Origin of the sequence: Aggregatibacter kilianii, assembly GCF_003130255.1 — a bacterium.
GTDB lineage: Bacteria > Pseudomonadota > Gammaproteobacteria > Enterobacterales > Pasteurellaceae > Aggregatibacter > Aggregatibacter kilianii.
Genome location: NZ_NRCN01000001.1, coordinates 288,357 through 346,027, shown reverse-complemented (window position 1 = coordinate 346,027; position 57,671 = coordinate 288,357). Strand labels below are relative to the sequence as shown.

At 42.4% G+C, this 57,671-nt stretch carries 45 protein-coding genes (2 of these 45 cut by a window edge); 25 read left to right on the top strand and 20 right to left on the bottom strand.

Annotated elements, in window-relative coordinates; genetic code table 11:
* Positions 1–2,312: the 5' portion of a maltodextrin phosphorylase gene (gene malP, locus DK428_RS01440; protein WP_109063729.1), read on the bottom strand. Its footprint begins 79 nt before the window's first position; 2,312 of the gene's 2,391 nt are visible here — the first part of the coding sequence; it begins with the start codon at positions 2,310–2,312; its stop codon lies off the left edge, out of view.
* A 179-nt stretch (positions 2,313–2,491) separates the two neighbouring features.
* Between malP and malT the strand changes: the two genes are divergently transcribed.
* Entirely contained in the window at positions 2,492–5,209 is a 2,718-nt protein-coding gene (gene malT, locus DK428_RS01435; RefSeq protein ID WP_109063728.1) for an HTH-type transcriptional regulator MalT, read from the top strand.
* Positions 5,210–5,418: 209 nt separating this feature from the next.
* Here malT and DK428_RS01430 read toward each other — a convergent pair whose 3' ends face one another.
* Positions 5,419–6,021 (bottom strand): aminotransferase class IV family protein, encoded by a 603-nt coding sequence (locus tag DK428_RS01430; protein WP_109063727.1) that lies wholly within the window; start codon positions 6,019–6,021, stop codon positions 5,419–5,421.
* A 2-nt stretch (positions 6,022–6,023) separates the two neighbouring features.
* Entirely contained in the window at positions 6,024–7,001 is a 978-nt protein-coding gene (locus DK428_RS01425) for an aminodeoxychorismate synthase component I (protein ID WP_109063726.1), read from the bottom strand.
* Between the two features lie 100 nt (positions 7,002–7,101).
* Between DK428_RS01425 and DK428_RS01420 the strand changes: the two genes are divergently transcribed.
* The 7 genes from DK428_RS01420 (at position 7,102) to DK428_RS01390 (ending at position 13,982) form a co-directional block, all read left to right on the top strand.
* The gene (locus DK428_RS01420; RefSeq protein WP_109063725.1) at positions 7,102–7,668 is read left to right on the top strand and encodes an anthranilate synthase component II; all 567 of its coding nucleotides are present in this window, start codon (positions 7,102–7,104) and stop codon (positions 7,666–7,668) included.
* Between the two features lie 154 nt (positions 7,669–7,822).
* Positions 7,823–8,767: a 2-hydroxyacid dehydrogenase gene (locus DK428_RS01415; protein WP_012771417.1), complete on the top strand. Its 945-nt coding sequence runs from the start codon at positions 7,823–7,825 to the stop codon at positions 8,765–8,767.
* A gap of 86 nt (positions 8,768–8,853) precedes the next feature.
* Positions 8,854–10,782, top strand: a complete 1,929-nt coding sequence (locus tag DK428_RS01410; protein WP_109063724.1) for a TonB-dependent receptor plug domain-containing protein — start codon at positions 8,854–8,856, stop codon at positions 10,780–10,782.
* Positions 10,783–10,847: 65 nt separating this feature from the next.
* Positions 10,848–11,657 (top strand): substrate-binding domain-containing protein, encoded by an 810-nt coding sequence (locus DK428_RS01405; protein WP_109063723.1) that lies wholly within the window; start codon positions 10,848–10,850, stop codon positions 11,655–11,657.
* Positions 11,654–12,229 carry a L,D-transpeptidase family protein gene (locus DK428_RS01400; RefSeq protein ID WP_109063722.1) on the top strand — a complete coding sequence of 192 codons (576 nt, stop codon included), beginning with the start codon at positions 11,654–11,656 and terminating at the stop codon, positions 12,227–12,229. The genes DK428_RS01405 and DK428_RS01400 overlap by 4 nt, the downstream gene beginning before the upstream one ends.
* A gap of 27 nt (positions 12,230–12,256) precedes the next feature.
* On the top strand, positions 12,257–13,228 hold the full coding sequence (locus DK428_RS01395) for a FecCD family ABC transporter permease (protein ID WP_109063721.1): 972 nt from the start codon (positions 12,257–12,259) through the stop codon (positions 13,226–13,228).
* Between the two features lie 4 nt (positions 13,229–13,232).
* Positions 13,233–13,982, top strand: coding sequence for an ABC transporter ATP-binding protein (locus DK428_RS01390; RefSeq protein ID WP_109063720.1), 750 nt, complete (start codon positions 13,233–13,235; stop codon positions 13,980–13,982).
* A 226-nt stretch (positions 13,983–14,208) separates the two neighbouring features.
* On the opposite strand, the gene DK428_RS01385 is transcribed toward DK428_RS01390, so the two are convergent.
* The 5 genes from DK428_RS01385 to metH form a co-directional block, all read right to left on the bottom strand.
* Entirely contained in the window at positions 14,209–14,673 is a 465-nt protein-coding gene (locus DK428_RS01385; protein WP_109063719.1) for a hypothetical protein, read from the bottom strand.
* 914 nt (positions 14,674–15,587) lie between these two features.
* Positions 15,588–16,370: a hypothetical protein gene (locus tag DK428_RS01380; RefSeq protein WP_109063718.1), complete on the bottom strand. Its 783-nt coding sequence runs from the start codon at positions 16,368–16,370 to the stop codon at positions 15,588–15,590.
* Positions 16,371–16,532: 162 nt separating this feature from the next.
* The gene (locus DK428_RS01375) at positions 16,533–17,312 is read right to left on the bottom strand and encodes a hypothetical protein (RefSeq protein WP_109063717.1); all 780 of its coding nucleotides are present in this window, start codon (positions 17,310–17,312) and stop codon (positions 16,533–16,535) included.
* Between the two features lie 463 nt (positions 17,313–17,775).
* Entirely contained in the window at positions 17,776–18,912 is a 1,137-nt protein-coding gene (locus DK428_RS01370) for a TIR domain-containing protein (RefSeq protein ID WP_109063716.1), read from the bottom strand.
* A 26-nt stretch (positions 18,913–18,938) separates the two neighbouring features.
* Entirely contained in the window at positions 18,939–22,628 is a 3,690-nt protein-coding gene (gene metH / locus DK428_RS01365) for a methionine synthase (RefSeq protein WP_109063715.1), read from the bottom strand.
* A gap of 224 nt (positions 22,629–22,852) precedes the next feature.
* Here metH and DK428_RS01360 point away from each other — a divergent pair, with 224 nt between their 5' ends.
* The 13 genes from DK428_RS01360 to dapB all read left to right on the top strand — a co-directional run bounded on the left by DK428_RS01360 (position 22,853) and on the right by dapB (position 35,569).
* Entirely contained in the window at positions 22,853–24,037 is a 1,185-nt protein-coding gene (locus DK428_RS01360; protein ID WP_109063714.1) for a lipoprotein-releasing ABC transporter permease subunit, read from the top strand.
* A gap of 13 nt (positions 24,038–24,050) precedes the next feature.
* Positions 24,051–24,737 carry a lipoprotein-releasing ABC transporter ATP-binding protein LolD gene (lolD, locus tag DK428_RS01355; protein ID WP_005700368.1) on the top strand — a complete coding sequence of 229 codons (687 nt, stop codon included), beginning with the start codon at positions 24,051–24,053 and terminating at the stop codon, positions 24,735–24,737.
* Entirely contained in the window at positions 24,737–25,987 is a 1,251-nt protein-coding gene (gene lolE / locus DK428_RS01350; RefSeq protein ID WP_109063713.1) for a lipoprotein-releasing ABC transporter permease subunit LolE, read from the top strand. Before lolD ends, lolE begins: the two co-directional genes overlap by 1 nt.
* A 102-nt stretch (positions 25,988–26,089) precedes the next feature.
* The gene (aroG, locus tag DK428_RS01345) at positions 26,090–27,184 is read left to right on the top strand and encodes a 3-deoxy-7-phosphoheptulonate synthase AroG (protein WP_275425106.1); all 1,095 of its coding nucleotides are present in this window, start codon (positions 26,090–26,092) and stop codon (positions 27,182–27,184) included.
* Between the two features lie 155 nt (positions 27,185–27,339).
* Positions 27,340–28,740, top strand: a complete 1,401-nt coding sequence (locus DK428_RS01340; protein ID WP_109092117.1) for a replicative DNA helicase — start codon at positions 27,340–27,342, stop codon at positions 28,738–28,740.
* Positions 28,741–28,766: 26 nt separating this feature from the next.
* The gene (gene alr / locus DK428_RS01335; RefSeq protein ID WP_109063710.1) at positions 28,767–29,849 is read left to right on the top strand and encodes an alanine racemase; all 1,083 of its coding nucleotides are present in this window, start codon (positions 28,767–28,769) and stop codon (positions 29,847–29,849) included.
* A 29-nt stretch (positions 29,850–29,878) separates the two neighbouring features.
* On the top strand, positions 29,879–31,528 hold the full coding sequence (gene pgi, locus DK428_RS01330; protein WP_065295792.1) for a glucose-6-phosphate isomerase: 1,650 nt from the start codon (positions 29,879–29,881) through the stop codon (positions 31,526–31,528).
* Between the two features lie 158 nt (positions 31,529–31,686).
* Positions 31,687–32,160, top strand: a complete 474-nt coding sequence (ribH, locus tag DK428_RS01325; protein ID WP_109063709.1) for a 6,7-dimethyl-8-ribityllumazine synthase — start codon at positions 31,687–31,689, stop codon at positions 32,158–32,160.
* Positions 32,161–32,166: 6 nt separating this feature from the next.
* Positions 32,167–32,592, top strand: coding sequence for a transcription antitermination factor NusB (gene nusB, locus DK428_RS01320; protein WP_005700376.1), 426 nt, complete (start codon positions 32,167–32,169; stop codon positions 32,590–32,592).
* Between the two features lie 18 nt (positions 32,593–32,610).
* Positions 32,611–33,606 (top strand): thiamine-phosphate kinase, encoded by a 996-nt coding sequence (thiL, locus tag DK428_RS01315; RefSeq protein ID WP_005700377.1) that lies wholly within the window; start codon positions 32,611–32,613, stop codon positions 33,604–33,606.
* Between the two features lie 8 nt (positions 33,607–33,614).
* Entirely contained in the window at positions 33,615–34,106 is a 492-nt protein-coding gene (locus tag DK428_RS01310) for a phosphatidylglycerophosphatase A family protein (protein WP_109063708.1), read from the top strand.
* A gap of 8 nt (positions 34,107–34,114) precedes the next feature.
* The gene (locus DK428_RS01305; protein WP_109063707.1) at positions 34,115–34,738 is read left to right on the top strand and encodes a LysE family transporter; all 624 of its coding nucleotides are present in this window, start codon (positions 34,115–34,117) and stop codon (positions 34,736–34,738) included.
* Positions 34,739–34,756: 18 nt separating this feature from the next.
* Positions 34,757–35,569, top strand: coding sequence for a 4-hydroxy-tetrahydrodipicolinate reductase (dapB, locus tag DK428_RS01300; RefSeq protein ID WP_109063706.1), 813 nt, complete (start codon positions 34,757–34,759; stop codon positions 35,567–35,569).
* Between the two features lie 97 nt (positions 35,570–35,666).
* Here dapB and yfaE read toward each other — a convergent pair whose 3' ends face one another.
* The 11 genes from yfaE to DK428_RS01245 all read right to left on the bottom strand — a co-directional run bounded on the left by yfaE (position 35,667) and on the right by DK428_RS01245 (position 51,897).
* Positions 35,667–35,915 (bottom strand): class I ribonucleotide reductase maintenance protein YfaE, encoded by a 249-nt coding sequence (gene yfaE, locus DK428_RS01295; protein ID WP_109058973.1) that lies wholly within the window; start codon positions 35,913–35,915, stop codon positions 35,667–35,669.
* A gap of 69 nt (positions 35,916–35,984) precedes the next feature.
* Positions 35,985–37,370 carry an SLC13 family permease gene (locus tag DK428_RS01290; protein ID WP_109063705.1) on the bottom strand — a complete coding sequence of 462 codons (1,386 nt, stop codon included), beginning with the start codon at positions 37,368–37,370 and terminating at the stop codon, positions 35,985–35,987.
* Positions 37,371–37,561: 191 nt separating this feature from the next.
* Positions 37,562–38,692 (bottom strand): class Ia ribonucleoside-diphosphate reductase subunit beta, encoded by a 1,131-nt coding sequence (gene nrdB, locus DK428_RS01285; RefSeq protein WP_005700384.1) that lies wholly within the window; start codon positions 38,690–38,692, stop codon positions 37,562–37,564.
* Positions 38,693–38,847: 155 nt separating this feature from the next.
* Positions 38,848–39,288 (bottom strand): pyruvate kinase, encoded by a 441-nt coding sequence (locus DK428_RS01280; protein WP_102704314.1) that lies wholly within the window; start codon positions 39,286–39,288, stop codon positions 38,848–38,850.
* A gap of 105 nt (positions 39,289–39,393) precedes the next feature.
* Entirely contained in the window at positions 39,394–41,664 is a 2,271-nt protein-coding gene (nrdA, locus tag DK428_RS01275; RefSeq protein WP_109063704.1) for a class 1a ribonucleoside-diphosphate reductase subunit alpha, read from the bottom strand.
* A gap of 308 nt (positions 41,665–41,972) precedes the next feature.
* On the bottom strand, positions 41,973–45,101 hold the full coding sequence (locus tag DK428_RS01270; protein WP_109063703.1) for a type I restriction endonuclease subunit R: 3,129 nt from the start codon (positions 45,099–45,101) through the stop codon (positions 41,973–41,975).
* Positions 45,102–45,110: 9 nt separating this feature from the next.
* Positions 45,111–46,115, bottom strand: a complete 1,005-nt coding sequence (locus DK428_RS01265) for a virulence RhuM family protein (protein WP_109063702.1) — start codon at positions 46,113–46,115, stop codon at positions 45,111–45,113.
* 85 nt (positions 46,116–46,200) lie between these two features.
* Positions 46,201–46,731 (bottom strand): REP-associated tyrosine transposase, encoded by a 531-nt coding sequence (locus DK428_RS01260; protein WP_005694080.1) that lies wholly within the window; start codon positions 46,729–46,731, stop codon positions 46,201–46,203.
* Positions 46,732–46,866: 135 nt separating this feature from the next.
* A complete protein-coding gene (locus DK428_RS01255; RefSeq protein ID WP_109092116.1) occupies positions 46,867–48,114 on the bottom strand; it encodes a restriction endonuclease subunit S in 1,248 nt (415 codons plus the stop codon).
* Positions 48,115–48,197: 83 nt separating this feature from the next.
* Complete coding sequence (locus tag DK428_RS01250; protein ID WP_109063700.1) at positions 48,198–49,742, bottom strand: type I restriction-modification system subunit M; 1,545 nt, start codon at positions 49,740–49,742, stop codon at positions 48,198–48,200.
* 187 nt (positions 49,743–49,929) lie between these two features.
* Complete coding sequence (locus DK428_RS01245) at positions 49,930–51,897, bottom strand: site-specific recombinase (RefSeq protein ID WP_109063699.1); 1,968 nt, start codon at positions 51,895–51,897, stop codon at positions 49,930–49,932.
* A gap of 370 nt (positions 51,898–52,267) precedes the next feature.
* Between DK428_RS01245 and DK428_RS01240 the strand changes: the two genes are divergently transcribed.
* The 3 genes from DK428_RS01240 to DK428_RS01230 all read left to right on the top strand — a co-directional run bounded on the left by DK428_RS01240 (position 52,268) and on the right by DK428_RS01230 (position 56,525).
* The gene (locus DK428_RS01240) at positions 52,268–53,296 is read left to right on the top strand and encodes an ABC transporter substrate-binding protein (protein ID WP_109063698.1); all 1,029 of its coding nucleotides are present in this window, start codon (positions 52,268–52,270) and stop codon (positions 53,294–53,296) included.
* Positions 53,297–53,459: 163 nt separating this feature from the next.
* Positions 53,460–55,484, top strand: a complete 2,025-nt coding sequence (locus DK428_RS01235; protein WP_109063697.1) for an ABC transporter permease — start codon at positions 53,460–53,462, stop codon at positions 55,482–55,484.
* The gene (locus DK428_RS01230) at positions 55,485–56,525 is read left to right on the top strand and encodes an ATP-binding cassette domain-containing protein (RefSeq protein ID WP_109063696.1); all 1,041 of its coding nucleotides are present in this window, start codon (positions 55,485–55,487) and stop codon (positions 56,523–56,525) included.
* Between the two features lie 74 nt (positions 56,526–56,599).
* Here DK428_RS01230 and ybaK read toward each other — a convergent pair whose 3' ends face one another.
* The gene (ybaK, locus tag DK428_RS01225) at positions 56,600–57,079 is read right to left on the bottom strand and encodes a Cys-tRNA(Pro) deacylase (RefSeq protein ID WP_109063695.1); all 480 of its coding nucleotides are present in this window, start codon (positions 57,077–57,079) and stop codon (positions 56,600–56,602) included.
* Positions 57,080–57,139: 60 nt separating this feature from the next.
* Between ybaK and DK428_RS01220 the strand changes: the two genes are divergently transcribed.
* A protein-coding gene (locus DK428_RS01220) for an oxidoreductase (protein ID WP_109063694.1) crosses the window boundary here: on the top strand, positions 57,140–57,671 show its 5' portion. Its footprint extends 440 nt past the window's final position; the window shows 532 of its 972 coding nt (coding positions 1–532); it begins with the start codon at positions 57,140–57,142; its stop codon lies off the right edge, out of view.

Genomic DNA, 57,671 nt, shown 5'->3' with positions numbered 1-57,671 from the left:
AAAATTGCACTGCGTAACCAAGCGTCCTGATTCAAATAGGCTTCGCCGACTTTTTGTTGTGCTTTCACATAGCTATCGAAATCTGCCAACACGAGGAACGGGTCGTGCTTCAACAAGCTGTCCAGCATCAGTTTGAACATGTGTTTGTCGCCGTGGCAAACTTTGCCTTTGGTTAAGAAATCCATGGCATTTTTCAACACAGGATCACGTTTGTAGTAATCACGCGGTTTGTAGCCTTTTGCCAATAATTTACGCACGCTTTCTACGGTATGGCCGAAAATAAACACGTTTTCTTCGCCCACCATCTCGGCAATTTCTACGTTAGCGCCGTCCAACGTACCTAGTGTCAAAGCACCGTTTAAGGCTAACTTCATGTTACCGGTACCGGAGGCTTCTTTACCCGCCATGGAAATTTGCTCAGACACATCTACCGCCGGAATGATTTTTTCTGCCAAGCTGACGCGATAATCCGGCAGGAATGCCACTTGCAGGCGATCTTTCATGGCTTTGTCGTTATTGATCACATCCGCCACGTTGTTGATAGCGTGAATGATGTTTTTCGCCAAATAATAACCCGGTGCCGCTTTGCCTGCAAAAACAAATACGCGCGGCGTGTAATCCTGATTCGGATTGGCTTTCAACGATTGGTACGTGGCGATAATGTTCAACAGGTTCAAATGTTGACGTTTATATTCGTGGAAACGTTTAATTTGAATGTCGAAAATCGCATCGGTATTGACGGTGAAGCCCAAGGTGCGTTGAATTTCATCGGCTAACACGACCTTGTTATGGTGTTTGATGGCGCGATATTCTTCACGGAACGCAGCATCATCCACAAATTTTTCCACGCCTTTGAGCAATTCCAAATCTTTCGTCCAGTCTTTTTTCAGGGTTTTATCCAACAACGCGCTTAATTTCCGGTTAGCTTGTTGGATCCAACGGCGTGGTGTAATACCGTTGGTTACGTTGCAGAATTTGGTTGGGAATAATTTATGGTATTCTGGGAATAAATCGCTGACCACTAAATCCGAGTGGATTTGCGCGACACCGTTGACTTTGAAACAAGTCACTACGCATAGATTCGCCATGCGCACGCGATAGTCGAACAAAATCGCCAGTTTTTCCCACACTTTCGGATCCGCGCCGAATTCTGACCGCACTTTTTCATGGAAGATGCTGTTAATTTTTTCCACGATTTGGAAATGGCGTGGTAATAATTGTTTAAATAGACGTTGATCCCATTGTTCTAAGGCTTCTGGCAATAAGGTGTGATTGGTATAAGCGAACGTATGGGAGCAAATTTCCCAGGCTTCCTCCCAGCTCAAATCATGTTCATCTAACAATACGCGCATTAATTCCGGAATAGCCAGCGTTGGGTGGGTGTCGTTTAACTGAATGACTTGATATTTTGCAAAGTCTTTCAAGGCGTGACCTTCGGCAAAATGACGCGCCAAAATGTCTGCAACAGAGCAGGCGCAATGGAAATATTGCTGCATTAAGCGCAATTTTTGTCCGGCTTTGTGGTTGTCGTTCGGGTATAACACTTGGGTAAGTGCGGTGGCATTGACAATCGTTTTGTCGGCGTTGAGGAATTTTCCATCGTTAAATAACGCTAAATCGAAAGATTGCTCGCTGTCTGCCTGCCATAAGCGAAGCGGTTGGATAACCTCATTTTTATAACCGACAATTGGCAAGTCAAAGGCTTTGCCTTGGATGGTCAGCTTCGGCTCCCATGCGTATTTATCGCCTTTAATTGGCTTAATTTTACCGCCAAAGCCGATATTTTGCGTTTTGGATGGGTTGTAACGATGCCATGAATAGCTGTTGCGTGACCACAGATCGGCACATTCTTTTTGCATGCCGTCTTCAAAGGATTGTTTAAATAAGCCGTATTGATAGTGTAAGCCATACCCCGTAGCGTTTTGTCCAAGGGTTGCCATGGAATCTAAGAAACAGGCAGCCAAGCGCCCTAAACCGCCGTTACCTAACGCCGGATCACGCTCTTGTTCCAACACGTCTACCAACTCCACATCATAATTTGCCAAATAAGCTTTGATAGCGTCGTAATAGCCTAAATTCATCAGATTATTGCCTGTGAGTCGGCCGATTAAGAATTCCATGGAAAGATAATTGACATGGCGACCGCTTTTTTTCGCGGCAGGTTTGCCATAAGCCAGCTCAAGCGTACCTTCGGCGATGACGCGATACCACTGTTCTAGTGTGAATTGTTTAGGGGATTGTACGTCAAAATAACGGCAATATTTTTGTGCGATGTTGTCAAATGCTTTGTCATTTATGCTTTGTTGCGGCATAACGCGGCTCCTAATTGGGGGAATGTAAATTTCTGCGGTTTATTATGTTTAATCAAAGCAAAAGGAAATCCTCCTTGTTATAATCTTTGCGGTATGACAACAAGGAAGGAATCGGACATGATGGGGAGGATAGGTCATCCCCCGGACTTCGCGTTTAGACAAGACAGTAGAAAATCGTTATGTTAATCCCATCAAAATTAATCTGTTCTTATCGTTTACAAAATAGCATTCATCGTGAACGACTCACACAACTACTTGATAAAGCTTATCTTTATCCGTTAGTTCTCGTTAATGCGCCCGCCGGTTATGGCAAAACCATGTTAGTGTCACAATGGGCTACCGAACAACAAAATGTCGGTTGGTATTCATTGGATGAAGGTGACAATAAAACCGAGCGTTTTGCCGCTTATTTCGGTGCAGCGTTGTATCAGGCTATTGGTATCAAGCCATCTTTAGCGGGTGAAGAGGCGTTTAATCAGCCGAATCTATTGTCTTCATTTAATCAGCTATTAATGAAAGCCTCTGCCTGCAAGGCGCGTTTTTATATGGTGATTGACGATTATCACTTAATTGATAACGAAGAAATTCACGAAGCACTACGTTATTGGATTCGTCATCAACCGACAAACATGACGTTGATTTTAATCTCCCGTGCTATTCCACCATTAGGCATTGCCGGCTTACGGGTGCAGGAACAATTGTTGGAAATTGATGTACAACAACTGCCTTTTAACCATCAGGAGTCATTAGCATTTTTCCGTTCTCGTTTTGGTGATGAATTGCAGGAGAATGAAATTATTGCTTTGTGTGACGAAGTGGAAGGATGGCCAACCGCACTTCAACTGATTAGTTTATCCGCCAAGCAGGCAAAACTCGGTTCAAGCGGTGTTTCGCCGTTATTAGGCATGGAAAAACGACTGGCGAAATTAAATAATTTTCATATCAACGAATATCTGAATGATGAAGTGCTAAATCATGTGGATCAAGAAACCCGCACATTCGTGTTGCAATGTTCCATTTTACGTTCCATGAATGAAAACTTAGTAAAACAGGTGACAGGGTTTGCTAATAGCCGACGTAAATTGGAAGAGTTGGAAAAGCAAGGGTTGTTCATTCAACAAATGGATTCGGAGGATAATTGGTGGCGTTTTCATCCGTTGTTTGCCTCTTTCCTTTCTCATTGCTGTGAAATTGAATTAAGCGAACAACTGGAAGAGTTGCATCGTCGTGCCGCTGAAGCATGGCTCAAACTGGGGTATCTAACAGAAGCGCTATATCACGCCATGAAATTAACGGATATGGCAACGCTATTAACGATTTTGCAAGAACACGCATGGCGATTATTCCACCAAGGCGAATTGAAATTATTGGAAGAAAGCCTAAATCGAATTGATTACCCGAATTTAATCCAAAAACCGGATTTGGTTCTATTAAAAGCCTGGTTGGTGCAAAGTCAACATCGTCATACGGAAGTCGGGGGAATTTATAGTCAGTTCAAACGGGCATTGGCAGAAAACAACATTCAACTGAGCAAAGAAAACCAAGCGGAATTCGATGTGTTGCGGGCGCAGGTGGCGATTAATGCAGGCGATGAAAACACCGCACTTTCTCTTGCGTTAAAAGCCTTAACAGATTTACCGGAAAATTATTCTTACGCCCGTATTGTGGCCACTTCTATTATCGGTGAGGCTTATCATTGTCACGGCAACCTCGAACAGGCCTTAGCTATGTTGCAACGTGCGGAACGCATGGCACGTCAACACCACACTTATCACAACATCCTTTGGTCGTTGTTACAACAATCGGAAATCTTGATGGCACAGGGCTTCTTGCAAGCGGCGTATGATATGCTGGATAAAGCGAATTTATTCGTGAAGGAAAATCACCTGCAAAAAGTGCCGATGTATGAATTTCTCCTTCGCCTAAAAGGACAGATTTTATGGGAATGGTATAACCTGGACAAAGCCGAAGCCATGGCAAATGCCGGCATGGAAGTTTTAACCCAAGCAGAGGATCGCTTACAGTGCGTTGCATTGTTAAGTAAAATTTCTTTAGTGCGGGGCGATTTGGACAATGCTAGGCGTTTACTGCGCGAGGCGGAGCAATTGGAAACCGTCCGCAGTCATCATTACGACTGGCAAGCTAACGCTGATCAAGCCAAGTTATTTTTATGGCAAATGACCAATGACGTAGAGTCGGCACGAGCTTGGCTGATTCAAAGCCAACAACCCACAACGGATCGCAATCATTTTACCCAAGTCCAATGGCGCAATATTGTTCGCGCACAAATTTTATTGGGACAATTTGAGGAGGCCAAACAAATTCTGGATAAACTCATCGCCACGGCGGAAGAATTTCATTTAACCGGTGATTTAAACCGCGCGCTCATTTTACGTAATCGTTGGTATTTCCTGCAAAATCAAAAAGACTTAGCGCAAAGAGATCTCATCGACGCCCTGAAACTGGCAAGACAAACCAATTTCATCAGTGCTTTTGTCATTGAAGGGGAAAACATGGCACAACAAATCCGCCAGTTATTACAGCTAAATGTATTAGATGAATTGGCGTTACACAAAGCTCAATTTATTTTGCGCAATATCAACCAATATTACCGCCATAAATTTGCCCATTTTGATGAACAATTCGTCGCCAAATTACTATCCAACCCACAAGTACCGGAGCTGCTAAAAATCAGCCCGCTGACGCAACGGGAATGGCAGGTGCTGGGCTTGATTTATTCCGGTTACAGTAATGAACAAATCTCTGATGAGCTCCAAGTGGCAACCACTACAATCAAAACCCACATTCGCAACTTATACCAAAAAATCGGCGTCGCAAACCGCAACGAAGCTATCACCTATACACGGGATTTGTTGAAGTTGATGGGGTATGGTTAACCCCTGCGTCTGATAGATGAGCGCTACCAACAAAAATGAAATTATGTGGCAGTTGTACAAAGCTGAAACTACGGTCACTGCTCTTGTCGGAGTGTAAGTCATTTCAGCTTTCCGGTACACAAAACTAATGCTTCGACACGCTCAGCAAGCGTTTTGTGTATTTGTTACATAACACCGAATAAAATGACATTGAGTACTATCATCACAGATTAATTTCGTTTAGTTTCTTCCAACCCATTCAACGCATTAATCAGCCTCACCTCCTCAAATAAGTGTAAATCCGTAGCCAAAATCGACCGCACTTTTATGCGTCCTTGTGCTAAGAGTTTTGCCCGTTGAGTGCCTTCGAGTAGCGGTGTGTCGGGAGTGAACCATTGAGAGTTTTGGCGAAAAATGAGGTTGCCGATGGTGCAGTCTGTGACGTAACCGTTTTTGATAATGAGGATTTCGTCGCAGTCGCCTTTTTGCGCTAACAGTTCATTTAACAAGGTGCGGTCGGCGTATTTTAACCCGTAGTCAATGTGGTCGCAGACAATCGGTTTAAATGTTCGGTAGGTTTTACGGGTGTAAGGAAAATACCGGCATTGGATTTGCTCGGCGTTGTAATCGATACGGCAGCGAATAAGCGGTTCATTGCATAATTCCGCTGGTACATGAATATGCTCAGCAAGTTGAAAAACGTTTGGAAAAACGACCGCACTTTTGTCGCCATAAAATGCTTGTAAGCTGCGTTCATAGCGTTGTTGATGACGTTCGATATTGAGGATTTTGCCTTGTTCGATGGCAAGGGTTTCAAATAAAGGAAATTCCATGGTTAAGCCCTCTGTAACGGCACATACACTTTTTGAATCAATTCTTGATATTCTTCCTGTGCGTCACTTTGAATGGTAATGCCCCCACCACTGCGGAAAACAAAGCCTTTTTCTGTGTCTTCAATAAAACGAATTGCCACCGCACTTTGTAATTTTTCCCCATCAAAAATACCGAATATACCGGTGTAATAGCCACGAGGTTGTTGTTCGGCCTGTTGAATAATGTGTACGGTTTTTTCTTTGGGGGCGCCACTGATAGATCCGGCAGGTAACAGTTTGGCAAGAAGAGAACCGATTTTTTTCTGCCAGTTTTCCGCCAATTCACCACGAATTTCGGAGCTAGTTTGCAAAATGGCGCCGCGTTCTGTTTGGATTTCTTCCACATAACGAAAGCGCGTCACGTGAATATTTTTTGCCACGGTGGCTAAGTCATTGCGCATTAAATCCACAATAGTGTAATGTTCCCGCTGTTCTTTTGGATTATTGAGCAAGATGGCTTGGGCATAGGGCAGCGTAGCGTCGATAGTGCCTTTCATGGGATAAGTAAAAATACGGTTATCATAAATATTCACAAAACATTCCGGCGAGAAACACACAAATTGATCTTTAAACAACAATTTATACTTGGCTTGGCTTGCTTGGAACAGTTGGCGCAGAGAATAATTGGTTTCAATAGGCGTTGGATAGGTGAGATTAAGCAAATAGGAATTACCGAAATGTAGCTCCCGTTGCACTAATTCAAAGCCTTGTTGATAGGCGGTAAAATCCATGGGGTGCTTGCGTAAATAAAAGGCTTCCGTTGGCAACCTTTCCTGCCAATCGAGATTACGATAAGCGGGAAATTGCACATAAATGTCTTGTGTAGCCGTTTCATTTAACGGGCAAAGCATTGGTTTTTGTTGCTCAAAATCGATTAAAAAGAAAAAAGGGCGTTTGGATTTGCCGAATTGGTTCGCTTGTTGAATAAAATCTTGCCACATAACCTTATCTCGTGAAAAAAAACGACAAAAATTTTAGCGTAAATTAGCTTAGAATTATATACTTTAGCGCCTTATCAAGCCCAAAACCGAGAGAGATTTCATGTCATTGCTTATTATCAACAACCACGATTCTTTTACCTTCAATTTAGTGGATTTAATTCGCCGTTTGGCGGTGCCCTTTCAAGTGATGAACGTGGATGCGTTGGATTTAAATGCGGTGGAACATTTCTCTCATGTGTTGATTTCCCCCGGCCCTGATGTGCCACGGGCGTATCCGCAATTATTTGATTTATTAACTCGTTATCACCGGCATAAATCCATTTTGGGTGTGTGTTTGGGGCATCAAATGCTGTGCGAATATTTTGGCGCGGCATTATACAATTTGCCCTCGCCGCGTCATGGGCAAGCCAAGCCGTTGCAGTGTGTGGCGGAATCTCTTCTCTTTAAAAATATGCCGCAGACTTTTCAAATCGGGCTGTACCACTCTTGGGCGGTAAGTGAGGACAATTTTCCTTGCCAATTACAAATCACTGCGCGTTGTGATGACAACGTGATTATGGCAATGCAACACAAAACGTTGCCTATTTATGGCGTGCAATTTCACCCGGAATCTTATATTTCCGAATTTGGCGAGCAGATTTTGCGCAACTGGCTACAACTATCGTGAGATTAGCACATAAAAGTGCGGTTGTTTTTCAGCACGTTTTTTAGATCAAGATCACACTAATTACAAAAAATCTGCGAATCCCTTGTTTTTGTTTCAAGGCTTCTTTAAGTTATTAGTCCCGTTAAGAAATTGTTAATAGCAAAAGGAGTATTTGATGAATATTGTTTTTTTAGATCGCACAGGTATCCCTGCCACCCACAATATTCCCCGCCCAAGTTTCCCTCATCATTGGATTGAATATGACCGCACCTCGCCTGAAGAAACCTTTGAACGAGCCAAAGATGCGGACATTGTGATTACCAGTAAAGTCGTGTTTGACCGCGAATTATTAAGTCGTTTGCCGAAATTGAAACTCATCGCCATTACTGCCACCGGCACCAACAACATTGATTTGGACGCAGCGAAAGACTTAGGCATTGCGGTGAAAAATGTCACAGGCTATTCCAGTGTGACCGTGCCGGAGCATGTGTTAGGTATGATTTTCGCCTTAAAGCACAGCTTGGTGGGATATCACCGCGATCAAGTTACCTCCGACCGTTGGGCGACTTGCGGACAATTTTGTTACACCGATTACCCGATTACGGATGTGCGCGGCGCAACGTTGGGGGTCTTTGGTAAAGGTTGCTTAGGTACTGAAATCGGGCGTTTGGCTCAATTATTGGGCATGAATGTCTTGTATGCGGAACATAAAGGCGCGAGCCAAATTCGTGAAGGTTATACGGATTTTGAAACCGTGCTAAAACAGGCGGATATCGTGACTTTACATTGCGCATTGACCGAGACTACTAAAAATTTAATCAATGCGGAAACCTTGGCATTAATGAAACCGACCGCTTATTTAATCAATACAGGCCGCGGGCCGTTGGTGGATGAAGCAGCTCTGTTAGATGCGCTAGAAAACGGCAAAATTGCTGGTGCGGCGTTAGACGTGTTAGTAAAAGAACCACCGGAAAAAGACAATCCGTTAATCCAAGCGGCAAAACGCCTGCCAAATTTATTAATTACACCTCACATTGCCTGGGCAAGTGATTCCGCCGTTACCACGTTAGTCAATAAAGTGGCACAAAATATTGAAGATTTTGTGGCAAGCGGTAAGTAATTTTTCCCTTTTATGCTATGATGTGGCGCCTGAAAAGAGCGCCATTTTTTTATGGTGAATTTTGTCTTTATATTGGAAAATTTAAAATGAAGAAGAATCTTATTACGACTGCAATGTTATTCAGTTTATCGGCTTTTGCTTTCGCTGATGAACAAACAAAAACCGAATTAGACCCCGTTATGGTTTATTCTGCTTATGCCACGCCGGTTAACCAAGATCAAACCGCCTCATCTGTTACCGTTCTCACTGAAAAAGAGTTTGCCGAGCGTAACGCGACTTATGTGAGTGATGTGTTGAAAACTGTGCCAAGCCTAGCGGTAAGCGCTTCCGGCGGCCGTGGTACATTAACTAATGTGTTTTTACGTGGTGCTGATGCAAACCACACGGCGGTGATTATTGATGGTGTGAAAGTGAACCCGGTTTCTGGTTACGGCTTTGATTTCGGTGGTTTAGCCTTAAGCAACATCGACCGCATCGAAGTATTGCGTGGTGAGCAATCAGCCCTTTGGGGAAGTGATGCCATGGGCGGTGTGATTTATATCACCACTAAAAAAGGCCTCGAAAAAGGCAAAACCTTCAATGTGGATTACGATTTTGGCACAGGCTCGAACCGTACACTTGATGGTTCATTAACACTTTCCGGTTCAAACAATGGTTTTTATTATGCTTTACACGGCGACAGCCACCACACCAAAGGCATTTCAGCACTCAGCAAACAGCGTTTTAATTACACCGCGCAGGATGGCACGGCAGTCAGCACTGGCGGTTCAAGCGAACGTGATAAATTCCACCGTGACAACGCTTCCCTTCGTTTCGGCTATGATGATAACCAAAAAGGTTTTGATTTCTTAACCTCTCACAGCAGCCAAACCGCTAATTTTGATAACAGTGCAACAGATGAAAAAGGTCATTACACCCGCACACGTGACACCTTATTCAAATTAAGTGGTTTCTTAGGTAATAACGATGAATTGCTCAAACACAAAGTTGGTGTAAGCCATATCAAAACCGACAGCGATACGGTTGGCTATGCATCTGCTTACGATGCGAAAAAATTCAATGCGAACTACCAATTAGATGTCAATTTCGATCGTGAAGGCACCATCACGCAAGGTTTAAGTTTCTTAACTGACTATCAAAAAACAGATTTTAACTCGTCTTATTTCAACAATGCAGGCAACAAACAGCTTGTTGAGAAAAGTTTAGCGGCAGAATATCGCTTATTGCATGATGCAGATCATAGTTTGAATATCAGTGGTCGTTACACTGACAGTTCCGAATACGAAAATTCATGGACAGGTCGCATCGCGGGTGCTTACCGTTTACATAATAATGTCAAAGCCCACGCCAGCTTAGGGTCAGCGATTCAAAACCCAACGATCACTGAATATTATGGTTACAATGCTCGCTATATTGGCAATCCAGGCTTACAACCGGAGAAAAGTTTTGGTGGCGATGTTGGCTTTTTATTTGAAACAGATGATAACCGTCACAGCCTTGACGTAACTTATTTTGCCCGCAACGTGAAAAATGCGATTAGTAGCGAAGTGATCAACTTCACAACCTATACAAGCCGTGCCGTAAACCTTGAAGGTAAGAGTAAAGTGAAAGGTGTTGAAGTCGCCTACAACAGTAAAATTACCGATGCATTAGGCGCTTACGCAAACTACACCTACACTCAAACCAGAGACAGCAAAGGGGCCGAGTTAGCACGTCGTCCAAAACACTTGGCTAATGCCGGACTTGCCTATCAAATTACTGAAAAATTGGGTGCGGATATGAATGTTTCTTATACAGGAAAACGTATGGATACCTACTATTCGCCAACCTACAGCACGCATAAAGTGAAATTGCCATCTTATACATTGGCGAACTTAGGCGTGAACTACAAAGTAGTTGATAACTTGACGATTTATGCAAACTTAAACAACGTATTCAATAAAAAATACGAAAACGTCCTTGGCTATGGTCAAGACGGACGTCATGTTTATGTTGGATTAAGAGGATCATTCTAATTGTAAGGCGGGCTTTGGTCCGCCGAATTTTTTAATCATGGCGGGCTAAAGTCCGCCTGACTTACATGAAAAAAATACCCGTAATTTTAACCGCACTTTTTCTTTCCTTTTCTGCACACGCCGAGCAATTTGTTTCGCTCACCTTGTGCAGCGACCGTCTGCTTGCGGAAATTGCCCGTCCGGAACAAATCGCGGCGATGTCGCCTTATTCTCAAAATCCACGCATGATGTTGGATAAAATTAATCGGGACAAACCCACCCTTGAACCACAACTTACCGCGTTATTACCTTATCTGGATAAAACGCTGTTGATTAATGAAACCTTTTATCCGCAATTGGCCGCTGATTTAAAACGCCTTGGCGTAAAAATCGTGCCGATTAATGACAGCCTGCAAACACCCGAAGAATTGTTTGAACTGATGTTACAACTGGGCAAACTCACCGGCAATGAAGCCCATGCGGAACAGTTGGTGGAAAAATTAAAATCACAGCACACTAAACTGAACCTGTCGCATACCGATACGCTAATGTTGTCGGAAACCGGCGTGGTGGAACCTGTTTTCCCGCAATATAACCTGCTGTTAGCGTTACTTGGTTTAACGCCGCTGAAAAATACGCTCACGCCACAAAATTTCTCACTCGAAAAAATGCTGCTTGCACAGCCCAATTGGCTAATAGAAATCAGTGATCAACAAAGTTATAACGAACAGGCGGAATTGCTCACGCATCCGTTGGTGAAAAAACACTTTGAAAATCGACCGCACTTTCGCATTCCGATGAAATATATTTATTGCTTTGATCATGGCGTGTGGCAAGGGGCGGAACGCATTTATTCTCAGTATCATGCATCTTCACACTTAGGGAATGTAAAATGAAGAAAGTTATATTTACTTTATTGTTGTTTGCCGGAATTCTAGGCGGCATTGCATTTTCAAAACTTAACCCTATGCCCGATGAGATTTTAAAAGGGGAAAAAGAGGCTGCCCCACAGGTGCTAAACACGCAACCATTGCCTCAAAATACACCTATTACCCGCTTAATTGTGATGAAAAGCGAGCGCCAAATGTGGGCGTATAATCAAGATAAATTAGTAAAGATTTATCCGATTTCTCTCGGTAAATCGCCTATTGGACATAAACAATTTGAGGGCGATAAGAAAACACCGGAAGGCATTTATCGCATTAATGAGCGCAATCCCAATAGCGCTTATCACAAAAATTTAGGCATCTCATACCCAAATGCAGAAGACAAGGCTTATGCGAAATCGCAAGGAAAATCTCCCGGTGGATTAATTAAAATCCACGGTTTGCCGAATAAATTCGTTAATATCGGACGTCAACATTTGCGTCAAGATTGGACGGATGGTTGCATTGCTGTGACCAATGAGGAAATTGACGAACTATTCAATGCGGTGGTGCATAACGCCGAAATTGATATTCGTCCGTAAACATTCATAAAAAAGACCGCACTTTAAATGAAAAAATATCTTAACGGTTTGCTTTCATTACTTTTAATACTCATTGTCGGATTGGCGCTCTACCACCAACTCGGCGATTTTGCTCATCTCAAAAATGCCGACGGTGTACTGACCGATATGCGTTCGCTTGTGTTGTGGGATGTTCGTGTGCCGCGCATTGGTTTGGCGATTTTAACCGGCGCCGGCCTTGCGCTTGCGGGCAATGCCATGCAGGGAATTTTCCAAAATCCGTTGGCAAGCCCGGGCTTGCTTGGCAGTAGCGCAGGGGCGACTGCGGCCGGCGTGTTTCTTTTGTATTATTTCGCGGTGCCGTTTACGGTGTTGCTGTTCGGCGGCGTGGCAGGGGCGTTGGCGAGCTTTTTAATTGTTTATCTCATCGCCAAAAACTATGGCACAACCATGATGATTTTAAGCGGGCTGGCAGTGAATATGTTGCTGGGCTCGGCTATTGCCTTGTTGCTGTCCAACGCCGACAGCCCGTGGGCATTGGCAGAATTATACCGTTGGCTACAAGGTTCTCTGGTGTGGGCGAAGTTAGACACCTTATTGATCTCTTTGCCCATGGCGTTACTTGGCGTTGCCTGCCTTTATTATGAACGCCGTTATGTAGATTTACTCACTTTCGGTGAAGAAACCGCGGCTACCATGGGCGTTGATCCGAAACGCAGTTTTTTCATCACCACCTTCGGTGCGGCATTATTGGTCGGCGCCACGATTCCGCAAACCGGCGCTATCGGTTTCATCGGTTTAATTGCACCGCATATTGCGCGGATTTTGCTAAAAAAACGCCCGTCACAGCTTTATGTCACCAGCGCGTTAATCGGCGCATTGCTGTTATTGGCGGCAGATTTAAGCGTGCAATATATTCCGCTTTTCTCCCATATCTACATTGGCACGCTTACCGCTATCATCGGCGCACCGTGTTTGATTTGGATTTTATTGACGGAACAACGGAAATTGGCAAGGTAACCTTATGATCAAAATCGATAATCTCTCCCAAGCTTATGGTTTAACCAACGTCAGCTGTCAAATTCCACAAGGCAAATTGGTCGGTATTATGGGAGCAAATGGCGCGGGCAAATCTACCTTGCTCAAAAGTATTGCAGGCATTCTGCCGATTTCAAGCGGTGACATTTGGCTTAGCGAATACAAATTAAGCGCCATGACCGCCACACAAAAAAGCCAACAGTTGGCTTACCTTGCGCAAAGCACCGAGATTCATTGGGATCTCTCCGTGTATGAGGTCATTACGCTCGGGCTGTCGCAGACGTTGGCGCATGCCAAAGAACAGGAAAAAGTGCGGTCGATTTCTGAAACGTTTTCTGTTACCCATTTATTAGATAAGCCTTTCCAACAACTTTCCGGCGGCGAAAAAGCCCGCGTGCAACTTGCCCGTTGTTGCATTAAAGAGGCGCCCCTATTGCTTGCCGATGAACCAATTGCCTCACTCGATCCTTACTACCAAATCGACATCATGGAACAGCTCAAATCTCTCACCCCAACGCATACTTGCGTGGTAGCAATTCATCATCTTTCTTTGGCGTACAAATTTTGTGATGAAGTGATTTTGCTCAATAAAGGCAACGTGGTTGCCTGCGGAGAAACTCAAACGGTGTTAAATGCGGAAAATCTCGCGAAAGCGTTAGGCGTGAGGGTAGAAGTTGATCCTGAGAAACAGGAAATTTTTGGAGTAGAGAAGTTGGAAAAAACTATCCAAAGGTAGGGCTCAAGAAGCCTCAAAAAAGATGAAATTTTTTTACTCATACATCACTTTACTGAGTTATTCGCGCCTTCAGATTTTGTCACCACACTTTAGACAGTTGATTCTTATCCTGGCGTGCGTTTTCCAACCTGTGCTCTAGAAATTAAATAAAGTGCGGTTCATTTTTCATGTGTTTTTGTTGAAATAAGGCACACGCTAGGAAGCGTGCACCATCAAGCAAACCAATCTATCCGCCCCGGCAATTCAACCAAGCCTTTCGCGTGCCTTGATAGTTTTTGTAATAAACGGAACTATGTTCACGCGCCACCAAATCAACAGTGCTTCCTTGAATAGGGTTGTACGATTGATAAAGTACTTCAAAACGGCTACCACGCGCATTTAATGCTCTATTCGCAAGATGATCAAACGGCATCGCATTGCCGCCGTCCAGTTGGAAATAAAAACCGAAATTATCTTTCATTCGACTCTCTACCGAGAGAGGAAAGTAGGTTGCCAAATATGAGGTTGACCCTGTTTCCGAGTTCTTACAACGATAATGATATCGCTTGTAATTAAGGGCATTATTTAATTCTGCTTGGCTAATATTATCCTTTAAAAATCTGGTCTTCAGCGGTTTTTTGGGCGGCGTTGTTGTACATGCAAATAAACTCACCAACGCCGTAGTGAATAGCATCATTTTAAGTTTGTTCATGGTATCAATTTCAAGAGAAGTATGATTGAAAACACTGTCGGCTACACGATAGTTTAGTTGCTGAGACTGTCGGTTTACAGAATGATTCTTGGAAAGTGTCAGCAATGAAGTTCCAACGATTTTGTTGTAATTGGAAATCAACTACCAAAATTAGGCGGGGATTATACCACTCTTTTGCCAACGCGTGCCCAAGAACATAAATAAAGTGCGGTGAGTTTTTGAAGTGTTTTTTAGTGAAATTAGGCACACGCTAGGAAGTGTGAGCCATCGTGGGGGCGGGAAAGCGTGCGCCAACAGATTGTGCTAATAAGGAAAGATAGCGCCAGCGTCTACGCTGGTGCTGTTTAATAAAATCATTGCGAATTTTACTCATAGTCTGTTGGCAGAACCAATATTCAAAATCCGTTGGATTTTTTGACCGCACTTTCAGTTGATAGGCACAAGCGAGGACGCTGGCGCCATCAAGAGGAGAATTATTAACTAAACTTATATGTGCTGGTGCGCGTTTCCTAACCACAGCTGTTCGAAACATTGAAAATATTAATGTTTTCAATTAATTAAGTTATAAAAATGACTCTTTTTTATAAAAAATAAGTCTTTTATAGAAAACTTAAAATATACAAGTAGCTAAAGATTGCTACTTTTTAAGAATTTTGTAATGAAAAATCTCAAATTAAATTGGGTATTTTATGATTTTGAAGAATTTCATAGATTGAATTTTCCTAAAACAACTTTATAGAAGTCCAATTTAATTAAGTTAAATCAATACATTACAATGTTTCGAACACCTGTGGTTTCCTAACGCGTGCCATAAAAACTAAATAAAGTGCGGTGAGTTTTTAAGGCATTTTGATTGAAATTAGGCGCACAGATCTTGGTGTGCGCCATTAAAAGAAACTAAAATATGGTATTAACTACTTGCCCATAACAGGACCCGCCCATATCATTATAGGTAACCAGATTGGTGCAGTAATGATGCTTACGGCTTTTTCTACTCCATCTTGGGTTGATTTTTTCATTTCATCCCGTTTCTCTGTTCGAATTTCTTCGTCTGTTTTTAGACGAAAATTATCAAGATACGCAGGTATTGGTATAGAGAGTGAGGATTTTTTCAAAATTTCATCACGGTTATTCAATTTCACTATACGCCCATTGATTATTGGCGTATCTCCCTTTTCCATATAGAGGGTAATTGTGGTTCTAGGTTTATTCCCTTTGCATTCTGAAGGTTCTTTATGGAAAAAATCGTTTGCCACACAATCACCAGCCTCATAGAATACCTGCCAGTGTTGCTCTAATCCCTTTAGGCTCTGACGAAGCGTATTAAGGTATTTAATCGGTACGGTCATTCTATAATATGCTTTAACATTGTTATTACTACGGTCAGCAGCAAAGGCAAGCGTTAAAGAAAATTTATCATCACTTCTATTGGATTTTAACAGCTTTGTCATGTATTCAGGTTGGAACAATGGTTGTAGGTAATGCGCATCAACGCCTGAAAACTCATAATCTTCTTTATCACTAAGCAAATAAGTTTTATTATCCGGTGTTTTAACAGCACCTCGAATCAATATTTCTTCACTTTCCAAGCGAGTCATATATTTGTAAAAGGGCGTTGTACTGTCGTAAGCGGGTGGCGTATTGTTACTAGAGCAAGCTGCTAATAATAAGCAAAGCAAAGAGATAATTTTTTTCATAAGGTTCCTTATAAGTATTTGGATTTAAAATGATTTTACTGAATAGCAAATTATTTTGCTATTTATTTTTATAGGAATTGTTAAATGTCGAGAAGGTATGAGATGAAAGAAAAAATAGCACCAACAGATGGATTGGTGCTATTGAAAATAAAGTTATTTTAATTAACCGATTCTGCGACTGAAACCATAGCTATAGAGAGGAAGCCAGATTGGTGCAGTAATAATCATTAGCGTATCTTTAACCCCGTCTTTGACAGCCTCTTTTGTATTCTCCCATTTTTCCGAACGTTTTTCTTTATCTGTTTTTAAACGGTAATTATATACATACGATCTTATTGCAATAGGAAGAGATGGATTTTTCAGAATATCATCTCGGTTACTTAGTTTTACGATTTTCCCATTAAGTCTATCTTCTTTGGCATCTATTTCAAATACGAGTTGAGTTGGGCGTTCTTTTCCTTTGCAATCAGCAGGTGCTGGATAGAAGAAAGCATCTGTATTGCATCGACCATCGTTGTAATAGTTAGTCCAGCGTGGTTTTAGTCCCTGAATACCTTGGCGCAACGTTTTTATATGCTTAACCGGCATATAAAGACGATATTTTAACTGGACATTATTATGGCTGCGATCAGCATAAATACTTATACTAAGGTCGTAATTTTTGTCTTCCTTTTTTAACATCGGGGTGATGTATTCAGATTGTAACAAAGGTCGAAGATATTCTATTTCAGCCCCTGAAAACTCGTAATCTTCGGTATCACCAAGTAAATAAATTTTGTTATCCGGCGTTTTGATAATATCTCGAATATACACGATATCATCACTGATATGGTGCATTCCTGAAGATTCTGAAATGTATGTTATTTCTTCAGGAGAAGATGAGGTCTTATTGCTAGAACAAGCAGCTAATACTAAGCAAAGCAAAGAGATAATTTTTTTCATAGGTTCCTTACAAGTGGTTAAATTTCAAAGAATTTTACTTAATTAAAAATTATTTTGCTATTTATTTTTAGAATATGCTTTTCACAATGTGAGCGTTAGAGAGTAAAAAAACTAGGGAGAAAATTATTCACTAAACTTATATGCCGGCGCACATTTCCCAACGCGTGCCCTAGGAATTAAAGTGCGGTGAGTTTTTGAGGTGTTTTTATTGAAGTTAGGCACACGCTGAGAAGAGTGCGCCAACAGAGGGGGCTGGAAAGCGTGCTCAACAGATTGTGCTAATAAGGAAAGATAGCGCCAGCGTCCACGCTGGTGCTACTTAAGGAAAACATTGCGAATTTTATTCATAAGCCGTTGGCAAAACCAATATTCAAAATTCGTTGGATTTTTTCGCACTGTTAGATTAGAGGCACAAGCGAGGACGCTTGCGCTATCATAGGAGGGGCGTCATCGTGGAGAATTTTTAATCAAAATACATTTTTGGTACACCATCTTTTAATAAATCTCTTAATTCAAAATAAGGAATTTCAATAGACCATTTCCCCATTGCATAAGAGCTTACTTGATATGGAGGAAACAAAAATATGATTCCATTTTCTGTTATTAAGAAATTTTCAAAATTATTAGCATTTGGAGATGCTCCGTCTTTAAACCATTTTATATCTTCGTCACTTGCATTTTCTCCACTTCTTTCCCAATATTCTTGACAGAGTTTTTTAATCGTTAAATCACTAATTCTTTCAAGATAATTTGTATCATATTTGAATAGATGTTCTAATCTCAATTTAATTAATGAGTCTCTTGTATCAAAATTAAATGTTTGTAATCCAAAGTTACCATGTGCAGAACCAGAAGAATATAAATATATATCGAATGATAAAGATAAAAGATTCTTAGAGGCAAAGGCAATTCCAAACCCTTCAGAATACTCATTTTTTAAATCTGCATGCCATTCAGTAATATTATCATATTGTTCAAGCTTTTCTTGTCTTAACTCAATAAGCTGTTTGATTGCTCTACCTGAAAAAAATGAATTTAATTCAGATAATGATTTTTTATTTACACCATCATTAAATGATGGATAGCTTATATCAATATCATATCCTAAATTATCATCCCAAGATTCTCTAATTTCTTTATTTTGGATTAGATACGGTCCAAACATTGTTCCAATATCTACAGATATTGTTTGTTGCTCTGCTGCTGACAACAATGAATTTTTAATATGCTCAAAGTTTTCATTATTAATATTATCAATAAATTGAATTTTGTTCGATATGTAATCGGGAACATCACATTGTTCTATCTTTATCGGAATAATATAAATATCTTCTGGTCTCTTATATCTTAGATTATCTAAAGCATCTTTTACTTCTCTTTGTACAAAACCTCGTTTACTAACACTTGTCGAAGACATCAACAGCATTACGACATTAGCTTTTTGTAATGCTCTATCTATTTCTAATTCCCAATTTTGTCCTCCTTTTAGTTTCTTTATATCTAACCAAGGAGAAAATCCTTCTTTTTCTAACCAACTATAATAGTTTTCTGCTATGGTTTGATTTTCTTTTGCATAGCTAATAAATACATTTAAAGTCATACGCCTTCCTTAATAAGCAATTAATCCTACTTCATCGTCACACCCAACCATTTCATCATCTCTCTCTCATCCCAACCTTTACGTTTGGCATAATCTTGAGCTTGGTCTTCATCAATGCGACCTAAAGTGAAATAGTTACTTGCCGGGTGGGTGAAGTACCAACCGCAGACGGAGGCTGCAGGCCACATGGCGTAGCTTTCGGTGAGTTTCATGCCGATGCGTTGTTCTACTTCTAATAAATCCCAAATCAAGGCTTTTTCGGTATGTTCCGGGCAGCTTGGATAGCCCGGTGCAGGGCGGATGCCGACATAGTTTTCATTGATTAAGCCTTGGTTGTCGAATTCCTCTTGTGTGTAGCCCCAAATGCGGGTGCGTAGCTCAAAGTGCAAGTATTCCGCCATGGCTTCGGCGAGGCGGTCGCCTACGGCTTGTAGCAAGATGGCGTTGTAGTCGTCGCCGGCGGCTTTGTAGCCTTCCACTAGCTCCATTTCTTCAACGCCGGCGCACACGGCGAACATACCCATCCAGTCTTTTTTGCCACTTTCGCGATCAGCGATAAAGTCGCTCAAGGCAAAGTTAAATTGGCTTTTGCTGTTTTTGCCACGTTCCGTTTGTTGGCGTAAGCCGTAAGCCGTGCCAATGGTTTGCGTGCGGTCTTCATCGGAGAATAACACCACATCATCGCCCACACGTTCCGCCGGGAAAATACCCAACACGCCGCTTGGGTTAAGTTTGTGGTTTTGTTCGAAAGCATCTAACATCGCTTGCGCATCATTCCACACGCGGCGGGCTTCTTGTCCGCTTTCCGGATGATCAAACGCATCAGGATAACCGCCCATCAAGCCCCATACGCGGAAGAATGGTGACCAGTCGATAAATTTACGTAGTTCGGCAATTGGTACGTTTTTAAATTCCACAATGCCCGTTTGTTTTGGCGTTGGCGGCACATAATCCGCCCATTCGCCGCTAAAGCCGTCAAAACGGTTGGCGCGCGCTTCTTCAATGCTGAGCTGTTTACGCAACGGTTTGCGGTTAGCAAAAGATTGTTGGATTTTTTCGTAATCTTTCTTGAATTGCTCCCACAATGCCGCACGGCTTTCCGGGTTCATTAAGGTGGCACAAACCGTTACCGCGCGTGAAGCATTGGATGTATAGAACACGCCATGTTGTTTGTATTTTGGATAAAGTTTAATGGCGGTATGTTCTTTGGAGGTGGTTGCACCGCCAATCATCACAGGCAGGCTTAAGCCTAAGCGGGTCATCTCACCGAGGAAGTATTCCATTTCGTCAAGAGATGGCGTAATCAAACCGCTCAAGCCGATAATATCCGCTTTTTCATCAATAGCCGTTTGAATGATTTTATCCGCCGGCACCATCACGCCCAAGTCAATCACTTCAAAGTTATTACATTGCAACACCACACTCACGATGTTTTTGCCAATATCATGCACGTCACCTTTCACGGTAGCGATCACCACCTTACCGTTGCTGGATCCTTTCTGTTTGGTGGCGTTGATAAACGGCTCTAAATACGCCACGGATTGTTTCATTACGCGTGCGGATTTCACCACTTGCGGGAGGAACATTTTACCGTCACCGAACAAATCGCCCACCACATCCATGCCTGCCATGAGCGGGCCTTCAATCACTTCCAACGGCGTTGGTAGTGTCTGGCGTGCTTCTTCGGTGTCTTCGATGATGTGTGTAGTAATGCCTTTCACGAGGGCGTGTTTTAAGCGTTCTTCCACCGGCCACGTGCGCCATTCGGCGACAGAATCCACCGCACTTTCATCGTTGCCTTGGTTGCGATATTTTTCCGCAATATCCAGTAAACGTTCCGTGCCATCCGGCGTGCGGTTTAAGACGGCGTCTTCAATCACATTGCGTAATTCAGGATCAAGATCATCGTAAATCGCGAGCTGTCCTGCGTTCACGATCCCCATGTCCATGCCTTGTTTGATGGCGTGATAGAGGAATACCGCGTGAATGGCTTCACGCATCACGTTGTTGCCTCGGAAGGAGAAGGATACGTTTGACACACCGCCGGAAATCTTGGCGTGTGGCAAGCTGCGTTTAATACGACCTGTGGCATTGATGAAATCCACACCGTAGTTGTTGTGTTCTTCAATCCCGGTGCCGATGGCAAAAATATTCGGGTCGAAAATAATGTCTTCCGGCGGGAAGCCGACTTGGTTGACTAAGATGTTATACGCACGGGTACAGATTTCCACTTTGCGATCTTCGGTGTCCGCTTGTCCCACTTCGTCGAACGCCATCACGACTACCGCTGCGCCGTATTTACGCACCAATTTGGCGTGTTCGATAAAGATTTCCTCGCCTTCTTTCAACGAGATGGAGTTCACAATCGGTTTACCTTGCACCGATTGCAAGCCCGCCTCAATCACTTCCCATTTGGAGGAGTCGATCATCACCGGCACTTTGGCCGCATCGGGTTCGGTCGCCATAATGTTGAGGAAACGGGTCATGCATTTTTTGCCGTCGAGTAAGGCTTCGTCCATGTTCACGTCAATAACTTGCGCGCCGTTTTCCACTTGGTCGATGGCAATTTCAATGGCTTCGGCAAATTTGTCTTCTTTAATTAAGCGTTTGAATTTTGCCGAGCCTGTCACGTTATTACGTTCGCCCACGTTCACGAACAGGCTTTCATCATCAATGTTGAGCGGCTCTAAACCCGATAAACGCATGGCGGTTTTAATTTGTGGCAATTTGCGCGGCGGGATGTTTTCTACCGCCTCGGCAAAGGCTTTAATGTGTTCCGGCGAGGTACCGCAACAGCCACCGATAATGTTCACAAAGCCGCTTTCAGCCCATTCTTTTAGGTGTGCCGCCATGTCTTCTGCGCCGAGGTCGTAGCCGCCAAAGGCATTCGGCAAGCCCGCGTTCGGGTGGACGGAAACGTAGGTTTCGCTGATTTTAGACAGTTGTTCAACGTACTGGCGAAGTTCTTTCGGACCTAAAGCACAGTTCAAACCGAATGTCAGTGGTTTAGCGTGACGAAGCGAGTTGTAGAACGCTTCGGTGGTTTGTCCGGAAAGGGTACGGCCTGAAGCATCAGTAATGGTGCCGGAAATCATAATCGGCAATTCCACACCTAATTCTTCAAACACGGTTTCAATGGCGAAAATAGCCGCTTTGGCGTTTAGCGTGTCGAAGATGGTTTCGATCATAATTAGATCGGCACCGCCTTTGATTAAGCCGCGCGTGGCTTCTGAATAGGCATCCACTAATTCCATAAAGGTGACGTTACGGAAGCCCGGATCGTTTACGTTCGGGGAAATGGACGCAGTGCGGTTAGTCGGGCCGAGAATTCCCGCGACGAATCTTGGTTTTTCCGGCGAGCTGTATTTATCCGCCGCAAAACGTGCCAGTTTTGCGCCGGCAAAGTTGAGTTCGTAAGCAATAGATTGCAAGTCGTAATCCGCTTGCGCAATAGTGGTGGAGCTGAATGTATTGGTTTCGATAATGTCTGCGCCGGCTTCTAAATATTTTTCGTGAATGGCGGAAATGAGTAACGGTTGAGTGAGGGTCAGCAAATCATTATTACCGCGTAAATCGACCGCACTTTCTTTAAAGCGTTCACCACGGAAATCCGCTTCGGTGAGTTTATATTTTTGGATCATCGTGCCCATGGCGCCGTCTAAAATGAGAATACGTTCGGCGAGGGATTTTTTAAGTAATTCGGTTGTGTTTTTCACTGTGGGGTTCCATTAATTATGTGTGATAAATAAATGCGGTGAATAGTAGGAATATGCGCCTGCGCTGTCAAATGTTATCTATATAAAGTGCGGTCATTTTTTACCGAGTTTTTCTGTTTTTGTGAGATAGGGGAGAATTCTTTGTCGATTTTCTGCTTTTTATCTCGGGCTATGTTAAACTAGCCCGCAATTTTTTCCCTAATTTTAATTAGTTTTAATCAGTTATGATGTTATCTACCCCTCTTTTTATTGCGTTGCGCTATTGGCGGGCAAAAAGTGCTGATCGTTTTGGGCGATTGGTCACCAATTTGGCCAGCTTCGGTATTGTACTTGGCGTCATGGCGTTAATTATTGTGCTTTCCGTGATGAATGGTTTGGAAGGCCATCAAAAACAGCAGGTGCTTTCTTCATTGCCACATGCCATTGTTAGCCCGGCAAACAGAGTGAATATTGATGAAACTATGCCACCCATGCTGAATTTTGTGCATAAAGCCGTACCGATTAACATGACCAATGTGATCTTTCAAACAGCCTCCGGCGTGAGCGCGGGGCAGGTGATTGGGGTGCGTGAATTTGATGATGACCCGATGTTAGGCGGTTTGCCTACGCAAGACTTTAATAATGTCTTACCTGCGGGCGGGTTTAATATCATTATTGGGGATCAATTAGCACAAAAATTAAACATTTACGTAGGTGATAAAGTGCGTTTGATGATTACCGAAAACAGCCAATATACGCCTTTTGGTCGTGTGCCGTTACAACGTTTGTTCACCGTGAGCGAAATCTATTTTGACACCGGCGAAGCTTCGGGCTATGAGGCGTTTGCCAATTTAACGGATATTGGCCGTTTAATGCGAATTCAGCCGGGCGAAGCGCAAGGTTATCGTTTATTTTTAACGGATCCGTTTTTGATTACCGAATTACCGACAGCCTTTCCTAAACCCTACCAAATCACCGACTGGCGCGCTCAAAAAGGTGAGTTTTTCCAAGCGGTGCGGATGGAGAAAAACATGATGGGCTTGCTGGTGAGCTTAATTATTGTGGTGGCGATTTCCAATATCATTACATCCTTAAGTTTAATGGTGGTGGATAAACAGGGTGAAATTGCTATTTTGCAAACTCAAGGATTAACCAAAGGGCAGGTGCGCTCCATCTTTATCTATCAAGGCTTATTGGTGGGCATAATGGGCACATTAATCGGTTCGATCTTGGGCGTGGTGGTGACCTTAAATTTAGATCGCATTGTGAACTTATTAGGCTCACAAGCGATGTATTTACCGACCGCACTTGATCCGCTACAGCTTATCGTGATTGTTGCCTTTTCAATTCTATTGTCTTTGTTGTCGACGATTTATCCGGCCTATCGAGCAGCGAAAGTAGAACCTGCGGAAGCCTTACGCTATGAATAAAAGAGATGAAAAAATGAGTACAGCATTATTATCCAGTCAAAATATCAGTAAATTTTATCAGGAAGGCAACCAGCAAACGGAAGTGTTAAAACAGGTGTCTTTTTCCATGCAACCGGGAGAGTTGGTTGCCATCGTGGGAAGCTCGGGATCCGGTAAAAGCACGTTGTTGCACACCTTGGGCGGTTTGGATCAACCGAGTAGCGGTGAAGTGTTTATCAACGGACAATCTTTGCAGAAAATGACGCCGAATGCGTTGGCGAAGTTGCGTAATCAGTATTTAGGTTTTGTGTATCAATTTCATCATTTAATGGCAGATTTCACCGCACTTGAGAACGTGATGATGCCGATGTTAATTGGTCGACAAAATAAAGGCGAGGCGCAATCCCGCGCAGAACAAATGCTAAGTGCGGTCGGTTTACAACATAGAATTTCACATCGACCGTCCGCGTTGTCGGGCGGTGAGCGTCAACGGGTGGCAATTGCCCGTGCGTTGGTGAATAACCCCGCGTTGGTGTTGGCTGATGAACCTACAGGGAATTTGGATCACAAAACCACAGAAAGCATTTTTGAACTGATACAACAGCTCAACCAAGAAAAACAGATCGCCTTTTTATTGGTAACCCATGACTTGAGCTTGGCGGAAAAACTTAACCGTCGCTTAATCATGCAAGACGGCGTATTGCGCGAGGAAAATGCCTGATGAATACGCCATTTTTTATTAGCTGGCGTTACCAACGGAGTAAGCATAAGAACCGTTTGGTGTCGCTGATTTCTTTCTTTTCCAGTCTTGGCATTGCCCTTGGTGTGGCGGTGTTGATTGTGGGCCTAAGTGCCATGAACGGTTTTGAACGTGAACTCAATCAGCGGATTTTAGCCGTGGTGCCACACGCGGAAATTACTAGAGCACCGGGACAACATGAAACATCTATTCGTCATTGGCAAAATTTGCAGACGAAATTAAAACAGAATCCGCAAATTAACGGCATTTCACCTTTTGTAAGTTTTACCGCGTTGGTGGAAAACGGCGCGAAATTAAAAGTGGTGCAAATTAAAGGGGTGGAAAGTCGGTTGCAAGACTCGGTCAGTACGTTAGGGCGTTTTGTGTTAAACGAAGGCTGGCAGCATTTTGCCAAGCAAGGCGGCTTGATCTTGGGCTATGGCATTGCGCGGGATTTGGGCGTGCAAGAAGGGGATTGGGTTTCTTTGCTGATTTCTCAGCAAAAAGGCTCGGAAAATTTATCCCAGCCTTTACGCGAACGGGTGCAAGTGACCGGTATTTTACGTTTGGATGGCCAACTGGATCACAGTTATGCCTTAATGCCGTTGGCACAGGCTCAACAATTAATGGAATATCAACCGGATGAAGTGAGCGGGGTAGAGTTAAAAACCACGGATCCATTTAGCGTACAAACCATGAATTACTCCATGTTGCAGGATTATCCGCAAACCTTGTATTTACAAACATGGATTAGCAAATTTGGCTATATGTATCGGGATATTCAGCTGATCCGCACGGTGATGTATATCGCCATGGTGTTGGTGATTGGCGTGGCTTGCTTTAATATTGTCTCCACGCTCATTATGGCGGTGAAAGATAAAGCCGGCGATATTGCCATTATGCGTACTCTTGGTGCGAATAATCGGTTCATTAAACGGATTTTTATTTGGTACGGTCTGCAGGCAGGCATGAAAGGCAGTCTGATTGGCATTGTATTGGGGATTATGTTGGCGTTAAATCTCACCCAATTAATTCAGTGGCTTGAAATGGCGCTAGGGCGGAAGTTACTATCCGACGGTATTTACTTCGTAGATTTCCTTCCGACAGAATTGCACTGGCAAGATGTCTTGTTGGTATTGCTTGCCGCTTTGGTGTTGAGTTTATTCGCCAGCCTTTATCCGGCAAATCGTGCGGTAAAATTACAACCGGCGCAAGTATTGAGTAGTCATTAATAAAATTGCAAATAAACTAGTTTACTAGTACAAATTATAGTGGTAGAGTGAAACCACTTTTTTCGGTAATTTTTAAATTTGTTGTATTTAAGAGAGTGAATCATGAAAACAAAGAACGATATTTCCATTGAGAATGACGATACACGAATTGGCAAAATCGAGCAGGTGTTACCGCCAATTGCGTTGCTGGAAAAATATCCTGCAAGCAATGTTGCGGCGAAAACCGTAGAACAAGCACGCAAAGAAACTCACCAAATTATTCATGGTGGCAATGATCGCCTGCTTGTCGTGATTGGTCCTTGTTCCATCCATGATCCGAAAGCCGCATTGGAATATGCGCAACGTATTAAATTAATGCGTGAAAAATATAAAGACACCTTACAAATTATCATGCGCGTTTATTTTGAAAAGCCGCGTACTACTGTGGGTTGGAAAGGCCTCATTAATGACCCGCATTTAAATAATTCTTATGCCTTAAACGACGGTTTGCGTATGGCGCGTAAATTGCTATCGGACATTAACGATTTAACCGTACCGACGGCAGGGGAGTTTTTGGATATGATTACGCCGCAATATTTAGCGGATTTCATGAGTTGGGGGGCCATTGGGGCAAGAACCACCGAGTCTCAAGTTCACCGTGAATTGGCTTCCGGCTTGTCTTGTGCGGTCGGTTTTAAAAATGCCACTAACGGTTGCGTAAAAATAGCGTTAGATGCCATCGGTGCGGCAGAAGCGCCACACCATTTCTTATCGGTTACCAAGTTCGGCCACTCTGCAATTGTGTCCACGAAAGGTAATAATGACTGCCATATTATTTTACGTGGTGGTGACAACGGCCCGAATTACAGCGAAAAAGATGTTAATGACGTATGCGAAGAATTGGCTAAAGCAGGCTACAAATCTCATGTTATGGTTGATTTCAGCCATGCCAACAGTAGCAAACAATTCAAAAAACAATTGGAGGTTTGTAAAGACGTGTGCGGGCAAATCGCTTCCGGTTCCGAGAAAATTTTTGGTGTAATGATCGAAAGTCACTTGGTTGAAGGGCGTCAAAACTTGGTTGAAGGTCAGCCGTTGACATACGGACAAAGCATCACCGACAGCTGCATTGGTTGGGAGGACAGTGAAACCGTGTTACAACAGTTATCTGATGCTGTTGCGGCAAGACGAAAATTAAAAGGTGAATTGATCCTCTAACCGATTCATTTCTCATATAAAGTGCGGTGGAAATTCTCAACGAAAATCCACCGCACTTTTTTCCGCCTTTAAGTGAAAACTTTCCACTTTTAAGTTAAATCACCCTCGGATTTGGTATATCATATAGCGACTTTTTTCTGTTAACCGAGGCAATAATGGCGTCTAAAAATTCTCCTCCAGCAAAAGAACAAACCACTCTGAATATCCCTCCTCATTCTATTGAAGCCGAACAAGCGGTGCTGGGCAGTATTTTATTGAATGATAAATGCTGGGATGATGTGGCGGAAAATGTCGTAAAAGAGGATTTTTACCGTTTCGAACATCGCCTGATTTTTGAGGAAATGGAAAAATTAATGGCGCAACAGGCGCCGGTTGATTTGATTACCTTAGAACAAGCCTTAAAAAATAGAGAAGTTATAGAGCAAGTCGGTGGTTTTGCTTATTTAGCGGAGCTATCCAATAACACGCCAAGTGCGGCTAATGCTGGCGCCTATGCCAATGTGGTGCGCGAAAAAGCGATTATGCGAGAGTTGATTTCTGTAGGAAATAAAATTGCGCAAAATAGCTATTCACCAAAAGGGCAGGATGTTAAACAATTATTAGACGAGGCGGAACGGGAAGTCTTTGCCATTGCGGAAAAGCGCAGTTCCAGTAATGAAGGCCCACAAAATATCATCAATGTGTTAGAAAACACCATCAGCAAAATCGAACAACTTAGTCAAACCAAAGATCATTCTGGCGTCACCGGGGTTTCTACCGGCTTTAAAGATTTAGATAAGAAAACCGCCGGTTTGCAGAAATCCGATTTAATCATTGTTGCCGCGCGCCCTTCCATGGGGAAAACCACCTTTGCGATGAACCTCTGTGAGAATGCCGCGTTAGGCAGTGAAAAACCGGTATTGGTATTCAGTTTAGAGATGCCTGCCGAACAAATCATGATGCGTAGCCTTGCGTCACTTTCTCGTGTGGATCAAACAAAAATTCGTACAGGTCAAGGCTTGGATGACAATGATTGGGCGAAAATTTCCAGTACCATGGGTATGCTTGCCAAAAAACCGAATTTGTTTATTGACGATTCTTCCGGCTTAACGCCGACAGAGCTTCGTTCCCGTGCCAGACGGGTTTATCGTGAGAATGGCGGGTTGAGTTTAATCATGGTGGACTACCTTCAATTAATGCGCGCGCCGGCCTTTTCCGATAATCGTACTTTAGAAATTGCCGAAATTTCCCGTTCTTTAAAAGCCTTAGCGAAAGAGTTGGAAGTGCCGGTGATCGCCCTGTCACAATTAAACCGTACATTGGAAAACCGTCAGGATAAACGCCCGGTGAACTCGGATTTGCGGGAGTCGGGATCCATTGAACAAGACGCGGATTTAATTATGTTTATTTATCGTGATGAAGTGTATAACCGTGAGTCGGAAGAAAAAGGCATTGCGGAAATCATCATCGGTAAACAACGTAATGGACCAATTGGACGTGTGAAGTTGGCATTCCAAGGCAATTTTTCCCGTTTTGATAATTTAGCGGAACATCATTATTACGATGACGAATATTAGATAACACAACGTAAAAGAGATAAAAAATGCACATGAAACCCGCAACAGCCAAAATCAGTTCTGTTGCCTTAAAACATAATATTCAAACCATCAAACAAAAAGCACCGAATAGCAAAATTATTGCGGTAGTCAAAGCCAATGCTTACGGACATGGTGTCGTATTTCTTTCTTCCGCCGTAGAAAGCTTAGTCGATTGTTTTGGCGTGGCACGTTTGGAAGAGGCATTAAAATTGCGTTCCAACGGTATTACCAAGCCGATTTTGTTATTAGAAGGCTTTTTTTCGTCTAAAGATTTACCGATTTTGGCGGTAAATAACATTCAAACCGTGGTGCACAGCAAAGAACAGTTAGAGGCTTTGGAAAAAGCGAAAACACCAAATCCGGTAAAAGTGTGGTTAAAAATTGATACGGGAATGCATCGTTTAGGCGTGCATTTGGATGAGGTTGAGACCTTCTACCAAAAATTAAAATCCCTCTCTTGTGTCGATCCGAATATTGGTTTTGTGAGCCACTTTAGCCGTGCAGATGAACTGGAGTGCGGTTATACTGAGAAACAATTAGCCCGATTTTTACAGGCAACGGAAGGGAAATCCGGTGAGCGTAGCATTTCTGCTTCCGGTGGTATTCTGTTTTGGCCGGAGGCGCATTTAGATTGGATTCGTCCCGGCATTATTATGTACGGTATTTCGCCGAATAATTCGGCAGGAAAAGAATATGGTTTAACGCCGGTGATGAATTTAACCTCTTCTTTAATTGCCGTGCGTGAACACAAGAAAGGCGAACCTGTGGGGTACGGCGGTGTGTGGGTAAGTGATAAAGATACCAAAATCGGCGTGGTGGCCATTGGTTATGGCGATGGCTATCCGCGTGATGTGCCGGAAGGCACTCCGGTTTATCTTAACGGCCGCCGCGTATCGATTGTGGGCAAGGTGTCCATGGATATGTTGACCGTGGATCTCGGCGCAGACAGCCAAGATAAGGTGGGTGATGAGGTGATTCTGTGGGGCAAAGAATTACCGATTGAAGAAATTGCGTCAATTGCCGGCATTATCAGCTATGAATTAATTACCAAATTAACCCCGCGTGTTTTAACCGAATACATTGATTAAATCTTAACGATTAAGTTTAAGGAGAGCTTATGCAAAACATTAATCCAACTCAAACTAACGCATGGAAAGCATTAACCCAACATCATGCACAACGCAAAAATGCGACGATTCAAGAATTATTTGCGCAAGAGAAAGATCGTTTCAACAAATATTCTTTAACGTTTAACGATGAGATTTTGGTAGATTTTTCCAAAAATAATCTAACCCAAGAAACCCTTGGCTTATTGCGTCAACTCAGTGAAGAATGTGGCTTGGCACAAGCGAAGAAAGCCATGTTTGACGGTGAAAAAATCAACCGTACAGAAAATCGTGCCGTATTACATACCGCACTTCGTAATCGCGCTAATACCCCGGTGTTGGTTGACGGCAAAGATGTAATGCCGGAAGTCAATGCGGTGTTGGCGAAAATGAAAACTTTTTGCGCACGTGTAATTTCCGGCGAATGGAAAGGTTATACCGGCAAGGCGATCACTGACGTCATTAATATCGGTATCGGCGGTTCGGATCTTGGCCCGTACATGGTGACCGAAGCGTTGCGCCCTTACAAAAACCACCTCACGATGCACTTTGTGTCTAACGTGGATGGCACTCATATTGCGGAAACTTTGAAAAAAGTGAATCCGGAAACCACCTTAATTTTAGTGGCTTCCAAAACGTTCACCACCCAAGAAACCATGACTAACGCATTGTCTGCCCGCGATTGGTTCCTTGCCGCAGCGAAAGATCCTGCCCATGTGGCAAAACACTTTGCAGCACTGTCTACCAATGCAAAAGCGGTAGCGGAATTCGGTATTGATACCGACAATATGTTTGAATTCTGGGATTGGGTTGGTGGCCGTTATTCTTTATGGTCTGCCATCGGTTTATCCATTGCGTTGTCTATCGGTTTTGACAACTTTGAAGCCTTGTTAAGTGGTGCGCACGCGATGGATCAGCATTTCTTAAATGCGCCGTTAGAGCAAAATATTCCGACCACATTAGCATTAGTGGGCTTGTGGAACACCAATTTCCTTGGCGCACAAACTGAAGCCATTTTACCGTACGACCAATATTTACATCGCTTTGCGGCTTATTTCCAACAAGGCAACATGGAATCCAACGGTAAATATGTTGATCGCAATGGCAATGTTATTCGTGATTATCAAACCGGGCCAATCATTTGGGGCGAACCTGGCACTAACGGTCAACACGCGTTCTATCAATTAATCCACCAAGGCACAAGCCTGATTCCTTGTGATTTCATCGCACCGGCGCAAAGTCATAATCCGTTATCCGATCATCACGCGAAATTGTTATCTAACTTCTTCGCACAAACAGAAGCCTTGGCATTTGGTAAAACCAAAGAACAAGTGGAAGCAGAATTCTTAAAAGCAGGTAAAACGTTGGCGGAAGTGGAAGATATCGTGCCGTTTAAAGTCTTCACCGGTAACAAGCCGACCAATTCCATTTTGTTACAAAAAATTACACCGTTTAGTTTAGGCGCGTTGATTGCCATGTATGAACACAAAATTTTCGTACAAGGCGTATTGTTCAATATTTACAGCTTTGACCAATGGGGCGTGGAACTAGGTAAACAGCTAGCCAACCGAATTCTACCTGAATTGGTGACCAACGATAAAATTGAAAGCCATGACAGCTCAACTAACGGCTTGATTAATCAATTCAAAGCTTGGCGTTAATTCAGTCTAACCAGTAATACCGGTAATACCGGTAATAAAGTGCGGTTATAAAAAACAGCGTTTTTTAACCGCACTTTGGCTTTTTCTTACTGCCAGAAAATGAATTTTATGCTAGAATTCGCGCGCAATTTTTTATTAACACAACAATAGGACAGAACATGAAAGTTTTAGAAGGTAATATCGCCGCACCAAAGGCTAAAATTGCCGTCGTTATCAGCCGTTTCAACAGTTTTATTAATGAGAGCCTACTTGAAGGCGCCCTAGATGCGTTAAAACGTGTTGGTCAGGTGAAAGATGACAACATCACCTTAGTGCGTGTGCCGGGAGCATATGAATTACCGTTAGTTGCCCGTCGTTTGGCTGAAAGTAAAAAATTCGATGCTATTGTTGCTTTAGGTACAGTGATCCGTGGTGGTACAGCGCACTTTGAATATGTTGCAGGTGAAGCCAGCAGCGGTTTAGGCAAAGTGGCGATGGAAGCTGAAATTCCGGTGGCTTTTGGTGTGTTAACAACGGAAAACATTGAGCAAGCTATTGAGCGTGCAGGCACCAAAGCCGGCAACAAAGGGGCGGAAGCCGCATTAGTTGCGTTAGAAATGTATAATTTGTTAAATCAAATTCAGGCTGCGTAACTGACAATGGCTGAACAAACAAAAAAAATCTCTCCACGCCGTCGCGCCCGTGAATGTGCGGTGCAGGCGTTATATTCTTGGGCTATTTCGCAAAATAGCCCTGAGCTGGTCGAATTAAACTTCATGACCGAGCAAGACATGAATGGTGTTGATAAGCCGTATTTCCGCAAATTATTCCGTCAAACGGTGGAAAATGTGGATGCGGTGGAACACACCATGCAAGGTTATTTAGATCGTACCTTAGATGAACTGGATCCTATTGAAAAAGCCATTTTGCGTCTTGCTGTGTATGAATTACAGTTTGAAGCGGATGTGCCGTATAAAGTGGTGATCAATGAAGCTATCGAAGTGGCCAAAGTATTCGGTGCGGATGAGAGCCACAAATATATTAACGGTGTGTTAGATAAAATCGCACCGGTTGTGCGTCGCTAACATTTTGCAGGAGGCAGGATGAGTGAAGGCGAATTTGACATAATTCAACGTTATTTTACTGCGTCCAAACGTTCTCCTCGTAAGGATGTATTACTTTCAGTCGGTGACGATTGTGCCGTCACCGAACTTAATCCCAATCAACATCTCGCTATTACCACCGACACCATGGTGGAAAATATTCATTTCTTACCGAATATCAGCCCAACGGATTTAGCCTATAAAGCCGTTGCCGGCAATCTCAGTGATTTAGCCTCTATGGGCGCTGAGCCTGCGTGGATTTCCTTGGCGTTAACCTTGCCAAAAATCGATCATCCATGGTTGGAAGAATTTAGCAAAAGTTTCTTTTCGATTCTCGATCATTATAACGTGGATTTAATCGGCGGAGACACTACCAAAGGTCCGCTCAGCATCACCATTACCGCGCAAGGGATTATCGCCAAAGATAAAGCCTTGTGTCGTCATAACGCGAAAGTGGGCGATTGGGTTTATGTTTCAGGCACCCTTGGCGACAGCGCCGGCGGATTGTCTTATTTATTGCAAGGCAAAAGTGCGGTCAATTCTGCGCAAGAATTTTTAATTCGTCGTCATTTACACCCAACGCCAAGAGTACTACTTGGCATGGAACTTTCTTTAACAGGCTTGGCAAGCTCGGCTATTGATATTTCCGATGGTTGTGCCGCGGATTTAACCCATATTTTAGAACGTAGCCAATGTGGCGCCGTTATTGAATTGGATAAGTTACCGTTATCCGCCGAGTTAGTAAGCGAATTCGGCTTGGCGCAAGCCGAGCAATATGCCTTATGCGGAGGCGAAGACTACGAACTTTGCTTCACCGTGCCGGATAGCAACAGAGCCAAATTAGACAAAGCCTTATCCCACATTGGCGTGAAATATACTTGTATCGGGCAAATTCGAGCCATTAATCCGATGAAGAATAAAAAACGCATTCAATTCCAACGCAATGGTCAGCCGGTAGAGCTTGAATTGATGGGCGGCTTCGACCATTTTAAATAGGACAAATCATGACCTCATCACAACATCCGCTTGAGCGGGTGAATTTACGCAATCCTATTCATTTTTTAGCGCTCGGCTTTGGTTCCGGTTTATTGTATCCGGCGCCCGGCACATGGGGCAGTTTAGTGGGCGTAGTATTGGGGGCGTTATTATTGCCTTGGCTCGGCGCAAAAACATTTTTTATTTTGACCACACTTTGTTTCTTCCTCGGTATTTGGTTATGCGAACGCACCAGCCACGACATGGGCGTACATGATCACGGCAGCATTGTGTGGGATGAAATCGTTGCCGTTTTTTTCGTGCTGTTAGCAGTGCCGCAAATTTCGTTATTTTGGTGTACTATCGCTTTTGCCGCCTTCCGCTTGTTTGATATTTTAAAACCTTACCCGATCCGCTATTTTGATGAGAAACTCACCAACGGTTTCGGCATTATGGCAGATGACATTTTGGCAGCCGGTTATAGCATCTTGGTCATTTTTGCATTGGCGCATTTTATTTAGGCAATGCTATGTTACATTTAATGTTCGTACACTTGATGGGATTGCTTTCGCCCGGACCGGATTTCTTCTATGTGAGCCGTGTGGCGGCAATCAGTTCACGGCGCACTGCGATTTATGGTGTTATCGGCATTACGATTGGCGTGTTCATTTGGGCGACTGCGGCTGTATTGGGACTGGCGATTGTATTCAAAACGATGCCGTCATTGCAGGGTGTCGTAATGGTATTGGGTGGCAGCTATTTATTTTATCTCGGGGTAAAAATGGCGCGTGTCAAAACCAACGCGGTGTTTGATGATTCCGCGAAAGAGCGAAAACATGGCGCGTCCAAGCATGAAATTATCAAAGGTTTATTGGTGAATTTATCCAATGCCAAAGTGGTGATTTATTTCAGCAGTGTGGTGTCTTTTGTATTAGTGAACATCACCGAAACGCGGCAAATTTTGACCGCACTTTTGATTATCACGGTGGAAACATTTCTTTATTTTTATGTGATTTCCATCTTGTTTTCACGCTCCTTTGCCAAGCGTTTTTATAGCCGATACAGTCGCTATATCGACAATGCCTCGGGCGTGATTTTTATTCTGTTCGGCGCTTACTTAATTTATGGTGGCGCGTTAAATATTTTAGGTTAGTTTAAATCGGAGAATATTATGGCTTTAAGAATTGCAATCGTAGGCGCAGGCGGACGCATGGGACGTCAATTGATTCAAGCAGTGCACAACGCGGAAGGTGTTGAATTGGGCGCGGCATTTGAACGTGTAGGCTCATCTTTAATCGGTGCCGATGCAGGCGAGTTGGCAGGCATTGGCAACTTAGGCGTTAAGGTGGGGGATGATTTAAACGCAGCGAAAGATCAATTTGATGTATTAATTGATTTTACCCGCCCGGAAGGCACATTGGCGCATTTGGCGTTTTGTTCCGCTAATCATAAAAATATGATTATCGGTACCACCGGTTTTGATGATGCGGGCAAAGTAGCGATTAAAGCGGCAGCTGAAAAGATCGGGATTGTGTTTGCGTCTAACTTCAGCGTGGGCGTGAATCTGGTGTTTAAATTATTGGAAAAAGCTGCTAAAGTCATGGGCGATTATTGCGACATTGAAATTATTGAAGCGCACCATCGTCACAAAGTGGACGCGCCGTCCGGCACCGCACTTTCCATGGGTGAACACATCGCCAAAACTTTAGGGCGTGATTTGAAAACCCACGGCGTATTCTGCCGTGACGGCATTATCGGTGAACGTAAACGGGATGAAATCGGTTTTTCTACGATTCGCGCTTCCGATGTAGTGGGCGAGCATAGCGTTTGGTTTGCCGACATCGGTGAACGCGTAGAAATCGCCCACAAAGCCTCTAGCCGTATGACCTTTGCCAACGGTGCCGTGCGTGCCGCCAAATGGCTTGAAGGAAAAGACAACGGCTTATTTGATATGACGGACGTGTTGGACTTAAATAATTTATAAAAGTAGGGGCGTGTGATCGCCCCTTTTTGTATTTAATAGTTCGATAAACTTACTTGCGACCAAACGGATCAAAGTGCGGTCATTTTTCTCGCTGTTTTTACACCTCAATCTCCAAATCTTCCTCCACCCGACAGCAACACAATAAAATCTCATCTTGTTGTAAAAAGGCTAAAGGGGTTTCCGCGTAGGACACTTTGCCTTTTTTTATTTTTACCCGGCAGGAGCCGCAATAGCCGCTACGGCATTGGTATTCATGATGAATACCAAGCTGTTCCAAACGGCTTAACAAGGGAATTTGGTTGTCGTGTTCGATGGTTTGTTGGCGATGTAATAAATGGATTTTCATTCTTTTTAAAATAAAAAAAGAGCAGTTAGGAGGCTGCTCTAAATAGCATTAACATTATTGTAATAAAAATTAGATCCAGACGAAATATGTAAGTCCGCCGATGATGGCTATGCAGAACATATTCAAGATAAAGCCGACTTTCGCCATGTCTGCCTGTTTTACATGACCGGTTGCGAACACGATGGCATTCGGCGGTGTGGCGATTGGCAACATGAATGCACAGCTTGCCCCACAGGCGATGATGGCGGCGAGCGCGATTGGCGGTAAATTCAAGGTTTGCGCTACCGAAATCACAATCGGCATAATCAATGCCGCGCTGGCGGTGTTGGAGGTGAATTCTGTTAAGAAAATAATAAAGGCACTAATGGCAAAACATAACACCCATAACGGCTTTTCATGTGTGAATTGCACGATACTGTCCGCCATAATTTTGCTGGCGCCGGAGTCTTTCATGACGATACTTAGGGTTAAACCGCCACCGAATAACATCAACACGCCCCATTCCACCCGTTGCTGAATTTCTTTCCATTTTGCCACCCCGGTGACGCCAATGATAACCACCACGCTCAGGGCGATCACACTGTCGAAGCTGTCAATTTTTTTCGCCAAGCCCAAAGCGGCGGATAGCCAAGGGTTGATAAGCGAGCTGAAAAGAAGCAATAACGCCATCACGCTGAAGATAATTAAGGTGATGATGTTCTTTTTCGTGAAAGAGACTTTTTCCAATGAAGGAGAGAAGTCAATATTAAAATCCGGACGCAAAATCACCCAAAGTGAGAACAACATGGAAGGCAACAATAACAACATCACCGGAAAGCCATAACCCAGCCATTCAGTGAAGGTGACTTGGATTTGAGACGCCAAGATAGCATTTGGTGCACTGCCGACCAAGGTGCCGATGCCGCCGATACTGGCGCAAAAGGCCATGCCTAATAAGGTAAACGCATAAAGGCGATAATTTTTCATGGCATCAATGCCTTTTAACATCCCAACGGTTAACGGCAACATCATGGCAGCCACGGCAGTGTTGTTAATCCACATGGATAAAAAAGTCGTGACACCGAATAAATAAGCCACGGAGAGTTTTAAATTCCCTTTGGCAAGGCGCACGATGTAATTTGCGATGATTTTATCCAACTGCTGAATTTGTAACACCGCCGCAATCACAAAGCCGCCGAAGAACATATAAATAATCGGCGTAGCAAAAGGCGAGAGCGCCTTTTGTGTATTAATCAGGCCTAAAGCAATGGCAAAAATCGGTACCATTAATGACGTGACGGTGATGTTAAAGGCTTCCGTCAGCCATAAAATACCGATAAAGATGAGTAAGGCAAGGCCGCGATTTTCTTGTGGTGAGAAAGGTAGGGTATTTATCAGCACCAACATCAAGATAAAATCTAAAACAAGAATGGTAAGACTTTTATATTTGGAAAAAAACGTTGTTTTTGTTTGCATAATAGACATCCTCCGCAGAGGTTATTTATTAGCATTATTCAAACGTTCTAGAAACAACTTTTTAACAAAATTGTGACGGTTATCAAATTATATTTTGTGTAGGTATTGTGTAGAAATGAAAGTGCGGTGGGTTTTCCGCGTGTTTTAAAAAACGCTGACAAAATCTACCGCACTTTTAGCGACATCAAAGATTACAGATCGAAATCGTCGAAATCTTTAGTGTCCACTTTGGAGTCAATTTGACCCACAAGATAAGAACTCACTTCCACTTCTTGCGGCGCCACTTGTACGTTGTCGGAAACTAGCCACGCGTTGATCCAAGGAATCGGGTTGGAGCGCGCTTGGAATGGCAATGGCAAACCGACCGCCTGCATACGGATATTGGTGATGTATTCCACGTATTGCACCAAAATGTCTCTGTTCAAGCCGATCATAGAACCGTCTTTAAACAAATAATCCGCCCAGTCTTTTTCTTGTTCTGCTGCCGCTAAGAATAAATCGTAAGCTTCTTGTTTACATTCTTCCGCGATTTCAGCCATTTCCGGATCGTCTTGACCTGCTGCCATAATATTTAAAATATGCTGCGTACCGGTTAAGTGCAATGCTTCATCACGGGCGATGAATTTAATAATTTTCGCGTTGCCTTCCATTAATTGGCGTTCAGCAAAGGCAAAGGAGCATGCGAAAGACACATAGAAACGAATGGCTTCAAGCGCATTCACGCTCATTAAGCAAAGGTAAAGTTGTTTTTTCAAATTACGCAATGTGACGACACATTCTTTGCCATCCACGGTGTAAGTGCCTTCGCCGTACAGGCTGTAAAGTTGGCTGTCGCGGATTAAATCGTCGTAGTAAGAAGAAATATCGCGTGCACGTTTGATGATTTCTTCGTTGGTCACGATGTCATCAAACACGATAGACGGATCGTTCACAATGTTACGAATAATGTGCGTATAAGAACGTGAGTGAATGGTTTCGGAGAACGTCCAGGTCTCGATCCAGGTTTCCAATTCCGGAATAGACACCAACGGCAACAACGCCACGTTCGGGCTACGACCTTGAATGGAATCCAGCAAGGTTTGATATTTTAAGTTGCTGATGAAAATGTGCTTTTCATGCTCAGGCAACGCCGCGTAGTCGATACGGTCTTGTGACACATCCACTTCTTCCGGACGCCAGAAGAAGGAAAGTTGTTTTTCAATGAGCTTTTCAAACGTCTCATATTTTTGTTGATCGTAACGCGCCACGTTGACGTTTTGACCAAAGAACATCGGTTCTTTTAACTGGTCGTTTTTGTTTTGTGAGAAAGTGGTGTATGCCATTTTTTGTCCTTTAATCTTATGAGTAAAGTGCGGTCAGTTTTTAAAATGTTTTTTTATGCTGGCGCAAGCGTCTTCGCTTGTGCCTTTAGTTTATTTACTTAGCACAAGCGTGGACGCTTGCGCTATCGGATGGGCTTACTATGCTTACGCTATTTTTAAACGGTTAGATCTAATTTTCTTTTCGTGAATGATTCTTCGACTTGTTTATGCCACTCTTTAATAATTTTAGTTGTTTCAACGTTTGGATCTGTGCAACGACTTAATGTGCCACGAGGTTGTGGAATAGTACGTTCTGTTAAAGCCCAGTCTAAAACTCTAATTGGTCTTCTATGAATAATCCATTTGGTATCTAAGTCTGAATCATCATTTACATCATAATTTCCACCAATAACCTGGACTAATGCAATAAGGCGAGCACCTTGTTTAATCGCGACAATATCATTAACTTTCATATCATCAATAAATTGAGAAATCTGGTTTGATTTTTCTTCCCAATGCCCTAAGCCAATAATTTTTTTATGTTCAAGAATATATTCAACACCTGAAAAGTCCATTTCATCTGGGTGCATTTGCATATGCCAATATTGAATTGCCATAATAATCTCCTGTAATAAATGTTCTTAAAATAAAAAGTACAAAATGCGGCTAATTTTTAAAGTATTTTTAAATACTCAAAAAAATCTGACCGCACTTTTATTAAACTAAATCTTACACGCTCCACCTGCACAGCCGTCATCCAAATCTTCTTGGCTGTCTTCTGCACCGTCACGGGTGTTTTGATAGTAGAGGGTTTTTAAGCCGTATTTGTAAGCGGTTAAGAGATCTTTTAACAACACTTTCATCGGTACTTTGCCGTCTTCAAAACGTTTCGGATCGTAGTTGGTGTTGGCGGAGATGGCTTGGTCAACGAATTTTTGCATGATACCAACCAAGTGCAAGTAGCCGTCGTTACCCGGGATGTCCCAAAGCAATTCGTAGTTTTCACCCAAGTTTTCATAATCCGGCACCACTTGTTTCAAAATACCGTCTTTCGATGCTTTGACGCTCACATGGCCACGTGGCGGTTCGATACCGTTGGTGGCGTTGGAAATCTGTGAAGAGGTTTCCGACGGCATGAGGGCGGTGAGGGTAGAGTTGCGCAAGCCGAATTCTTGGATGTCGCGGCGTAGGCTTTCCCAGTCGTAATGTAACGGCTCGGAGGTTAAGCTGTCGATGTCTTTTTTGTATGTATCGATCGGTAAAATGCCTTGCGCGTAAGTGGTTTGATTGAAGTATTCACACGCACCTTGTTCTTTCGCCAGGTTCATGGAGGCTTTCAATAAGTAATATTGAATGGCTTCGAAAGTGCGGTGAGTTAAATCGTTGGCGCTGCCATCGGAATAACGCACGCCGTGTTTCGCCAAGTAGTACGCGTAGTTAATGACGCCGATACCTAAAGAACGACGGGCTAGGGAACTGCGTTTGGCTGCAATCACCGGATAATCTTGGTAATCCAATAAGGCATCTAATGCGCGAACGGCAAGATCCGCCAGATTGTCTAGCTCGTCTAAGTTGTCCAATTTGCCTAAGTTGAAGGCGGAAAGGGTACAAAGGGCGATTTCACCTTCTTCATCGTTAATATGGCTTAACGGTTTGGTTGGTAAAGCGATTTCTAAGCATAGGTTGGATTGACGCACCGGTGCGACTTTTGGATCAAACGGTGAGTGAGTGTTACAGTGATCCACGTTGTGAATGTAAATACGACCGGTGGACGCACGTTCTTGCATTAATAAAGAGAACAATTCCACAGCTTTCACGGTACGTTTACGAATGGACGGATCCTGCTCGTATTGCACGTAAAGTTGTTCGAACTTGTCTTGATCCGCAAAGAACGCTTCGTAAAGTCCCGGCACATCGGACGGACTGAATAGGGTAATGTCGCCGCCTTTGATTAAGCGTTGGTACATTAATTTGTTAAGTTGTACGCCGTAGTCCATGTGACGCACGCGGTTGTCTTCCACGCCACGGTTGTTTTTCAATACTAACAGGCTTTCGACTTCCAAGTGCCAAATCGGGTAGTACACGGTTGCCGCACCGCCACGCACGCCGCCTTGGGAGCAAGATTTCACGGCAGTTTGGAAATATTTATAGAACGGAATACAACCGGTATGGAACGCTTCGCCGCCACGAATTTGGCTGCCAAGAGCACGAATCGCACCGGCATTCACACCGATACCTGCACGTTGAGAAACGTATTTCACGATGGCAGAGGCGGTGGCGTTAATGGAATCTAAGCTATCGCCACATTCAATCAACACGCAAGAGCTGAATTGACGGGTTGGCGTACGTACGCCTGCCATGATTGGGGTTGGCAAGGAGATTTTGAAGGTGGAGGTCGCATCATAGAAGCGACGGATATAATCCAAACGGGTTTCTTGCGGGTATTTGGAGAACAGGCTTGCCGCTACTAATAAATAGAGGAATTGGGCGGATTCGTAGATCTCACCGGTCACGCGGTTTTGGACTAAATATTTGCCTTCTAATTGTTTCACTGCCGCATAAGAGAAGGTCATGTCGCGCCAATGGTCGATAAAACCGTCCATTTCGTCCCATTCTTCACGGGTGTAATCATCCAATAAGGCATGATCGTATTTACCCATGCGCACGAGTTTCTTCACATGATCGTATAAACGCGGCGGATCGAAATGGCCGTAGGCTTTTTTACGCAAATGGAACACCGCAAGGCGCGCAGCAAGATATTGATAATCCGGCGTATCTTTGCTGATTAAGTCCGCAGCCGCTTTGATAATGGTCTCGTGAATATCAGAGGTACGAATACCTTCGTAAAACTGAATGTGTGAGCGTAATTCCACTTGCGACACGGACACATTGTCTAGCCCTTCTGCCGCCCAGGTGATCACACGGTGAATTTTATCAAGATTGATTGGTTCCAGTTTTCCGTCACGTTTGGTGACCATTAGTGCCTTATTCATGGAAGATACTCACTCCTTAGAAAGATACGAAAAAAACACAACATATAGTTGTGTCATAAAATTTTTGCACAAGATAATGTGTTGAAAGTGAAAATTCAAGCACTAAATTTTTTGTTTGAATTATTGACATAAAATAACTGCTTATAAATTAAGGAAGAATTTTTCGAAGGGTGAATATTGCGTAAGTAAATTTTGTGTAACCACATGAATTTTTTATGAAATGATAATTTTGAGGATTGTTGCTCGGGCAAAAGTGCGGTCGAAAAAACACTTAAAATTTTGACCGCACTTCTAGGATTTCAATATGGCTAGATACTTCCCCCAATCCCTTTAAACTTCTCAACAAATGCTGCTATTTTTTGGAATATACGTTGTTTTGTTGTGAGGTATTGCGGATTAAGTGGACTCATTTTAGGAAGTACATCATTTAAATCCGTACCTTGCTCGCTAGCATATCCTCGTTTTAAGGACACGTTAATATAACGTTTCGCGGCATCAATATTCAGTCCTTCACTGCACATCAATTCATCGGCTTCTTGTTGTTGCTCTTTTTGGGCAAATTGGAAGAATGACTCAATAATGCCAGCTTTGTCGACAATGTTATCCAAGTCAGTTTGATTAATAAAATCCACAATCAAACTTTCTTTTGCTCGGTTTCCTTGGCTTGCTCGGATGATAGACCGAATTTCATCAATGAGTTCAGATTTATTTTTCGTTTTTTTATTGTGTTCAAAAATCAATTCTAAGATGTAATCTAGATTGATTTCTTGAGATTTTAATAAATCCACTTCAAACACCACATCGTCCCAATCAATGGTCGATTTTGCTTTTTCCTCGCCGTCTTTTTGACGACGGAGCCAATCCCGAATATCGTTGTAAGTTGAACGGTAATTTTGAATGCTACGTTTGCTCGGCATATCAATAGGTTGCATTTCAGCAAAAGCTTCATCCGTTAAATAATATTTTTCTTTAAAGGCTTCAACGGCTTTTTCATCGCTGGTATCGAGTGATTGAAATGCTTGTAAAGCAGCGAACTCATCATAGTTTTGCAGAATGTTTTCAACCCGCAAATATTCACCAAATAATTTTACAAAGTCTTTCTTGTCTTTTTCTGTTTGAATTTCATTAGGATCAGGGAAGCGTTCTTGCAATTCAGCAATAACCTCTAAATACCCACGACGGGCGACACCTGCATCGGTAAAGCCTTCCATATATTCTTGGTAACTTTTTTCTAACACGATATTGCGCGTATTGGATTTACCGAAAAGCGTAATAGCATCAATGGTGTCTTGTTCCAAATCGCGGAAGGTCACGATGTTGCCAAAACTTTTAGTGCTGTTATAAATGCGATTTGTACGTGAATAAGCTTGAATCAAACCATGATAGCGTAAGTTTTTATCTACGAATAAGGTGTTTAATGTCGGCGCATCAAAACCGGTTAAAAACATCCCAACCACAATCAATAAATCCACTTCTTTGTTTTTGACACGTTTAGCTAAATCACGGTAGTAGTTTTGGAAAGATTTACCATCTACATCGTAATTTGTCGCAAAATAGTTGTTGTAATCGTCAATCGCCGATTTTAAAAATTCTTTGGCAGTAGAATTCATCGCTTCAACTTCAAAACTTTCATCGGCAATATCTCCTATTGCGTCTTGCTCTTCATTGGCTGCAAACGAAAAAATTGTTACAATTTTAAGTGGATTTTTGACCGCACTTTGTAACCGTTTGAACGTTTCGTAATAGATTTTAGCCGCATCGACACTACTTACTGCAAACATGGCATTAAAGCCATTGTTACTAGCATTAAAGCGATGGGTCTTTTGTTTGAAATTATCTAGAACATATTGGGCAATTTGCGCAATACGTTTAGGTTGTAAAAAGGCTTGTTTTTTCTCGAGTTTTGTTAGCTCTTCAAGATTCTTTTCAGTTTCAATGCTCTTGAATTGTGGTCGTACATCATTGTAATCCACTTTAAATTTCAGCACTTTTTCATCACGAATCGCATCGGTGATAATGTAAGAGTGGAGTTGGGTTCCAAATACGCTTTCTGTAGTTTCCGCACCTAGGGCGTTACCTTTACGAATTAATTTTCCATCAATAATGTCATCGCCAAAAATTGGTGTGCCGGTAAAACCAAATTGATAGTATTTTTTAAATTTTCTCGTTAGATTTTTTTGAGCTTCACCAAATTGAGAACGATGGCATTCATCAAAGATAAAAACAACCTGTTTATCGTAAATCGGTAATTTATCTTCCGATTTCATCAGGTTATTGAGTTTTTGAATGGTGGTGACAATGATCTTATTGTCATCTTTTTCGATATTGCGTTTTAGTCCTGCCGTACTTTCCGAACCATTCACGCTATCCGGTGAAAAACGTTGGTATTCTTTCATAGTTTGATAGTCCAAATCTTTTCTATCTACTACGAAGAATACTTTTTCAATAAAGTCTAATTCTGTTGCAAGGCGTGCCGCTTTAAAACTGGTTAAAGTCTTGCCTGAACCGGTGGTGTGCCAAATATAGCCGCCGCTTTCTTTATTGCTCCAATTTTTAGCCAAATAAGAACTTTTAATTTTCCATAAAATACGCTCGGTTGCAGCAATTTGATACGGACGCATAATCAATAGGGTGTCGGAAACATCAAACACGCAATAATTCGCCAGCACATCAAGCAAAGTACGTTTTTGCAAGAATGTTGCCGTAAAATCCTTTAAATCTTTAATCAGAGTATTTTTTGCCGTTGCCCAATTCATTGTGAAGTCGTAGCTGTTCTTATCGCGTTTGGTGGTATTGGCAAAATAGCGGGTATCCGTGCCATTAGAAATGACAAAAACCTGAATATATTTAAAGAGAGAATTTTCTTTATTAAAACTTTCTTTGCTGTAGCGATGAATTTGATTAAAGGCTTCACGAATGGCTACGCCGCGTTTTTTCAATTCAACATGTACAAGGGGTAAACCATTGACCAAAATTGTCACATCATAACGATTGTCATAGTTGCCGGTTTGTTCAAATTGATTGATAACTTGCACGGTGTTATTGGCAAGATTTTTCTTATCTAACAAATAAATATTCTGAATACGTCCATTATCAAACACAAAATCATAAATATAGTCATCATGGATTTTACGGGTTTTCTCAATCAGGCTATCACTGGGTTTATCCAAATATTCCTCTAAAAAACGTCGCCATTCCGCATCGGAGAAAACCACGTTATTTAAGCGTTGTAATTGTGCCCGTAAATTTTTAATCAACGCATCATGACCATTGAGTCCTTGCAAATACTCATAGCCTTGTGCCTGCAAATCACGGATAAATTCACGCTCAAGGCTCCCTTCCGTTTGATAGCCTGCATTAGGTTCTTCCACAAACTTTTTGTACTGATCTAAAACGATAAAGTGGTTGGATTCGGCGATGGTTTTGTATTGGATCATGAATTTTCCTTAATTATTGATTTTTTGCTTTTTCAGATCTTTTTGCCATTTTTCTAAAATTTCTAAATCTTCATTATCAGCCTGTATGCGTTTTTGCTGTTTTCTGACTTGATCAAATAAGGCATATTGTTCTTTGGTGAAGGTTTCCATTTGTTTTGAAGTTCGGGTTCCATTGCCGATAAGCAACGGAAAACCGTTAAATTCAATTAAATTATCGACATTATTACGCCAGAAATTTAATGTCAGATCTTGACGGTTTTTAACGCGCAATTCGGCACTTTCTAAAAAGATCATCACTAGACGATTCAAGGAATCTAATTCATCATGGGTTAAATAGTTTTTAGCGGTAATAATATCGCCTTTACGTACAACAGTACCTTTCCAATAGGTGAGGCCCATATTAGGCAATTCAGCATTTGCACGAGTACAAATAAGCTCTGCGGCGGTTTGTTGTGTAATGGCATAGATCAACTTATTTTGTGTTTCTGCAAAAAACATTTGAGTGACTTTATCTGTTTTATCGTAGTCACTGGATAATTTAAATAACTCTCGTACTTTTTGATAAAACCGCAATTCACTGGCTCTAATTTCACGAATTTGTTCCAGTAATTCATCAAAATGATCAAATCGACCTTGCGGATTTTTCAACCGCTCTTTATCTAATAGAAAACCTTTATCTAAATAAGTACGTAATTGCGTATTTGCCCAACGGCGAAACTGTACACCACGAGGGCTACGCACACGGAAGCCGATGGCGAGAATCATATCAAGGGAATAATGTTTTACTTGATATTGCTTGCCATCTTGGGCAGTTATCAAGTAATCCTTGATAACTGAATTTTCGTCTAATTCATTGTCTTCTAATATATTTTTTATATGTAAGGCGATATTTTGTACAGAGGTGTCAAAAAGTTCGGCAAGCTGATTTTGGGTTAGCCATGCTTCATTTTCTACGACAAGCAATGCAACATGGGATTTACCATCATCGGTGTTGTAGATGATTAAGTCGTTCATTATTTCTTCTCAAATTTGTAGGGTGGGCTTTAGCCCACCGTTTGTTATAGTTAATTGGCGGGCTGAAGCCCACCCTACGGTATTGTTATATATCACCTTTAATTTTCAAATCTGGATTGCCTCCCCAATCTTCAGGATAAATCTCTGCTTTCACATCACGATGGAAGGAAGAATACGGCCAATCTTTTACTACCTCAACATAGCCGTGTTTCACGGGATTGTAATAAATATAATCTAAATGATTCGCTAAATCTTTATCATCACGAATTAAATGCTCCCAAAATCGGCGTTGCCAAATACCTGATTCTCGATATTTTTGTCTATTTTTATTAAATTGTCGGCATTCTTTTGGAAGTTGTCGTGTAAATTGTGTTTTTAAATATGCGATGCGTATTGCGTAATTATCATCATTTTCAGGTAATTGCATCAGTAAATGAATATGATCGGGCAAAATACAAATTGCTACTGTTTCGAATGGATAATGTTCACAAGTTTGTTTATATGCAGATCTAAATTCATTGATATAGTCAGTTAGATAAGATTTTGTTCTATCTTGTAAAACAATTGTGAAAAAATATAATCCACCTTTAGTAAAATCGCGACGATAATTAGACATATATTATTCCAAATTGTAGTTCGTAGGGTGGGGTTTAGCCCACCATAAAAATATTCTCATTACATTGTAGGGTGGGCTTTAGCACACCGTTTTATTTATGGTTGTTAATTGGTGGGCTGAAGCCCACCCTACAGGTTACGAGAAATTCAGTAACAATTCTCTATAATATTCATACCGCTTTTGGCTTTGCTTAATCGCTAAAGGTAAGCCTTCGGTGATGGAGTTTGTGAGGGTTTCAAATTTATCGAGGATTGAAACGATGCGTTGTTGTTCTTCAAATGGAGGAAGAGGGATTTCATAATTTAAAAAATTATCAACTCTAATTCTAATTACTTTTGTGCCTTGGGCATATTTTTCCTTAAATTTATAAAATCTTTCTGTTTGTAAAACATACGTTAAGTATTTCGTATTCACTTTTTTATTGGGTCTAAATGCAAACATATCACCTGAAAAAGCTATTTCACTACCAAGCCAACCAAGAGGTTTCATTACATCTTTTACATTTTCACTAGTTCCAGCAATTAATACATCACCATATTTTGCTTTTTTTAATTTTTTAGCTAATTCAGCTGAAACAAAAGATTTGGTTTCAGTAGCAAATGTGCCGTAGTAAGTATAAATTTGGCCATAATGAATGGCCGGAACACCTGTTTCTGTAAAATCTTTTTTCTGCAACCCATTACCACGAATTAACTCACCCAAATCAATCAGTTTTATCCATTGGATTGCCCCCCCCGATAGCTCTAGACTATCGAAAGATAACAATTTCTCCCGATAGTATTCATACTGCTTCCGGCGTAGTATAAGCTCGCTGGTAAGCTCGCTGGTAAGCTCGCTGGTAAGCGCTGTCAATGCATCCAAAATTTTTACGATTTCGGTTTGGACGGGGAGTGGGGGGATGGGGATTGGAAATCTCCTAAATCCATTCATATCAACGGATGCAAAACTAGACATAGTGGTATTTTTTTGACACCAATCATCAAGCGTAAAACAGTAATGGTATAGAAAATAAATATTAAATTTATCGATATATTCTGGTTTTAAAGATAAAACAGTAAATCTTTGATTTGCTAAAAATGGTATGGTTATTAAAGCGTGTTCACCAATAGTTGCAGAGGTTGCAATAATAATTGAATTTGCGGGGAAAAGTTTTCCGCCTTTAACCGCACTTTCTGAAACCTTTTGTAATGCTGTATTTAAAATGCGTCCATTTTCTCGAATATCTTCCATTCTAAACCAAGGAATTGAGCCATTTTCCCAATATTCTTTTATTCCTTTTGATGGGGTGTAGCCATTTTTTAAATGGAATACTTCATCGAGCGTCTCCCACTCAACCTCAGCCCCATCCAATAATTTTTCTAAAAAAGTGCAGTTATTTTTCATTGTGTTTTTGTTGTTCCTAGTAGGGTGGGCTTTAGCCCACCGTGTGTTATCGTAAATTGGTGGGCTGAAGCCCACCCTACATTTTATGCTTCAATCTCTGCTACAATTTTATCAATTTCTGCACGCAAGCGGTCGATGTTGGCAACGGTTTGTTTAATTTCAGCGTTGAGTTTATCGATATCAATCACCTCTCGGGTGTCTTTTTGTTCCACATAAGAACTCACCGCAAGGTTGTAGTCATTTTGGGCGATTTCTTCAAGGGAAACCGATTTTGCCAAATGTGGCACATCTTCTTTATAGGCAAACAATTTGAGAATTTGCTCAATATGTTCCTCTTCCAAAAGGTTGTTATTGGTGGCGGATTTAAATAAACCGCTGGCATCAATAAATTGGGTTTGGGTATTGGGTTTATGTTTGGAAAGCACCAAAATATTCACTGCAATACTGGTGCCGAAAAATAGATTTGGCGCTAAGGCAATTACCGTTTCCACATAGTTATTATCGACCAAATATTGACGAATTTTTTGTTCCGCACCGCCGCGGTAAAAAATGCCGGGGAAAGAGACAATCGCCGCGCGACCTTTTGCTGAAAGATAACTTAATGCATGCAAAATAAAGGCAAAGTCCGCTTTGGATTTTGGTGCAAGCACGCCAGCAGGGGCAAAGCGTTCATCGTTAATTAGCGTTGGATCATCCGAACCAATCCATTTCACGGAGTAAGGCGGGTTAGAAACGATAGCATCGAAGGGTTTATCCTCACCAAATTGCGGATTCATTAAGGTGTTGCCAAGGGCGATATCAAACTTGTCGTAGTTGATGTTATGCAAAAACATATTCATACGGGCAAGGTTGTAAGTGGTGTGATTGATTTCCTGCCCGAAGAATCCTTCTTCAATGATGTGTTCATCAAATTGTTTTTTCGCTTGCAATAATAAAGAACCAGAACCAGCAGCCGGGTCGTAAATTTTATTAACTTTGTCTTGTCCATATAAAGCCAGTCGAGCAATCAGCTTGGAAACGCATTGTGGTGTAAAAAACTCGCCACCTGATTTACCGGCATTAGCGGCATAGTTAGAAATTAAAAATTCGTAAGCATCACCGAATAAATCGATATGATTATCTTCAAAGTCACCAAAATCTAACTCGGCAACGCCTTTTAATACGGCGGCTAGACGGCTATTTTTGTCGGCAACGGTATTACCCAAGCGGTTGCTGGTGGTATCAAAATCGGCAAATAAGCCTTTGATATCCTGCTCTGAAGGGTAGCCTATGGCGGAGTTTTCAATATCATTAAAGATTTGTTTTAATTCGGTATTAAGATTTGGATTGGTGTTGGCATTTGCCACCACATTTTTAAATAATTGGCTTGGGTAAATAAAATAACCCTTGGTTTTTACCGCATCTGCTTTAATTTCTGGCGTGATGATGTCATCAGATAAACCGGCATAGTTCACGCTTTTATCACCACCTTCAATATAATTAGCAAAGTTTTCGCTAATAAAGCGATAGAAAAGTGAGCCCAAAACGTATTGTTTAAAATCCCAACCATCGACAGAGCCGCGGACATCATTAGCGATTTGCCAAATACGGCGTTGAAGTTCGGCGCGTTGTTGAATTGCAGCTGCCATTAAAAGCTCCTTTGGAGAATAGAGTATTAAGTTAAGGCGCTATTCTACCTTTCGCTAGATCATTTATAAACATCAATAAGGCGGTTCGTATAATAAAAATCCCCATGGAAATAAATTCATGGGGATTTCAGATTATCTGAATAATGATAAAAATGCCGTAAAAAATGACCGCACTTTTATCTCAAATTTACTTTTCCAACTGTACAGGTAGGAACAAGCTCAATGGACGTTGTTTGAGGATTTGCCAGACACAGATCCAAATATCGCACCAATTATCCACTTCGGTGTTGAGGGAGCGGAGGGCAATCCATAAGGTGAGGGCAAAGCTGACGATAAGATTGACCAAACCGATGAGCAAGACGAAGACAATGCTTTGCGTTAATAATGACCAGCCGAAATCTCCGCTGACAGCGATGTAGCCTACGTTAGCAGAGGAGAAGGCAACATGACGAATATCCAGTGGAAGACCGGTTAAATAGCCAATGACACCGGTTAAGCCGAGCAACATACCGAAGCACAAATTTCCCATGATGGAGCCATAATTATCGTGCATATAATCAGCAAATTTGGTGCGGCATTGACTACTTAATATACGTTTGAGCAGTGGATGCTGGCGTAAGCGCATTTTGAGGTTGAGATAATTGCTGCGGTTGTCGAAGAAACCCGAAATAATACCTGAGCAGAATAGCCATACACCGGCAATAGCGGCAAACCATAAACTTCCTGCCAACGGATCAATGCTGTGTAATTGATACTCGATCATCGCTTTGTTTAATAATGGTGTTCCTGTTTGGTGTTCCACAACAAAAGCAATCAGTGCGGCTAAGCTGATGGCAACCATCACGTTGCCTAACACGGCAACACTTTGTGACCGAAATACGTCCACCAATAATTGAGCCAATTTCATGTTTAAGTTGCGGTCTTGCGGATTACGTTCCACCGCGTCGGCAAAGCGGGCCGCTGTCATGGCAGGCTGTTTGGTGGCAACAGTGAAGTGCAACATAAAAATTAAGGTGAAGCCGAAGCCATAATTTAATCCTTCTACGATACCTTTCCACACTTTGTCGTCAATGACCGTGCCTAAATAAATTTTAAATAAGGCCATTAAGGCGATTAAGATTCCGCCCCCCGCAGCGGAATAAAACATGGCGAAATATTCTTTTCGGTTACGTGTGATGTAATGTTCGCCGTGGTCCCCCGCATTTTGCGTAATGCTTCGCGCTACCAGTTTGTTGCTCTGTTTCCATAATCGGGAAATGCTGTGTTGCTCGGCGGACGCACCGGCAATGCTACCGGCTAATAAGAGAATTCGACGTGGCAAATAACGGTTAGACGCAAAAATCGCCATGAGTTTTTCTAAACGTTCTAAGGTTTGTTCGAGACGTTCCAGTAAATAAGTGACATTGAATGAGGTGCCGACAACCGTACCGCGTTTTTGCAGGCGATCAATTAATTCGCGACATTGTTCTATCATGACCTGTAAATGGCTGTCATCAAAAGCGTGTTGAGCGCGACGGGCCTGTAACCAGTCCACCACTTCACGGTGTAGCGCAACAAAAGGCGAATCGGCATTGAGTAATGTGGGTTCCATTCGCATGAGTTCCGGTTCCATGTCTTCAGCGGCGATCCAAATTGAGAGCATCTCAATAGCAAATAGTCCTTCTGCTTGAAAGTGTTGATGTACCCGCTGTTTATCGCTGTCAGTGGCATAACGACGTAATAAACGGATCAAACCACACCATTCTTTTAATGGGACGGCATTAATCCAACGGGCGTCGTTTTTATCACTGAATAACAAATAAAACACATCGCGCAGATCATTAACGTCTTTAAAAGAAGGATTAATCCGTTCGTATAAACGATTCTTCATTTCACGCCCGAAACCTTCCCGTGCCAAAATGCCACTGCTAATAAATAAGGGATATAAACGCATACTGCACAACCAACGACAAAGCATTGTACTAAGTGCGCGGGCTAGGGGTTTATTTTCTTTTAAGTTGTACTTAATGAGGCGTAAGGCAGGCACCACTTGTTGTGATTCACATTGACGCAACCAATAACAAAGTCCTTCTAACAGCTCGAACGTATTATTTGTCGCGGTGTGTTGTTGTAAAAATGTGTTTAAGGTTTCTGGTGTAAATGATGAATATTTCACGAATATAGACCTCCTTGAATGTTTATGATTTATTTTTGAGCAGCGAATTATAAAGAAAATCAAAGGGAAAATGCAAATTGAAGGGTAAAGTGCGGTCGAAAAATATCGCGTTTTTTAGGAATGTTGTGTAGCCAGTGGCCTTAAAGGGGAAAATAAGCGAATGGGTTAGCCTATGAATAATTTTATGATGGATTTTAATAGGAGAGAAAAGCCCTAGTCGCGCTATTTCTTCAGTGTTTTTAATAAATTATTGGTTGTACCTGTTTCTTTTCCGGGAAAAAATTTAACGTAATCCATTTAGTATTTTGTATTCAATAGCATATAATCGCCGACATCAATGATGATACTAACTTAAAAAGAGGGATCCAAAATGAAAAAATGGTTTAAACGCAGTTTAGGTTTAGTTTGTCTTACACCGTTATTATTAAGTCAACAGGCTTCCGCAGAAGGGCGTTTGACCGTGTATTGCACGGTGCAAAATGCTTTGTGTGAAAAAGTCACTACCTTATTTGGTGAAAAATATAATGTCAAAAGCGAGTTCGTGCATGGTGGCACGGAAACTATTTTTGGCAAGATCAAAGCGGAAAAAGACAACCCGCAAGCGGATTTTTGGTATGGCGGCACTATTGAACCGCATTTTCAGGCCGGTGAGTTAGGCTTATTGGAAGCCTACCGTTCGCCAAAACAGGCAGAAATCCTACCGCAGTTTAAATCACTCATGGAGCAAAAAGGCGAATTCACTTCCGTGGCATATATGTTGGTGCTGGGCTTTGGCGTGAATACACAGAAATTAGCACAACTTGGTTTGCCAACACCGAAAACCTGGGAAGATTTACTCAAACCGGAATACAAAGGTGAAATTCAACTGCCTGATCCACGTGCTTCCGGCACCACTTACACAATTATGGCGACGTTAATTCAACTTTTGGGTGAAGAAAAAGCCTTTGATTATCTGAAAAAACTCAATGAAAACGTATCCCAATATGTGAAAAGTAATTTAGTCACAGCGAATTTGTCTCGCGGTGAAAGTGCGGTGAGTGTCGGTTTTGTGCATGCCTATGCCACCGAGAAAGAAAAAGGCGCGCCGGTGGAAACCGTAATTCCTGAAGGCAAAACCGGCTATGCATTAGGCGGTGCAAGCATTATTAAAGGGACGCGTAATTTAGATAATGCCAAATTATTTATGGATTTTGTGCTTTCCAAAGAGGTGCAGGAAATTCCATGGCGTGAATTTGGGTTATATCAAATCCCGAGCAATGCCAATGCGCAAGCCTCGCCAAAATCAGTCGATCCGAAAACGTTACAATTATTGGATTTTGATTTCGTCAAATTTGGTTCTAAAGACGAAGGTAAGCGGTTAATTAATAAATGGCTTGCAGAAATTAAATTGGCGAAATAGTATGTCATTCTTTTACAAGACGATTTGAGCTTGAGCGTAGTGAACTAGTGGCACTATCCGAAGCAAGAGTCTTGTTTTTTTGGAAGGCTGAAATTACGTATGGTTTGCAACAAGTTCATCAGCCGTAATTTCAGCCTTGCCTAACGGTTTATTTCAATATTTCATGTTTAAAAACCTGTTCCATCACAATATCACTTGGATTTTGCCCGCGTTTTTGGCGTTCGCATTTTTACCTGCGCGCGCCTTGGATTATGGTATTTTCGGCGCGACTTCCTCGGAATATTTAGCCGCGATGGGATGGTCAAAGATAAATATCAGTTGGCTTTGGTTTTCCTCTTTATTGATTTTTCCCTGGCTTCAACGTCATTCCGACAACCCTTCATTAGCTAAAACAACAGTAATTCTGACCGCACTTGTTGCTTTATTTATTTGGTTTTCTGCCGAGTTTTTCCGTTTTCGTTTTGGCTATGCGGTCATTTTTCTGTTTATTGCATTATGGGCAATATTAACCGATGCGTTAGCCCGCTTACGTGTTATGCAAGGCGATCGTTTCTTGCTGGCTACGGCTATCGGATTAGTTGTGTTAGTGGTCGGGTTTATTTTTTATCCTATCAGCAAATTATTTACGATTTTCTTCAGCGGAGAAGAAGGCGATTGGCATACCGTAACCGAATTATTAGGCCATTCTGCCTTGTGGAAGGTAGTGGGAAATTCGTTGGCGGTCTCTGCTTCTGTTGGGCTTTTCTCCGTTATCTTTGCGCTCATTTTTGCTCTTTACACCACGCGCATTGCCAAACGCAGTTTGTTTGTTAGCAAAGTTTTTGCCATTTTGCCGATGGTGACGCCTCCTTTTGTCGTGAGCCTTGGTGTGATGTTAATGTTTGGCCGTTCCGGCTATGTGACGCAATTTTTCGTGCAATATTTTGGTATCAATACCAACTGGTTATACGGCTTTAACGGCATTTTAATTTCCCACACCTTAGCGCTCACGCCCATGGCTTTTATGCTCATTGAGGGTGCCTTAAAAAATCTTTCGCCCAAATTGGAAGAAGCGGGAGTCATGCTTGGTGCAAGCCGTTGGCAAAGTTTTCGTTTTATTGTGTTGCCCTTATTAAAACCTGCATTGGCCAATGCGTTTTTAATTGTGATGGTGCAATCCTTGGCGGATTTCAGTTCGCCTTTTGTATTGGGTGGAAATTTTGACGTATTGGCGACGCAAATTTATTTTTATATTGTGGGCGCGCAAAATGATTATTTATCTGCCAGCACCTTAGGCATTATTTTGTTGAGTATTTCCCTCGGTATTTTCTGGTTGCAATACCGTTTTATCGGGCAACAAAATTATGTCACTTTATCCGGTAAAGGCTTTGAGGGCAGAGCAACGCCGTTATCCTTCGGTTTGAAAACGTTGGTTATCGCCATTTTTATACTTTGGGTCGGTTTTAACGCCTTGTTGTACGGCAGTATTTTCTATGGCAGCTTTATGCAAAATTGGGGCGTGGATAATACGTTTACTTTCCGGCATTACATCATGTTATTTGGGCAGGGCTGGAAAAACGGCGCCATTCCGTCCTTGGTGCAAACTGTGTTATTTGCCGTCATTGCCGCGCCTTTTACGGCTATTAGCGGCTTTTTATTGGCGTATTTTTTCTCACGTCGGCGTTTTTTCGGCAAAAAGCATATTGAATTTTTAACCTTGCTGAGTTTTGCGGTGCCGGGTACGGTGGCCGGGGTGTCTTATATTCTGGCGTTTAATAATGTACCTTTATATTTAACCGGCACGGGCGTGATTATTGTGCTTTCCATGATTACCCGCAATATGCCCATTGGATTGCGCGCAGCATTGGTAAATTTCAAACAACTGGATCCCTCTTTAGACGAAGCGGCTTATTCACTAAAAGCGAGCAGTTTTAAGGTGCTACGTTTTATCACGTTGCCCTTATTAAAACCGGCGCTATTGTCTGCATTGGTGACCAGTTTTGTGCGTGCGATGACAACCATCAGCGCGATTATTTTCTTGGTTACACCAAGTACCCGCGTAGCGACTTCGTTTATTTTAAATCGCGTGGAAGACGGCGATTATGGCTTGGCGGTGGCCTACGGCGCCAGTTTAATTGTGATTATGATGCTGATTATTGGTGTATTTAGCCGTTGGATTGGCAATACACCGTTGCCACAGAGACGATAAATGACACAACATATTGAATTAAAAAATATTTATAAATCTTTCGGCCAAACGAAAGTGTTGCAGGATTTTAATCTGACCTTTCAAAAGAGCAAGTTCACCACGTTGCTTGGTGCGTCAGGTTGCGGTAAAACCACGATTTTACGCTTAATTGCCGGCCTGGAGGAGCTCGATCAAGGACAGATTTTATGTGATGGACGGGATATTAGTTTGTTGCCACCACAACAACGTGGCGTCGGCATTGTATTTCAATCTTATGCGCTGTTTCCTCATCTTAGCGTGGGTGAAAATGTTGCGTTCGGGTTAAAAATGCAAGAAGAAAACCCCACCAATATTGCCGAAAAAGTCAAAAATGCCCTAAAAATGGTGGAATTAGAAGGCTTTGAACAACGCGGTATCGAGCAACTTTCCGGCGGACAACAACAGCGCGTTGCACTCGCACGGGCATTGGTGATTGCACCGCAAATTCTGCTTTTCGATGAGCCTTTGAGTAATTTGGATACTAATTTGCGTCGAACCATGCGCGAAATGATTCGTCATTTGCAACAACAATTGGGGATTACGGCGCTATATGTTACCCACGATCAAAGCGAAGCTTTTGCCGTATCTGATGAGGTGGTCGTGATGAATCAAGGCAAAGTGGATCAAATCGGCACGCCGAATCATCTTTATCGCTCGCCAAGCTCCTGCTTTACCGCGACATTTATGGGCGATGCGTCGTTCTTCCCGGTGAAAGCCAAGGCGGGCAAACTGTTTATGGGAGAAAGTCCCTTGCCGATTAGTTTGCAAGAACCATTAACGGACGGCGATTATCATTTAGGCATTCGTCCGGAAGGTGTGTTGCTTGCGGCCAATGGCGAGCCTTCCGCCCGTTGTGATATTCAAACGGCGGTCTTTATGGGGAATTATTGGGAAATTAATGTACTGTGGCATGGGATGCCGTTGTTGGTGCACTTGAATCCAAATGATTATGTTCCGAATCAGTCGCATTATTTCGTGCAACTGCGTCCAATTGGTTGGTTTGTGCTGCACATGGCGGCGTAAATGGAATTCAAAGTGCGGTCAAAAAAACAGATATTTTTTCCACCGCACTTTTCCTTTCTCTTCTGCGGATATTCCTACACGTCATCCACAATATCGATAAACTGCGCATTCAATATTTTTGCCAAGTCCTGCGGGGCGATTTCCACGCTTAACCCGCGTTTGCCGCCGGAAACGAAAATCTTCTCAAAATTGAGGGCGGATTGTTCAATGACGGTGGCGACACGTTTCTTTTGGCCTAGCGGACTGATGCCACCGACCAAATAACCCGTGCTTTTCTGTGCGGCATCTTTATCTGCCATTTCCACTTTTTTCACACCTAAGGCTTTGGCGGCTTTTTTTAAGCTTAACATATGGCTGGTCGGCAACACGAAACAAGCAAGTTTTTTCTGATCGCCGTTTTCGGCGACCAATAAAGTTTTGAAGGATTGGTCAGGGTTTATACCTAATTTTTCGGCGGCCTCGTCGCCAAAGTGAGTATTGTCAGGGTCGTGATCGTAGTGATGTAATGTGAAAGAGACTTTTTGCTTTTTGAGTAAATCAATTGCCGGCGTCATTGTATTTCCTTGTGATAATTCAGTAAAATGTAGCGCGTTTATTTTACTGCGGAGAGAAAAATGAGTACAAGATTAAATGTCGCCCTGGTAGCCGAATTCGATTTATGTGAGAAATTGGCAGAAGCATTAGAGCAGAGTTGTTTAGAAATTGAAAAATTATCCGTTGTCGAGCTTTTCCCTTTCGCCGAAGAACAAGGCATTCGTTTTAACAATAAAAGCGTAGCACAACTCAGTTTAGATGAAACCGAATGGTCGGATTTCGATTACGTTTTTTTCGCCGGCGAGTTAACTCATGCTACACACATTGCCAAAGCCGCTAGCGCAGGTTGTATGGTCATTGACTTGAAAGGCGTATGCGCCACGTTAAATGATGTGCCGGTGATTGTGCCAAGTGTTAACAACGAACAGTTGCTTTCACTACAACGTAACATTGTCTCATTACCTGATCCGCAAGTAACGCAATTCATTTTCTCCGTGTCACAATTAGCACGTGAAGCAAACTTATCACAAGTGTTAGTCACATCATTATTACCGGCCTCTTATATTGATAGCGAAACCGTCTCAAAACTTGCCGGTCAAACGGCACAATTGT

Coding starts and splice junctions, on each gene's coding strand:
- nrdB (WP_005700384.1), bottom strand. CDS start 38,692: ATGGCATACACCACTTTCTCACAAAACAAAAACGACCAGTTAAAAGAA.
- DK428_RS01250 (WP_109063700.1), bottom strand. CDS start 49,742: ATGGCAGCTGCAATTCAACAACGCGCCGAACTTCAACGCCGTATTTGG.
- DK428_RS01255 (WP_109092116.1), bottom strand. CDS start 48,114: ATGAAAAATAACTGCACTTTTTTAGAAAAATTATTGGATGGGGCTGAG.
- ribH (WP_109063709.1), top strand. CDS start 31,687: ATGAAAGTTTTAGAAGGTAATATCGCCGCACCAAAGGCTAAAATTGCC.
- DK428_RS01310 (WP_109063708.1), top strand. CDS start 33,615: ATGACCTCATCACAACATCCGCTTGAGCGGGTGAATTTACGCAATCCT.
- DK428_RS01340 (WP_109092117.1), top strand. CDS start 27,340: ATGGCGTCTAAAAATTCTCCTCCAGCAAAAGAACAAACCACTCTGAAT.
- nrdA (WP_109063704.1), bottom strand. CDS start 41,664: ATGAATAAGGCACTAATGGTCACCAAACGTGACGGAAAACTGGAACCA.
- DK428_RS01375 (WP_109063717.1), bottom strand. CDS start 17,312: ATGAAAAAAATTATCTCTTTGCTTTGCTTAGTATTAGCTGCTTGTTCT.
- DK428_RS01425 (WP_109063726.1), bottom strand. CDS start 7,001: ATGTGGCAAGATTTTATTCAACAAGCGAACCAATTCGGCAAATCCAAA.
- DK428_RS01405 (WP_109063723.1), top strand. CDS start 10,848: ATGAAAAAAATACCCGTAATTTTAACCGCACTTTTTCTTTCCTTTTCT.
- nusB (WP_005700376.1), top strand. CDS start 32,167: ATGGCTGAACAAACAAAAAAAATCTCTCCACGCCGTCGCGCCCGTGAA.
- lolE (WP_109063713.1), top strand. CDS start 24,737: ATGAATACGCCATTTTTTATTAGCTGGCGTTACCAACGGAGTAAGCAT.
- DK428_RS01400 (WP_109063722.1), top strand. CDS start 11,654: ATGAAGAAAGTTATATTTACTTTATTGTTGTTTGCCGGAATTCTAGGC.
- DK428_RS01420 (WP_109063725.1), top strand. CDS start 7,102: ATGTCATTGCTTATTATCAACAACCACGATTCTTTTACCTTCAATTTA.
- dapB (WP_109063706.1), top strand. CDS start 34,757: ATGGCTTTAAGAATTGCAATCGTAGGCGCAGGCGGACGCATGGGACGT.
- DK428_RS01395 (WP_109063721.1), top strand. CDS start 12,257: ATGAAAAAATATCTTAACGGTTTGCTTTCATTACTTTTAATACTCATT.
- malT (WP_109063728.1), top strand. CDS start 2,492: ATGTTAATCCCATCAAAATTAATCTGTTCTTATCGTTTACAAAATAGC.
- DK428_RS01380 (WP_109063718.1), bottom strand. CDS start 16,370: ATGAAAAAAATTATCTCTTTGCTTTGCTTATTATTAGCAGCTTGCTCT.
- DK428_RS01265 (WP_109063702.1), bottom strand. CDS start 46,115: ATGAACGACTTAATCATCTACAACACCGATGATGGTAAATCCCATGTT.
- DK428_RS01415 (WP_012771417.1), top strand. CDS start 7,823: ATGAATATTGTTTTTTTAGATCGCACAGGTATCCCTGCCACCCACAAT.
- DK428_RS01370 (WP_109063716.1), bottom strand. CDS start 18,912: ATGACTTTAAATGTATTTATTAGCTATGCAAAAGAAAATCAAACCATA.
- thiL (WP_005700377.1), top strand. CDS start 32,611: ATGAGTGAAGGCGAATTTGACATAATTCAACGTTATTTTACTGCGTCC.
- DK428_RS01430 (WP_109063727.1), bottom strand. CDS start 6,021: ATGGAATTTCCTTTATTTGAAACCCTTGCCATCGAACAAGGCAAAATC.
- DK428_RS01305 (WP_109063707.1), top strand. CDS start 34,115: ATGTTACATTTAATGTTCGTACACTTGATGGGATTGCTTTCGCCCGGA.
- lolD (WP_005700368.1), top strand. CDS start 24,051: ATGAGTACAGCATTATTATCCAGTCAAAATATCAGTAAATTTTATCAG.
- ybaK (WP_109063695.1), bottom strand. CDS start 57,079: ATGACGCCGGCAATTGATTTACTCAAAAAGCAAAAAGTCTCTTTCACA.
- DK428_RS01235 (WP_109063697.1), top strand. CDS start 53,460: ATGTTTAAAAACCTGTTCCATCACAATATCACTTGGATTTTGCCCGCG.
- DK428_RS01410 (WP_109063724.1), top strand. CDS start 8,854: ATGAAGAAGAATCTTATTACGACTGCAATGTTATTCAGTTTATCGGCT.
- DK428_RS01240 (WP_109063698.1), top strand. CDS start 52,268: ATGAAAAAATGGTTTAAACGCAGTTTAGGTTTAGTTTGTCTTACACCG.
- DK428_RS01290 (WP_109063705.1), bottom strand. CDS start 37,370: ATGCAAACAAAAACAACGTTTTTTTCCAAATATAAAAGTCTTACCATT.
- DK428_RS01280 (WP_102704314.1), bottom strand. CDS start 39,288: ATGGCAATTCAATATTGGCATATGCAAATGCACCCAGATGAAATGGAC.
- DK428_RS01385 (WP_109063719.1), bottom strand. CDS start 14,673: ATGAACAAACTTAAAATGATGCTATTCACTACGGCGTTGGTGAGTTTA.
- DK428_RS01230 (WP_109063696.1), top strand. CDS start 55,485: ATGACACAACATATTGAATTAAAAAATATTTATAAATCTTTCGGCCAA.
- yfaE (WP_109058973.1), bottom strand. CDS start 35,915: ATGAAAATCCATTTATTACATCGCCAACAAACCATCGAACACGACAAC.
- DK428_RS01390 (WP_109063720.1), top strand. CDS start 13,233: ATGATCAAAATCGATAATCTCTCCCAAGCTTATGGTTTAACCAACGTC.
- alr (WP_109063710.1), top strand. CDS start 28,767: ATGCACATGAAACCCGCAACAGCCAAAATCAGTTCTGTTGCCTTAAAA.
- DK428_RS01270 (WP_109063703.1), bottom strand. CDS start 45,101: ATGATCCAATACAAAACCATCGCCGAATCCAACCACTTTATCGTTTTA.
- pgi (WP_065295792.1), top strand. CDS start 29,879: ATGCAAAACATTAATCCAACTCAAACTAACGCATGGAAAGCATTAACC.
- aroG (WP_275425106.1), top strand. CDS start 26,090: ATGAAAACAAAGAACGATATTTCCATTGAGAATGACGATACACGAATT.
- DK428_RS01360 (WP_109063714.1), top strand. CDS start 22,853: ATGATGTTATCTACCCCTCTTTTTATTGCGTTGCGCTATTGGCGGGCA.
- DK428_RS01260 (WP_005694080.1), bottom strand. CDS start 46,731: ATGTCTAATTATCGTCGCGATTTTACTAAAGGTGGATTATATTTTTTC.